This window comes from Halomonas sp. KAO (genome assembly GCF_015595025.1).
In the GTDB taxonomy this organism is placed as follows: domain Bacteria; phylum Pseudomonadota; class Gammaproteobacteria; order Pseudomonadales; family Halomonadaceae; genus Halomonas.
Window position 1 is genome coordinate 1 of sequence record NZ_JADNRL010000002.1, and the last position, 49296, is coordinate 49296.

Here is a 49296-nt window from a genome sequence, read left to right on the forward strand (position 1 = left end):
AAGGAGCGAGGCCAGCATCTACTCGCCTGGCTCCATCAGTACAACTGGCATCGACCGCATGCCAGCCTGAATTATCAGCCTCCGGTGAGCCGGCTGGGGCTTTCCGTGAACAACCTGGTGGGTTTACACAAGTAGCGGTAACTCTGCGGATGCGACGGTGCCAGGCCGATATACTCGTCCAGGTTGAAGGTGGTCAGCCGTGAGAGGTCTGTCGGGGTCTGCCGCAGCCCCTGCACCAACTCGGCATACACCGGCTCCATGGTGCCGCCCGTGGCCAGGCCCAGCACGGCCTCGGGCTTGGTCTGGATCTTGTCCAGCAGCCGCTGCGCGGTGTACTGAGCCACCTCGTCGACGGTTTTGAATATCTTGTACATGACAAAGGGTCTTGGTGGAGGGTGGGCGTGTGTGACGGCATAAAACGACGATGGCCCGAGCGCCTATGCGCAGGGGCCACCGTGAAAAAGCACATCGAGCCGGCAGGTCATCTCAAAGGCTCTGAGAAACACTGAGCAGGCTGCCATGAGGCTCAGTCCTTGTCCTGCTCTTCCGGCAGGGAGAAATCCAGGCCCAGGGTACGTTCGGGGTGGGTATCATCTGCCACAACCGCCAAGCTGAAATTAAGCCCAGCAAGCAGCGGAGACTCTCTCAGCGAAAAAGATGGCGACTTACCCTCCACCTCTTCGATCATGCGACAGTCGTCGGCATAGATCTCCCGCAGGCGGGCTTCCGTAGCGTTGTAATGACCCCCTGGTTTCTGCACACCCTACGCAGCTAATGCCGGGTGTGCTCGGGGTGCCACATAGCCCAAGGACTGATGTGGCCGCTCTTCGTTGTAGTACCGGATCCAGCGATCGATCACGACCCTGGCTTGGCCCAGCGACTCGAAGCGATGGAGCCAGATGCACTCTTCCTTCAAGGAACGGAAGAAGCGCTCGACGAGCCCGTTCTGCTCAGGGGTATACGGCGTCGTGAACTCCTGCGTCAGCCCATACGCCTTCACCGTGCCCGTATAGTGCCGGCTGCTGAAGACCAGGCCGTTGTCGGAACGTAGTGCCAGCGGTTGCTGAACGCGTCCCAGTGCTCCCAGCCGATAGATCAGCGCTTCCTCCAACGCCGCCTCCGCGGTCTTGCTGCTGCCATTGTCTGATAATCGCCAGCCGAGGATCTCACGCGTACAACAATCGATGATCACCGCCAGGCTGGCCCGCCGATCCTTGCCGCACCACACGTGCGTGAGATCTGTCGCCCAGCGCTCATCGGGTCGTGATGCGACGGACGGTAGGCTCCTGGCACGCGGGCGGAAGCCTTGGGGCCGCTTGCGCACCTGCCAGCCCTTCAACTGCAGGATGCGTTGTATTGGCTTGCGGTTCTCACCCAAAACGCACGCCAGCCGGCGATAGCCATAGGTGGGGAAACGCTCCAGGGCCAGCTTCACCCGTACCGCCAGATCGTCGTTGATGACACGCTGCCGCGGCTTGGGCCGGTAATACAGGCTTCGCCGGGGGAACCCAAGCCATCGGCAGAGCTTAACGAGCGATACCACATGACCTTCCTCGGCCATTTCCGCCTGCAGCGACCTTACGAGTTCTCGTCCTCGTCGAGTAGGCGGCGCCACTTTTTTAGTGCGTAGATTTGCAGATGGGCCTCGCCCAGTGCCTCCTTGGTTTCTCGGAGCTCGGACTCGTACTGATCACGGATATCCTTGGGACGGGCCTTGAACCCGTTTTCCATGCTGCGCTGGGCCTCATCGATCCAGCCCTCCACCTCGGAGACGGTGAGATCGTGTTGGCGGGCCAACTCGGCGGCCGTAGTCTTGCCCTTGAAGATATCCATGACCACGGCGGCTTTGCGCTTAGCAGTCCAGCGTTTGACGGTGGGTTCGTTGCTCATCTCATCCTCCTGATTGCTGCACTATAGCCTGTGCAGCTGTGGAGGGGGTCACTTCAGATCTGCTCAGGCTCATGATCGGCCATGTTGGTGACCAGCAGCAGCTTGCCGTCCATCATCCTGGCGCGATCAAGGGCCCGTTGATCGAGCACGTAGTTGAACGTCTCGGCGGTCAGGTCGACCTTGAGAATATGGCCGAGGTGAGCGTCAGTGACGGCCTTGTAGAACCTGGCTGTCACGCCGGGATCGGAGAGCTTTCTGCCGCGATAGCGGTGTCCGGCATCCTGGTTAACCAGCTTCTCGAACCACTGGCGCGCATCGGCCTGTAGCGCCTCAATCTTCTGATCGCGTGCGGTTGTCTGAACCTTGGCGACTTCCGGCCGGCGGAGTCTGCCAGCAAAGGATAACTCCTATAGCTCATTTGATCATACGGGACCCTACACCTATAGCTCATTTGATCATCCGCGACCCTACATTAGGGTTTTAAATTAAACTAAAGCTCGTAATGACGAACCACCGGGAATTCACTCCTTCCAAAAGGTGGAACAACCGATGAAACTTTAGAAAGAACAGTTAAAGAAACACGATCTTTTCTTCTCATTTTATTCTTTATATAGCTTATCAACTTATCTGAGACATCTAACTCATCTGAGACTTTTTCCAGAGCGTTATCCACATACTCTATTGCATAGTCATAAAAAGGCTGTTCATGATTGTCACGCAAGTTTAATTTTTCTGCCTTTTCCTTTCTCTTTGTATCTCCTGCAATTAATTTACTGATTTCTCTTTCTGGAAACAAGCCATCAACTTCGGAATCGCCTGTGTACGGATAATCGCTTAAATTTTGGCGGCTTAACTTTATTATATCGCCATGCAAAATCCTTAACTCATGATTTTTATAAGGCAAGCATCTAGATGCTTTTAGAAAGTTAATATCCGCAAACGGGAGAAATATATTTGTTTTTTGAGAAAGCTTTTGCCGGTGCTTACCTGAGTGAAAGACATTCCTATTCAGCATAAACAAACTATCAAGCTTTTGCTGTATTGTTGCACCGTCCAACTGTAGAAATTTACTTACAAAAAACTCTTTCGATCTTCCATGCTGGGAAGGAGCGCGACTTGGATTAACAATAGTATCAAACATCAAGCAAGCATCATCTTCGACACTAACTTTAGAGTTTCCAAACGTAGCTTTTTTTGATAAACTGGAAAAATACTTAGTAGCACGTAGCATTTCCCCACTTCCACCCCAGATTTGATTCACCTGTGACAAATTCACAGAAATACTAGCATTCGCAGAGTAGCCTTGAAAGTATGCATTTGATTTCCAAGACTCCATCAATTGATGATAAAAATTATTATTTAAGTAATATTTAACCAATGGCAAATTTTTATTAAGTTTTAAATTTTCTTTCTCTGCTATATAACAGGAGATTTTATAGTCATCAGAAAGCACATCCTTTTCAACCCCTGGCCTATTTTCTCCAAACTTAGGTATGGAAGTTTGACAAGAAAAGCTTTCTTTACCCAGGCTCTTTAAGGCTAAAGCCAAGCAGACACGAGAGTCTTTACCTCCGGAAAGATAAAGCTCAGTATCGCTGCCATTATTGCTCACTGTACTATACAAATTTTCACAAACCTGTTGCACCCCTTTCTCCAAAAAGAAAAGGTACGAGCTATAATCATCAAAGTGGCATAAATCATTTTGTCGAGACAATGACACAGTGCCATTCTTGTAAATTATAGAATGAAAAGGCTGCAGCAACTTTATTCGACTATCTGAAGTATGGTCACTAAAGTTATTTGAAAACACATTGTGTTGTGACGCCAAGATTGGATACCAAGCATCATAATCCAACTTGCCACTTCCACTAATCCTAGGCAAAGCTTCTCTTAAAGATAAAAAGTCATTTGAAAGAAGCAAGAAGCTCTCATTCCAAGAATTAAAAACAGAGTAGTATAGCGTATAATAACCAATAGGATCAGTTTTTATCTCATAACCCCCATCCATTAATTTTTTTGCTATCAAGTACTCCCCGTAATCTTTTCCATTTCGACTAGGAGCCACTTTTAAATTATCAAAAAAATGGCAGTTATATTCTTTTCCATTAATCACTCCGTCAACAAAAATGGAACCACTAACACGGCTGGGCGGCAAGTTGTCTCGCCGAAGCTTTAATACAAAACTAGCCTTCCCGGGAAAAGATGATGCATTCATAGTTTGTAATGCCCCCCTGGTTTCTGCTCATCCCTCGTCACTTAAGAACGGCAATAGATCATGAGAATATTTCTCAAAAAAATTCTCGCAATAATTAATCAAGTCGCTTTTTAAAATATTCTCTTTTAGCTTTTCGTCTAGAACTTCCTCTCTTCGCCCTCCAAACACATTGAAAGTCGAATTATTATTAACAAACATGTCCTCATTAACGAATTCAGAGCTGCCTGCTCTCAACCCAACATTGTTAACAACATTGTTTTGGAACCACACCAACTTGCTTTTAGATGATGAAAACTCATCTAAATTTAATATGTGAGGTTCAAAAACTTGGGAGCCCTCCATTACCTCAAGCGACTTCAACTGCTCTATACTTTCTTTTATAAATGCATCAATAGAAAGAGCTTCACCCCTTTTCTTTGAGGTCATATTAGACCTAGACAAGTAGACTTGATCAAGACGCCGGGAGCAGAAGAAGAAAGGGATTCTCTTTCCATCAAAAGGGTTAAATTGCGGTTTAAATACTCTCTCCAAATTCTTTAAACGAATTTCTATTGTAGGGCATTTAAAGCCAACAACATCATTGATCATATTGGACATGCTAAAAGGAGAATTCCCACCACGCCCTGTGCCAACAATAGCATTCAGTCCAGTCAACCACCTGTGCTTGACATATTCATTTTTTAAACCAAGCTCTTTGTGAGCGCTATCGTTAAGCTGCAGCCAGTTTGACAGTGGCGGGAGAGCTGCTCGATGGACTTCACCTCGTATATCTACACCAGGCATTAAATTTAAAGCGTCTGCGTAAGAGCGTGTTCCTGAACGAGGAAACCCACCTATAATAACAATCATCACCCTGCCTCACTTAAAACAACATATCAGATTTAATTTTTTTGTATTCAGGGCAACCATCTATCATTGCCAACTCTTCATCAGAAAGCTCAGCAATAGGCGAGTCATCCTTCGTCATGCTGCGTACTTTTTGCATTGTATTTTGGGGACCCAAAGCATTAATTTTTTCAATTAACGCTTTGTCACAACCAACCTCTAGCGAATTGAATATATTTTTATAGAAACTGAAAAGTTCAGAGCTTTCATAATGGTCAACATTGACCACAAAGACCCTTTCTGGAGACTTCTCCTGAATTATAGCCAAAGCACGGTAACTGTTTTTATAGTTTTCAAAAAGTTCATCAAAAGGAAGCTGACTCCACTGGATGTTTTTTAAGTTTTTAATGCTTCTTAAAACATCATGCGCATTACGAGCGCAGTAAACATAAATTGGCTTATTGACTGAAAAGATCTCTTCATATAGCTCATAATGATGCTCAGCCCTTGGCGTTTTATTGCCAACCACCCGTGAGCTTTGTGACTTATCAATTTGCTTCAAGCTTGAGCGCATCAGCCAATAGTTTTTTACCAAAAACTCTTTTCTGAGCGGTATTGAGTCCGGGTCAACTCTTTTTTTCATAAAAGACGATATTTGCTGGTTAGCAAGATTGTTTAGCATGCCAACATTTTGAAACTCGTCTGTAATGCAGATTTCAGGATGCAAGTCCAGCACATTGGCGCACATGCGCGTACCACTTCTCGGATTCCCAAAAATGATCACTGGCGGGGTATTTAACATACTAAATTCACCTTAAGTTCAACCAACTTTACTAAAAAGAAATTTCGGCTTTCAGCTGAGCCAAGTCGATTTTTTTAAAATCACCAGAAAAAATGTACCTGATTGACAGGCCATCAATGCCGTCAATCTCGAAGGCAGGCTCTTCCTTACCTCCCAACTTTATAACAGTAAAAAAGCATGAAGACGATGTTTCAAACACAGCTCTCTTGCTATCCACTTTAGTGTCGAATTTTTCTGCGTAAAAGCAAGGCTCCAACGAAACACCTGGAATACTGCTTTCTTGCTCGGTGAATCGATGCTGGGTGATTTCGCATACTTGAAATCCGGCCTGATCAGTCAGACTCACTGAGCCGCTTCCAATCTCCGCATTTAGGCTTGGATCGAGATGAAACACTTGCTGCAAGGGCTTGCTTGCGGAGTTAGCAGCATCATATATCAAGAAAACATTTGGTTTTAGCCAAACAATGAGACGTTCGATGTCAACGCCTTCGTAGTCAGCAATATAGGCTAACGACACCTCTAGCGCTTCAGTTTTCTTGTAACCAGAAATCCTAGACTCACTCAAGTTAGATGTGTAGGATTTCCCTGATCCCGCCAGCCCAATTTTCTGAATAATTTGGCTCTGCCCTTTAGGGCTGACTGTATTGTGGGATGACGATCTTTTAATCTCCATGGAATCTTCTGAGCTTTCATAGTTCAAAAAACCAGGATCAATGAAGATATCTTGACCTTTATAGTAAAGGTTGAATGCGCCATTATCGGCATGCTTGTGAACATGCGTTTTATACCCACACCCAAAGTGGGCCCATACACTATCATCAGAGCTTCTGAAAATGACTTGGTTAGAGTCTGGGAAGATTTTCGACGACAGGCCTTTAGATGGTTTAAACATCACCCCCGCATGGGTATCGCCGATGGCCGGAACTGAGCCATCGGGTCGTGTGATGTGGTTAGCATATTCAGAGGCTTTTGTTAGTGAATTCGACGCTTTTAGGTGAAGAGGTTTATCCAATGAGGATAAAGGTTGTACTATCTTGCCAAGAAACCCTAGCATCCAAAAATGGTAGCCTGGGCTGTTTTCTACATGTACGCCATCTTCAGTGAGGTCTCTTGTAATGGAGTACTTCAGACGGGTTACCAAGCTCTCTTTAAGATGAGCGGGGTATTCAAGCTCTATACCTTCCAATGTGTTAAGCAGCCCCAGCAAGGCTAAGTCCATCATAAGGCCGTGGTTGTAATGGCTATAGTTACTAATATCGGCCAAATATTCGCCATTTTTAAGCAACACTGATAAAACTTCTGAAGGAATTTCTTTTCTCGAATTCCTTAAACCACACACCAGATAGCAAAGTGCCTGAGTTCTATTTGAGACCGCGTGGTCGCCAAACAGTATTTTCAGCCTTTTCTTGTTTATTTTTTTATCGCTCTTCACCTCCCACTCAATAAAGCTGAGAGCAAGACTCAATGCTTCATCTAAGTAGCGAGGATCTTCCGTGGACTCATAGGCGTTGAGAAGGTATGCAACAGGGTAAAGCGCATAAACATAAAGCGCATAGGTGGAGGGAGAGGAATCAAATTTCATCTCCCAAAGCTCTGACAGGCTCTCAACTTTTACGTTGCTAAGCTTGGGAAAAACCCTGACATCGCCAACCAATATATTGTTTGCAATATCTTTTGTTTCGCTATTTACGGGCGTCAGCCGAAGTATCTTTTCTGATTTAAAAAAATCAATCGCCACTTATAAATTCCTTAAGCATTTAAACCAGAAAACCAACAACGTTATTAATATTTCTGGATTTAGTAAATCTCTTGGCTGCGAAGCGCTTAGTTTCATTAGTTACTGTAATGTTTTCATCTAGCACTGACTGAAAGGCATCTTCAACCGACCGAAACACGCACTGGCTAGGATAAATGGCTCTCGCACCCGCCCAGTTAAGGACAATAGGCGAACTCCCTGAAGCCATTCCCTCAGCCACCGCCAGGTGAAAGCTCTCATGATCACTAACAGAAAGTACCCACCCGATCTTCGTTAGCCATGCATCGATAGGGCCGAAACCTTCAAAGATGACATTATCTTGCCAGCCATTGTCCTTGATGCGCTGGTACTGCTGTTGGTAGTAGGCCATTTCATCCGCTTTGACCTTGGAATGCATCCAAGGGTAGTCTTCTGGGCGCTTACCCTTCACAAAAAGCTTGTAGCGTTTGTCTTTGGCATACAGCTTTTCGAAGATATCTAGCGCCCTATCAAGGCGCTTTGACTGCGGCACATCACCAATCATGCCCAGGTGGAATTCTGAGCCCGGAAGTTTAGGCTTATCCAGCAGCTCCGTATCCACCATATTGAAGATCATCTTGCACTTCTCTCTTTGCAGAGAGAACTCGGCGATCATCAGCTCAAAGTAGTACGGAGATACGAAGATATAGTGGTCAATATTGTCATGCAGACACTGATCGAGATGGCGTGTTCTTAACTCCTGGGCATGAACTCGCGTGACGAGTTTTTGCCCAGCCTTTTTATGCCGTGAGTACCACACCGCATTCCCCAGTCCCCACTCACAGAAGATGGTGTCAGCCTGGTTGAGCAGGCAGTGGCTCTGCTCCTCATCGTGCTTGCTGTGGCCCTGCCACTGGTCCACCAGCAACTCCAGGTCGTCGCGCTGCTCGATGGCCTCCATGATGAACTTGGCAAACTTGAGGTCGTGGCCGGCGATCAGGATCTTTTTCTTGTCCTGAGGGAAGCTCAGCGCCTGACGCGCTCGCTCGGCGGTTTGGTAGTGGGAGTAGCGCTCGACTTCTTCGCTATTGATCGTCAGGCGGCCCTGAATGGCCGCCCACATGGCATCGGCAATTCCGTCGATGTCCTCCTCGGTAAGCGAGGCGCCGCCCAGCTGGGCGAGCATATCCGGCACGCAGCCATGGGCCATGGTCACCGCCAGCACCGGCTTCTTGGCGCCGAGGTAATCGGCCAGCTTACCGGGGTAGAAGGGAGTGTCACGCAGGCCCTGATCGCTGAAATCGGCATCGCGCAGTAGCAGGCAGTCCGCCTGGGTCATGACCGCCAGGCTCTCCAGGTAGCTGACGGTGCCCTTGAAGCTGGCAATGCCCTCCAGGCCATAATCGGCAGCGGCCTGTATGTAGCGGTCGTTGGCGCCGTAAAACTCCAGGGTAAAACGCCCCTTAAGCTCCGGGTGCTTCTCCAGCAGGCGCTGGGCACCGCGCATGAAAGGCTCAGAGGTGCGCTTAAACTTGTAGAGCATGCCCACGTGCATAAAGCGGAAGACAGGCCCCTCCCTTTCTGACTGGCCAACGGCCTGGGCCGGCGTGGCCTGGCGGGGGTACATGCGCTCATCGAAGCAGTGCGGCAGTACGAAGAACTTGCTGCTGTCCACCGGCAGAGCCTGGCTTTCACTGACGATGGCCTGCTGATGGGGATTGGTGACGATGATGCGGTCAGCCTGCTTCAGCACCTCGGTTTCGATTCGGCTATCTTCCTCCAGCATGGGGAAGCGGTAAGATTCGTTGAACGGGTTGGCCGCAATGGGGTCACCGAAGGATGCCACCCAGCGCATCTCGGGGTTGGCCTTCTTGATCGCCATGGCGCCCAAATGCGAGGCGATTTCGTGGGAGTGGGAGATCATCACGCGGTAGTGGTTGTGATCCTTCAGGCGTCGATAGAAGTCCAGCACCTTCCCCACGTAATGGGCGCGGGCCTCGGGGTCACGGGCGTCTTCCGTGGGCACCTCAATTTCATAGCGGTTGAAGCGGCTGGCCGCATAGCGGAACATCCCTTCGTTGTCGGGCTTGTCGGCACGGTTGATCTGCAGCACATCGTACTCATAGCCGGTGTCCTTCAAGCGCTTGAAGAGATTGAAGGCCGAGGAGCTCTTGTAGGGTGGGAAGTGCCAGGAGACCACCAGCACCTTCTTGGGGGTCGATTGGCTCATGCGCTCACCTCCATCCGGTGGGTGGCAGGCGTCTGAGCCGCGTTCGGCTCCCAGGCACTCCAGTAGAGGAAGTCCTCCAGCGCCTCGGCGGGTAGTGGCTGGCTTACGTCGTGCTTGAGGACGCGATCATGGCCGTAGTAGTCGCGCTCGTCGGTATAGAACTCATGGGCGAGACGCATGGCGTAGGTCACGGTGTCGTTGGATTGGTTAAGGAACTGATAGGCGGTGTCGAAGTTTTCCAGCTCGATGAAGAGCTGCTTGTTCTGGGCGGTCTGGGCGTCGAACAGCTGCTTGGCTCGCTGGATATCGGCTTCGCTGCTGGCCGTTACCGCCAGGGTGGCCTTGGGCAGGGCGACCTCGACCTCCATGCCTAGCAATTGGCATAGCGCTTGGATGCGGTGGCCGTAGGTGTGTTCTCGCATCACGGCACGCACACCGCGGCGGGCCAGCGCCTGATAAGCTTGGGACGAGGCTTCCAGTGCCCTCAACTGCTCGGCGATGCTCTGTTCACCGGGCATGATCACCACATCGCCGAACAGCTGGCGTACCCCCACGGAGTCATTGCTGATCACCGGCGTCCCAGAGGCCAGCGACTCGTAGACGCGACGGGCGAACATGGTGGCGGAGTCCTGCACCGAGTTCATGTTGACCTGGTACTTGTAGCCCTTGTGGGCCTTCCAGACCTCGTCTGGCGGCAAGTTGCCGACGATATTGCCCTGATAGTGATCGGGGAAGGCGAACTTCTCGATGCCCTGCTGGTAGTTGCGGTCGAAGATGTCGTACGCCACCCCGGCCATCTCCAGCTGCCCCATCACGTCGTTGAAGTCGTCACAGCGCTTGGGCTTGTCGCCGTAGTAGGAGCCGGCGAACACGGCCTTCTGCAGCCTGGGGATGACCGGTTCGGGGTTGTGCACCTTGGGCTGGGCGCCGAAGGAGAGCGGATGGGCCTCGATGCCGAAGTCTTCCTTGTAGCGGGGCACCATGTTGACGTCGGTGGTAATCGCCAGGTCGAAGAGCTTGGCGATCGGCCCGAACTTGTCGTAGTGGGGCGGGTCCTCCTTGTTCCAGAACACGGTGGGGATCCCCTGCTGCTTGCAGTAGCGCAGCAGACCGCTGAGCTTCTTTCCCCCGCCGCTGCCCTTGGTGATCGTGCCCCAGTTGCCGTCGTTGCCCTTCCAGCAGCTCTCCACCAGCAGGAAATCCGGCGGATTCTGCTCCAGCTGCGCCTGCCAGGCTTCCTGGGTCACCTTGATTAGCGTGACCTCATGGGAGAGGCACTCGGCGGTAAACTCGTCGAGCACACAGGCCACGGTCAGATCCGAGGTGAGCCGCTTCTGGCCGGGGTCATGCACGATGGCGTCGGGCAGCGGTTGACGCTGCAACAGCTGACGCTTGCGCTCCTTCTCGGCGGCTTCGCTGTAGCAACGCCCCTGGATGCAGAGTTCGACCTGCTCGTCGTCTTTGATGCCCAGGGTGCCCACGGAAAGCGACACACTGGCCACGTCCTCCGGCAGCGTCAGCTTGAAGACTTCCTTGGCGGTGTCATCGACGCTCTTGCTGTTGGCATTCAGATAGCGGAAGTGCTGCTTGAAGGCCGCGGCTACCCCGATACCGGGAATGCTCGCTTTCTTGTTGCCGTCCTTGTCCAGGAAGTCGAACAGCAGCACCGCCTTGCGGGTCGTGGCCGCACTCTTAAGCCGGTAGACCACCGCCGCCGAGAGCTCCAGCGTTGCTCCAGGCACCGGCACCTTGATGATGTACGCAACGGTTTTCTTGCTATTGCCGTTAAGCGTTAAACGCTTCGGGGCGATCTCGACAAGTGCCGCGGCGGGCTCCACTTCTGCCGCCGGCATTACCGCTGTGTTCTGAACCGCCGCACTCCCCTCCCCCTTCAGCGCCCTTACCATCGGCTCGGTATGCATGGCGAACAACAGTTCGGAATTCGGCTTCGGTGCAGGCACCTTCAGTGACCCCTGAAGAGCTGTAGCCAGGCTTGTGGCATTCTCTGCTTCAAACGTCACCACGCCATCATGCTTGTCGGCGTATTCTTTAAGCGGGGCAATGTTTGATACCACCAGGCGCTTGCCGTAGGCCAAGGCTTCGGCGGCTTTTAGCGGCGGCACGCGTTCACATACCGGCAGTTTCCTGCGCGGAATGACCACAGCATCCAGCAGTGCGTAGTAGTCGGCTACCTGGTCATGGGGCACACGCCCGACCTGAATCAGCCAGGGTTTATCGGCAAGCGCCTTGCTTGCTCCAGCGGTCTGCGTTACCGGCTGGTCGTCGCCCACCAGCAACAGCTTGAGCTTTTCACCCTGCTCTACCCGCTGCTGGCAGGCTGCCACCAAGGTATCCAGCCCTTCATAGGCGCTGAAGCTGCCTATATAGCCCACTACCTTGTCGCCTTCTTGAATGCCCAGCTTCTGCTTCAGGGCCGGGTCGGCAACCTTGCTCTTAGGTAATTCCGTGACACCGTTGGGGACGATCTCAACCCTGGATGGGTCCACATCGCGGCGTGCCAGCTCATCCTTCATCGACTGATTAAGTGTAAAGATCTTGAGTGCCTGGCGAGCCACAAAGACGTCGCGCTCGTATTCGGCCTTGTACGCCAGAGTGTTGGCGTAGCCGGGTTCTCGCGCCTCTCGCGTGAGCTCCCAGAAGCCGCGCACCTCGTTGTAGAACGGCAGGCCCAGGCGCTTGGCGGCGACCCAGGCCGGCAGCCCTACAATGTGATTGGATGCCACCAGCACGGCCGCCGGGCGGTATACCCGGAATAGCTCGACCAGGCGAGCCACGCTGGACTTCAGGTGCTCTTGTTCATTGGCCGGTGCTTGATCCCCGGGCCAGCGGCTATGCAGGTAGCGCACGCCTTCTACCTTGACTTCGGGCGCGATAGCGCGCGACTCCACGCCTAACTCCCATGGGCGCCCGGGGCGCACGAAGCACAGGGTTTCCAGGCCTTGCTGATTGAGCGCCTGGGCGATGCCCTGGGTGCGCACGGCGTAGCCGTTGCTGGCGTAGCTTTGGCCATGGCTGACTACATACGCAACACGCCCCCGAACGGAGGCGAATAGGGGCGTGGAGGGTTGCGCGGCGAGTTGGGTGGCGAGGTGAAGAAGGTCGTCCATGGATGTCCGGTTTGCAGAGTAAAGGTGCAATAGATACAGGCCGCGAGCGCCAGCGGCGCCAGTCCCGCGATACATCGAAACGCCCGATAAATCGGGCTCCTACGATTGGGGGCGTTATCCGAGGAGGCCGACGGCGTCGATGACGCTTTGCTTGGCGCGCACGGCGTCGGCCTGCTTGATGAAGGACTTGTGCTTGACAAGCACGCAGACCACATCGGCCTGGGCCAGGGCTTCCTCCAGGCTGGCCAACTCGACGTTGTGGCCGCTTAGAGTCTTGGGCAGAGCATCGACATTGGGCTCCACCACCTGCACGCGGCAGCCGAGGCCGGCGATCTGTTGAGCGATACCCAGGGCGGGGCTTTCGCGCAGGTCATCGATATCCGGCTTGAAGGCGATGCCGAGGCAGGCCACAGTCAGGTCGCTGCGGCGCGCCTGAGGGTATTCACGGTGGTAACCCTCTAGTGCCGTGTTGACGCGGCCAAGCACCCACTGGGGCTTGTTATCGTTCACTTCGCGGGCGGTGCGGATAAGCCTGGCCTGCTCCGGGCAGGCACCGACGATAAACCATGGGTCCACGGCGATGCAGTGGCCGCCTACCCCGGCACCGGGTGTCAGGATATTGACGCGCGGGTGACGATTGGCCAGGGCGATCAACTCCCACACATTGATATCCAGTTCGTGGGCGATGGTAGAGAGCTCGTTGGCGAAGGCGATATTCACATCGCGAAAGCTGTTCTCGGTAAGCTTGGCCATCTCGGCCGTACGGGCCGTTGTGGGTATGCACTCCCCTTCCACCACAATGCGGTAAAGCGAACAGGCGACTTCGGCGCACTTGGGGGTCATGCCACCGATCACGCGGTCATTTTCCACTAGCTCACGTACCACATGACCGGGCAAAACCCGCTCGGGGCAGTGGGCGATACGGATATCCGAGGCTTCCCCATGGGTCTGGGGAAAGGTCAAGTCCGGGCGCGCTTCCGCCAGCCAGCCGGCCATCTGCTCGGTGGCACCTACCGGGCTGGTGGACTCCAGCACCACCAGGTTGCCAGGCTGCAGCACCGGGGCAATATTGCGAGCCGCGGCCTGGATGTAACTCAGGTCGGCCCTGTGATTCTGGCCGTTATCATCGGTGTGGAAGGGAGTGGGTACCGCCACCATAAAGGCGTCGGCGGGCTTCGGCGTGGTAGTGGCACGCAGATAGCCCTCGCTCACGGCGGCATGCACCACCATATCCAGCTCGGGCTCGACGATATGGATTTCGCCGCGATTGATGGTATCAACAGCCTTCTGGTTGATATCAACGCCGATCACATTCTTGCGGCGCGAGGCGAAAACGGCAGCGGTGGGCAGGCCGATATAGCCTAGCCCGATCATGGAGATAGTGTTAAAGGTCATCAGGATTCCGGTGGTGTTAGGTGACAATCGCCCGATAAATCGGGCTCCTACGACATGGGTGGCCACCTGATCCGTAGGAGCCGAATTTATTCGGCGATGAGGGTGGCACCGCAGGCGCCTGTCGGCGCCAATCGCCCGATAAATCGGGCTCCTACGATATGTGCGGGGCGAGTCAGCGTGAAGCCAGGGCGTCGCGAATGCGCTGGCAAGCCTTGCCGTCACCGTAAGGGTTGTGAGCGTAGCTCATGGCATCGTAGGCGGCCTGGTCGGTGAGCAGGCGGGTCAGCTCGCCGGTGATGGTGCTTACATTGGTGCCGACCAGCTTGACGGTACCGGCTTCCACGGCCTCGGGGCGCTCGGTGGTATCACGCATCACCAGAACCGGCTTACCCAGGCTCGGCGCCTCTTCCTGAATGCCGCCGGAGTCGGTCAGGATGATATGCGCACGGTTCATCAGATAGACGAAAGGCAGATAGTCCTGGGGCTCAATCAGGTGAATATTGTCGATATCGGCCAACAGACGGTTGACCGGCTCACGAACATTGGGATTCAGATGCATCGGGTAGAGAATCTGGGTATCCGGATGCGCCTTGGCAGTGATGGCTAGCGCCTGACAGATGCGCTCGAAGCCCTCGCCGAAGCTTTCGCGACGGTGCCCAGTGACCAGCACCAGCCGCTTGCTGTCGTCGAGCATCGGGAAGCGAGCGCCCAGCTCGGCGGCCAGCGCCTCGTCGCGCTCCAGCTTAGCGGTCACCTCGAGCAGGGCATCCACCACGGTATTGCCGGTCACGTGAACGGTCTGCGGCGCCACCCCCTCCTCCAGGAGGTTACTGCGGGAGGTGTCGGTCGGAGCAAAGTGTATCGCGGCGAGTGTCCCGGTAAGCTTCCGATTCCCCTCCTCCGGCCACGGTGAATAGAGGTTGCCGGTGCGCAATCCCGCTTCAACATGTCCCACTGGAATCTGCTGATAATAGGCAGCCAGGGTAGCGGCAAAGGTCGTTGCTGTATCACCGTGGACCAGCACGATATCCGGTTGAAACTCGCTCAGTATGCTCTTCATGCCCTGCAGGATTCCGGTGGTGACATCGTTGAGGTCCTGGCCGGGCTTCATCAGGTCGAGATCATACTCTGGGGTCAGCTCGAACAGGCCAAGTACCTGATCCAGCATCTCGCGGTGCTGGGCGGTCACACAGACGCGCGCATCGAAGCGTTCGTCATCGGCCAGCTGAAGGGCGAGAGGGGCCATCTTGATGGCTTCGGGGCGAGTACCAAACACGGTAAGGACTTTCATAATCTTCCCTGGGTGATCTGAAACAACAGTGGTTCGTGCCTATCACAGGTCCTGCAGGCGAAACTCCAGCTCGCGACTACGGTTGTAGTAGTGCTCGAGTAGCTGCTGGGTGTGGGCAAGCTGGCGCTCCGTGCGCTCAGCGGGGTCGTCGGGCATCGCCTCAGGCGTAGGTACTGGAGGTGTATCCGCGGGCAACAAGTCTGATGTCGCCATGGCGACACAGCCAACTTCATTGACCGGCTGGGCCTTGCGCCCCTCCTGCTGGCCATGACGGAGATAATGCAGAAGCGGATTGATACCGGCCCTGCGAACATCCGGGTACTGACTGAGGTAAGCCGGCGTGGAAAATGCCGGGCCAGGGCTGCGGTTCATCCGCCAGCCGTATTTCAGGAAGTGCCGCGCCGGGGGCAGGTTCAGCACACTCACATCGGGATAGCGTTCGAGGTACCAGTCGGCATCAAACAACTCTGAGGATTCGAGAAGCTCTAGGTTGGTCATGGCTGTATATGCTGAAAGGTGAGTGAGGAGTAGGAGCGCGATTTACCGCACGATTGATATGTGGCGACACAGACCATTGCCAGATAAATCCGGCTCCTACGATATTCGGGTGATCCAGCCCCGGTTGTACCAGGCGTTGGAGGGCGATGTATCGGTGGTACACCATTTCGGCGATGATGCCTGCATCGCGGGTAGCTATCGGCGCCAATCGCCCAATAAACCGGGCTCCTACAGCGGCTTGTTTCAGTCACGGTGGTCGCGGATGATCAGGATCATCATGCTCGCGATCAATGACAGGAAAAGGACAATGATCGCGAAGACAGTGGCGTTATAGAGCCGGTCTGGCTTGGTGGGGTATTCCGGGAATAGCGGGCTTTGCAGCACGCTGACTTGTTTAAGCTTGCGGGCGGCTTCCAGCCGGGTGTTCTCCAGGGCGGCCAGGGCGCTGGAGTAGGTCTCCTGGGCGAACTGGGCCTTGAGCTCGAGGGTTTCATACTGGGAGGAGATGCGATTGAGCGACTCGCCGGTGGCCTGGGCCAGGCGGTCTCGCTGTAGCTCGATCTGCTCGCGCAGGGCGTCGATCTCGGCCTGCACGCGTCGCATATCGGAGGATTGCGCACTCTGGTAACTGGAGAGCGCCTTGCGCTGGGCCTGGATACGTGCCAACTCCCCCTCTAGGGTGGCGACGACCTGGTTGATGCTCTCGACGGTGCTGGTGGGTGACACCAACCCTTCCCGGTTCTGAAAGGCAAGCAGTTCGGCGCGAGCCTCGTCGAGACGATCCTCCAGGCGTTGCAGCTGCTCTTCCAGAAATTCAACCTGCTCGAAGGCGAGGCGCTGGCCCATCTCGTTCATATGCGCCTCGCCGGCTTCCAGCAGCAGCTGAACCATCCGATGGGCAAACTCTGGCGTATAGGCCTGCACCTCAACATTTAGCACGCCGGCATACTCGTCCATCTCCACCGTCACGCGTCGCAGATAGTACTTGTGGAGATCCTCGATGGGTGCTTCGGCGTCGCCTAGGCGAGCGAAGAGATCACCGTTCTCGCTATAGTGCTGACGAAAGTCCATTTCACCCTGCACCTGCTTGAGCATATCCACCGAGAGCAGGTACTCGCGCAGCAACAGCAGACCCTTGTCGCCCGAGCCGCCGGTCAGTATGGAGGAGAAGCTGATATCGGGCTGAGCGATCTGCGGACTCTCCAATACCACGGTGGCGCGAGAGAGGTAGCGGTCCTCAGCCCAGATAAACCAGTAGAAGCTGACCAGCAGGATGGCGAGCAGGGCCGCGGCCCAGTGAGGCTGGGTTTTGATGAAGTGTTTCATGGAATACGCTGTAAGCCGTTAAGGCGTAGGAGCGCGATTTATCGCGCTCCTACGAGTTGGGTTTGCCATCATTCTTTGGCGGCTGAAGTTGCATCACCCTGCGCCGGGCCTTATGCAGCCGTGCACGTGCTGAACGGAATTCGTCGCCGTATGGCTTGCGTTCATGGGGCGGTAACTCATCAGCCTTGGCCTGTTCGAAGGCGGCCTTGGCGACATCGAATTCGGCCTTTATCTCACGCAGCTGCTTGCGTGCCTGAGGCAGGGTCAGGCCTTCGGGGATCTCGACCTCGGCCTGATTGCCCTGTGCCGTAGGCTTAGCTGCCGTCGGCTTAGGCTTGGATGTAGCGGCAGGCTTTTCGGGAGCGATGCCATTGGCCTTGCGGGCGGCATCGGTCTCTTCGTGGTAGGCGGCGATGGCATCGTTGATATCGTCATACCAGGTGGCGTGCCCATCCTTGAGATAGACACCGGCCTGGCAAAGATCCTTGAGGATGCCTTCACTGTGGCTGACCATCACGATGCTGGCCTGTCCGACCTTATCCTTGAACGCCTTGGTGGCCTTGGCCTTGAAGGCGCGGTCGCCCACCGAGGTGGCCTCGTCGGAGAGGTAGACGTCGAAGTCGAAGGCCAGCGAAAGGCCGAAGTTGAGGCGGGCGCGCATGCCGCTGGAGTAGGTCTTGATGGGCTCATCGAAGGCGTCACCGATCTCGGCGAAGGCCTCCACCTTGTCAATGATATCGTCGACGTTATAGCGACCACCATGGACACGAGCCACGAACTTGACGTTCTGGCGTCCACTCATGCTGCCCTGAAAACCACCTGACAGGCCAATGGGCCAGGAGACCCGACTATGGCGATGGATCTCGCCGCGGTCAGGGGTATCCATGCCAGCAATCAGCTTGAGCAGTGTCGACTTGCCCGCGCCATTGCGACCCAACAGGCCAACGCTGACGCCGGTAGGGATGGTGAGGTTGATATCCTCCAGCACCCAGTCGTAGACCTTCCGCTGGCGGTGATAGCGCTTGTAGAGGCCGGAGATTTGGATCATGGCTGATGTCGGAATCGTGAGTGGTGAATGGTGGCACCGCAGGCGCCAATCGCTCGATAAATCGGGCTCCTACGATGTAGAGGCTCCGGGGTACCGTATCGCCGATATGTCGGACCACGGACAAATCCGGCTCCTACGGCGTAAAGCGTATGGCTTACAGCAGCGGACGAAGTCCGCTTACTTCGCCTTGAGCTTCTCCTTGAATCGGACATGCATCAGCAGCCCAAGCGTGAGGGTAATCAGGGTAAACATCCAGAAGTAGCTGGTACTGGTACCGTGCACCACTTGGTAGCCTTCGAAGAAGCCGAGACGCAGCAGTTCGAGGCCATGCACGATGGGGTTGTACATCAGATACTCGAGCAGCCAATGAGGTAATTGGTTAAGCGGAAAGATCACACCAGACAGGATCAGCAGCGGCATGTTGGCCATGCGTACCACGGTGCCAACTTCGGGCACCAGGGTACCGGCCACCGAGGTGATCAACCCAAGGCCCAGACCCAGGCACCACATCGAGACCCACCAAAACATGGCCAGCAAGGCATTGTCGGGGTTCATGTCGACACCGAGCATCAAGCCGCCGGCCACGAAGATCAGAAAGATAAAGGTGCGCAGCATGCCCTCGAGGAAGTGCCGAACCAGCACCGGGTCGAAGGGTTGCACCTGGCGATAGGCGAACAGCGCACTGTTGGCGTTTACCGCGCCCAGACCGCGCATCATGCCCTCGCGTACCAGGAAGAAGCCCATCAGGCCGATGATCATCCAGGGGATAAAGTCGGCATTGACGATAAAGCGATCCACGCCACGCAAATAGACCCGCACGCCGATCATGATCAGCGTGAAGGCCAGCGGTTCGAAGATCATCCAGAACCAGCCCATACGGTCGGCCATGGTGCGCGAGACCGCTTCGCGCATAAACATGGCATACCAGACGCTGCGCGTGACCTGCCAGGGGGTGCGGCGGGTAGTGTTGGGGGGTTGTGGCATATTAGAGAGAGCCATCGCCGGATAAATCCGGCTCCTACGAATGTGGCGGGCGGAGCCCGCTTACAGGTCGAGTGCTACCTTGGTGGCCACAGCGATCTGATAGAGGATCTGGGTGATCGATTTGCCGAGCTCGATATTGCTGGTCGGAGCGCGAGGCAATACCAGAATTTCATCTCCCGGGCGGAGACGGGCGTCACCGGCATCCACTACGGCGCCATTGCGGTGGGCGACCAGCACTTCACCCTTATCGGCGCGGTCGGTGAAACCGCCAGCCTGCTCAATGTAGTCGTTAGCCGACATGCCAGGGGTAAACACTACGGCCTGTGGCATCACCACTTCACCACTCAGCAGGATGGCGTCGTTGGTTTCCGGGATGGTGATCACATCGCCATCCTGCAGTCGCACATCGACGATGCCACTCCCGGCACGAGCAACCACCAGCCGGCCGGTAGGTTCTACCTCAGCGGCCTTGTCCACGAAACGCTCGATCAGCTCGGCCTGGCGAACCTGAATCTCGCCCTCCGCGGCGGTACGGGCGGGAAAGCCCAGGTAGGTCGTCTCAAGACGACTCAAGCTCTTCTGCAGCGCCTCTTTCTGTTGCTCGGCAACACCTTTCCTCTTGATCGAGATGTCCTGCAGGCTGCTCATCTCCTTGGGCACGGCCACGGCATCGAGCAGTTCGCCGAGCCGTGCATCCCGGGGGAGTGCATAGCGCGACGGCCCATAGAAGCTGCCTTCCACCTCCACCACGATGGTCTCATCACGCTGATCGGCGCTAAACAGTACTTCATCGCCGCTATGGACCGGGCGGGTATGGAACTCGTCCAGAGTCATGTACTCGGCCATCGGGCCGTCGCTGCGATTACCGCGCAATAGCACATGGGAGACACCGCTCTGCTGACGGGCCAGACGAGCGATCTCGGCCCCGTTGAGTTGCTGGCCGGTCAGCTCATAGCGGTACTCTCGCTTGACATCACCCACTACCGCAATCGAGGGACCGCGCTCCTCGACCACGATGGTGTCGCCGTCGCGGAACTGCGGGCGAGGTATCCGGCCATTGAGCAGGAAGTCGTAGAGGTCAACACGGGCCACAGTCTGGCTACCGCGCATTACCCGAATATCGCGATAGCTACCCAGCTCGTTGTCGATGCCGCCGGCCTGATCGAGGAAGAACAGCATCGAATCGCTGGGCGTGCCGGCATAACGACCGGGATTTTCCACATAGCCGGTCACGAAAACCCCGACCGGCTGCACGCCCTGCAGATTGGTATAGACCTGAACATCATCGGGATATACCGAGCGAATGGCGCCACGCACGCGGGCATCCAGCTGTCCGCCGCTCAGCCCTTGCACGCTCAGCGGGCCAATGGTGGGAATAAATATGTTGCCCTGGGCGTCGACGACAATCTGTTGGTCAAGCTCCACCGCCCCCCAGACGCGCAGGGTGACCTGATCGCCGGGCTTGATGCGATAGTCGGGGTTCAGTCCGTCGGCCATGGTACCGCGGAAGCCGCCCTCGAACAGGTTGGCACCGAAGGGAGGCAGCGACTCCATCTCGGCCTTGGGTGGCTGTTGGGCGTTGCCCCGTGGCCCGCCACCATAGTGAACACTGCTCCAGTCGGCGCGAGGGGTATCATCGATCTGCTGGCGCTGTTCGCCCTGATGCTGTTCGCTCTGGCCCTGCCCTCCCTCGACGCTGGAGCCACTCGACAGCAGATTGGCCTGCGCACCAGCCATCAGCGGTGTGCCCAGCAAGGCCAGGCCGGCCAGTAAGGCCCGAGTGTTCGTCATCATTGGCATTAGCGGGCTCCTCCGGTACGTACCTCGGTGACCAGGCGCTTGGCCTCCCAGGCGCCGACGCTCTCACAGGCAACCCGGGGGGTGATCCGGCCACGCGGGGTCTCGATCCGCATCTTCCGGCATACGCGTCCACTGGCGGCGAAGTAAGGTGCCTCCACATGGACCATCGCATTGGGGCCCCAGGGGCTCTGTGGCAGCTCGGTCACTGCACCGGGGGGAGCCTGTTCGAGAAAGCCGCTCAAGTTGGCATCAAGGGACTTGCCCGGGTTAGCGCCAGCCATGATCGGACCACTGCTCTGCTGGCCAGCAGGCAGAGCGCAACCGCTCAAGGCGGCCAGCAGGCTCACGGCGACCAGCCATCGTGCGATGCCGCCGGTGTGGGAGGGTGCTGGTAGTGACATGGTGAATCCTTGTGATCTGGTGGCCAGCCGCCAGCGGCCTGGCATCGACTAGGTGCCCATGGGGGCTTTCGGTGCGTGACAGCTGGGTGCTTCGGTTAAAGGCAGGAGGGGGTGCGTCAGGCACGCTACCGCCCTGGGATTGAGGTTCCGGGCATTTCCCTTGCCCTGCATGTCAGCATCTCTGTCCCTTCGGCGGCGCATCCTGCACCACCGGTTCATCAATAAGGGTTTTTTAAACGCCGCACATTCTACGTAATACCGCCACTCCCGACCACTACCCCATTCGGCTTATTTGCCTTATTTGCCCTATTCGCCACCCCCGCTTCCCGTTGGTTTTGGTAAAGAGAGCCAAGATACTGGCAAACATGAACACTGTTTCTTATAATGCGTGTGTCATGATAAAGGGATTTATAAACCCTCCCTTATTTTTTCTGCCATAGGGTCACCTATCCAGGAGGTAACATGCGCAAGACCACAATGACGCTCGCAGTCGCCGCTTCTACCGTTTTCGCCAGCCAGGCGGTCATGGCTTACCAGGCGGGCGATGTTTATGTGCGCGGCAGCTTCGAGAAGGCCGAAGTCACCACCGACAACATCTCCGACGAGAATGCCTTTTATCTCTCGGGCGGCTACCTGTTCCACGACAAGATGGGTGTCGAGCTGGGCGTGGGCGAGAGCGTCGAGCACGACTTCTTCGGCCTGGCGGGCAATGACCTGGGCACCATGGAGCGCATGCCGGTCAACCTGCTGGTCAACTACTACCCGCTGGGCGGCATCGAGGAGGCTCGCGTACAACCGTTCGTCGGCCTGGGTGTCAACTACACCCGTTACTCCAGCATTGACGAAGTCGCTCCGTACGATATCGATATCGATGACGATTACGGCGTGGTGGGCCAGGTGGGTGTTGACCTGACGCTGACCAGTAACCTGAGCGCCACCGGCTACGCGCGCTGGGCCGACGTGGATGCCGAAGTCGACAACCACGGCCAGAGCATCGGCAAGGTCAAGGTAGACCCGGTCACCGTCGGCGCTGGCCTGACCTACCGCTTCTAACGCTCGCGCGTCACTTCGCAACTAGCGCTGATCGATAGTTGGCCGGGCTCCATTACGGGGGCCCGGCTTTTTGCCGTCAGTTTGGCCCTTAGTCGCGCCAGATACTCCATCCTAGGTTCGACACGCCACCCTCATTCGGCACGCCTTCAGGTGGGCCCATGGTACAGCGCTCACTAGCCTGCTAAGTTTAACCCACCGCTACCCTCTGAGACCCCACATGCTCGACACACCCTCCACATCCGCCAATCGCGAGGCCCGCCGGGGCGTCATGTTCGGCCTGGCCGCCTACAGCATGTGGGGCTGCTTCCCGCTGTTCTTCGCCCTGTTCGAGGGAGTACCCGCCTACGAGATCCTGATCCACCGGGTGCTGTGGTCCTGCCTGTTTCTGGTTGGCCTGGTAACGCTGCTCGGGCGCTGGGCTCCGATCCGCAAGGCGCTCGGCCAACCACGGCGGCTGGGGCGAGTGCTGGGCTGTGCCCTGCTGATCGGACTCAACTGGGGACTCTATATCTACGCGGTGGAGACCCGCCAGGTGCTGCAAGCCAGCCTCGGCTACTTCATGACGCCGCTGGTCAACGTAGCGCTGGGCATGCTGGTACTGCGCGAGACCATGCACCGGCCGCAGGCGGTGGCCGTGGCTATAGCCACAGTCGCGATCCTGACCCAGCTGATCATGCTGGGTGAACTGCCCTGGATCAGCCTGGCCCTTGCCTTCTCCTTCGGCACCTATGGGCTGCTTCGCAAGCAGGTGCCCCTGGATGGCCTCTCGGGGCTGTTCGTGGAGACCCTGCTGCTGCTGCCCCTGGGGCTGATCGCCCTGGGCTGGCTGACCCAGGCCGAACTCTCCCACTTCCTGGAGGGTAGCCGGGTCACCCTGCTGCTGATCGCCAGCGGGGTGATCACCGCCCTGCCGCTGCTCGCCTTCGCCGGGGCCGCCAGGCGGCTGCGCCTGGCTACCCTGGGCTTTCTGATGTATATCAACCCCACCATCCAGTTCCTGATCGCCCTGCTGGTGTTCGGCGAGCCGCTGAGCGGCGTGCAGCTGGCCACCTTCGTGATGATCTGGATGGGACTCGCCCTCTACACCTGGTCGGCATGGCAAGGCCGGCCGCGGGAGGCCCCGCAGCCGGCGAGGCAATAGCTCCCTCCAGGGGCGCTGGGGATAAGCCGAAGAGGAGGTCCTACGCCAGGGAAGGCGTCGGTAGCGTACAGGGAAGTATTCACAGCGCCTCCTCGTCGGTCCGGCGTCCCGGGGCTTGTCGCCAGATCAGCCCCGGGAGACAGGGCTAACTGTCCAGGCTAGGCCTGGCTGGCCGTCAGGGCCTGGTCGAGGTCGGCGATGATGTCGTCGATATGCTCGATGCCGATGGAGAGGCGCACCATGTCCGCGGTTACCCCCGCCTTGGCGAGTTCCTCGTCATTGAGCTGGCGATGGGTGGTCGCCGCCGGGATCGAGGAACAGGTCTTGGCGTCGCCGATATTGACCAGACGCAGCACCAGGTTCAGCGCATCATAGAAGCGCGCCCCGGCTTCGCGGCCGCCCTTGATGCCGAAGCTGAGGATGCCGGAGGCATGGCCATCCATGTACTTCCTGGCCAGGGCGTGATCCTTGTGGTTCTCGAGACCGGCATACTGCACCCAGGTCACGGCATCGTGGCCCTGCAGATACTCGGCGACGCGCTGAGCGTTGGCACAGATGCGCTCGATACGCAGGCTCAGGGTCTCGAGGCCTTGCAGCAGCTGCCAGGCGGCCTGGGCGGAGAGCGCCGCCCCCATGTTACGCAGAGGCACCACGCGGGCACGGCCGATAAAGGCCGCCTCGCCCAGGTCGCGGGTATAGCAGATCCCATGGTAGGAGGCATCCGGCTCGTTGAGCAGTGGGAAGCGCTCGGCGTTGTCGGCCCAGGGGAACTTGCCGGAGTCCACGATCACCCCACCTACGGTGGTGCCGTGTCCGCCGATATACTTGGTGGCCGAGTGGATCACGATATCGGCGCCGTGCTCGATGGGGCGCCACAGGAAGGGGGTCGCCACGGTGTTGTCGACGATTACCGGCACGCCGTGGCGGTGCGCCACCTCGGCCAGGGCCTCCATATCCACCACGCCACCGGAGGGGTTGCCGACGCTTTCGCAGAACACCGCCTTGGTGCGCGCATCGATCAGCCCCTCGAGGCCGGCCAGGTCATCCTTGTCGGCGAAACGCACCTCGATGCCTTGACGCGGCAGGGTATGGGCGAAGAGGTTGTAGGTACCGCCGTAGAGCTCGCTGATGGAGACGATATTGTCGCCCGCCTCGGCAATGGTCTGGATGGCAGCGGTGACCGCGGCCATGCCGGACGCCATCGCCAGGCCGGCGATACCACCCTCCAGGGCCGCCACGCGCTGCTCGAGCACGCCGCAGGTGGGGTTCATGATCCGCGAGTAGATATTGCCCTCGACCTTGAGATCGAAGAGGTCGGCGGCATGCTGGGCGCTGTCGAAGGCGAACGAGGTGGTCTGGTGGATCGGCACCGCCACCGCGTGCTGGTCGTCGGGGGCGTAGGCGTGGTGAAGGGCAATGGTCTCGCGTTGCATATCATGTCCTTGGGTGTGGTGATGGGTGTGGCAATTAAGGTAAAACGTGTTTATCCGATGCTATCCAACTCTGATCGTGACCACTAATATCGTTTAGGATAGGGGCTTATTCCAATTGCCCGGCCAAGGAGAACATGCTCAAGCGCTATCTACCCGTCCTGAGCTGGCTGCCCCACTATAACCGACGCCTGCTGGGTGCCGACCTGCTGGCCGGCGTGATCGTCACCGCCATGGTGATCCCCCAGTCGCTGGCCTATGCGCTGCTCGCCGGGCTACCCGCGGTGGTGGGCCTCTACGCCAGCCTGCTGCCGGCGGTGCTCTACGCCCTGCTGGGTACCAGCCGTACCCTGGCGGTGGGGCCGGTGGCAATCATCGCGCTGATGACCGGTGCGGCACTCTCCAATGTCGCCACACCGGGCAGCGCCGCCTATCTCCAGGCGGCCCTGGTGCTGTCGCTGCTCTCCGGGGCGATGCTTGTCGCGATGGGCCTGCTGCGCCTGGGGTTCTTCGCCAACTTTCTGAGTCACCCGGTGATCGCCGGCTTCCTCGCCTCCTCGGCGGTGCTGATCGCCATCAGCCAGGCGGCCCACTTGGCCGGTATCTCGGCCAGTGGCTACACCGCCCTGACGCTGCTGGCGAGCCTCGCCGATCATCTTCACCGGCTGCACTGGCCGACACTTGCCATCGGCCTGGGCACCCTGCTCTTCCTGGTCGCCAGCCGCCGCTATAGCCGACCGCTGCTGATCAAGCTGGGACTCGCCGCCCCCACCGCCGGCCTGCTGGCACGCAGCGGGCCGGTGCTGGCCGTTCTCGCCACTACCTTGCTGAGCTGGCAACTGGGCCTCGAGGAACGCGGCGTCGCCGTTGTCGGCGCCATTCCCGGCGGGCTGCCAGCGCTGACCCTTCCGGAGCTGGATCTCGGCCTGTGGCGCGCCCTGCTGATGCCGGCCCTGCTGATCAGCGTGGTGGGTTTCGTCGAATCCATCTCCATGGCCCAGATGCTCGCCGCCAAGCGTCGTCAACGCATCTCGCCCAATCAGGAGCTGGTGGGGCTGGGAGGCGCCAACCTGGCCGCCGCCTTCACCGCCGGCATGCCGGTCACCGGGGGCCTCTCGCGCACCGTGATCAACGACGAGGCGGGGGCCAGGACCCCCCTTGCGGGCCTCTTCGCGGCGCTGGGCATCGGCCTGGTCACGCTGCTGTTCACCCCGCTGCTGCATCACCTGCCCATTACCACCCTCGCCGCCACCATCACCGTGGCCATTCTCACCCTGGTCGATATTCCGCTGATCCGGCAGACCTGGCGCTATTCGCGCAGCGACTTCTCCGCCATGGCCGCCACCATCCTGCTGACCCTGACGGAGGGCGTCGAGGCGGGCATCATCAGCGGCGTGCTGCTCTCCATCGGCCTGTTCCTCTATCGCACCAGTCGCCCCCATAGCGCGGTGGTCGGGCGCATTCGGGGGACCGAGCACTTCCGCAGCACCCAGCGCCATGAGGTCGAGACCCTCGGCCATGTGGCGTTTCTGCGCATCGACGAAAGCCTCTACTTCGCCAATGCTCGGTATCTCGAGGATACGGTCATGCAGATCGTGGCTCGTTATCCGGGTCTTGAGCATGTGGTGCTGATCTGCTCGGCGGTCAACCTGATCGACGCCTCGGCACTGGAGAGCCTGGAGGCCATCAACGAACGACTCAATGAGGCGGGGGTCACGCTGCATCTGGCCGAGGTAAAGGGGCCGGTCATGGACCGCCTGAAGCGCAGCGACTTCCTCGATGACCTGACCGGCCGGGTCTTTCTAAGCACCTTCGCCGCCTGGCAGGCGTTCAGGCCCAGCCCGAGCGAAACGGCCCATGGCGAGGCGATGGAGTAGGCCAGCGGCCATTATCGAGCGTGGCGATATTCGGTTATCATGTCAGCACATCGGAAAAATGACGACAACATGGATAGCAAAACACGTGAAAACCTCGGCGTCAGCGCCTACCACCGCCTGAAGAACGACATCATCCGCAATGTCTACAAGCCCGGTGAAAAGCTGCTGATGAGCCGTCTGAAGGAGCGCTACGACCTGGGTGTCGGTCCGCTACGCGAGGCACTCTCCCAGCTGGTGGCGGAACGCCTGGTGGTGGCCATCAGCCAGCGCGGCTTCCGGGTGGCGCCGATGTCGCTGGCCGAGCTCAACGATATCTATGATGCCAGGGCCCAGATCGAGGGGCTGCTGCTCAGGCTCTCCATCGAGCGCGGCGATGACAGCTGGGAAGCCGACATCCTGGCCCGCGCCCATACCCTCTCCAAGGTGGTGAAGGTCAACTCCTCGGAGGAGCTGCTCGAGGTCTGGGATACCCGCCACCAGGCCTTTCATAGCGCGATCGTCAGCGGCTGTCGCTCCCCGCATCTGCTGCAGATTCGCGACAGCCTGTTCGACCAGGTGGAGCGCTATCGCCACCTCTGGCTCCGCGAGACGGTGCTCTCCGAGGAGGCCCTGGCGCGCAAGCATCAGGAGCATACCGAACTCGTCGAGGTCATCCTGGCGCGAGACATCGAACGCGCCACCAGGATGATGCGCGACCATCTGATGACCCCCGTGCCGATCATCACCGAGGCGATGCGTCAGCAGGGGCTAGCCTAGTCCCTCCACTCGCTATGCCCTACCATTCTCCAGAAAATCTGTCATGGTAGTGACATACAGGCCTGCCAGGATGGCCATTGTCGTATGACGCGGCAAGCCTCTTACCATGGAGAACGTGACATGCCCCATCATCTGCTGCGGTTTTCGCGTGAACTGGATCGACGCCTCGACGCTCTCGCCCAGACCACCGGCCTGAGCAAGGCCGAACTCATCGAGCGCTGCCTCGAGGGCGGTGTCGCCGCCCTCGAGGCCGAGCTGATGGTGGAGGGAGCGGAGGCGGCGAGAGCCGGCACCAGCATCGACCAGTTGCTGCGCGAGAGTGGCCTGGGGGCCTAGCCGCCGTCGGGCGGCCCGCTAACGCTCCAGCGAGCGCCGGAAGTAACGATAGTCGCCCAGCGCTCGCTCGCCGGTGGTGGCGACCAGACGCACCGCCTGCCCCGGCAGGCACTGCGCCAGGCGAGACGCCGCTAGCGGCGTCAAGGCGCCCAGCCGGGGATAGCCGCCGATGGTCTGGCGGTCATTGAGCAACGCGATGGGCTGGCCATCCGGCGGCACCTGCACGGCCCCGAGCCCGATCCCCTCCGAGATCAGTGAGCCGATGCGGCAGCTCAGCCGGGGCCCGGTCAGCCGCACCCCCATGCGATCGGCGCGATCGTCCACCCGCCAGGGGCGGTTGAAGGCGGCATAGAGGCTGGCGCCGGTGAAGTCCGCCACCTGGGCACCCGGCAGCAGTGCCAGGCTCGCCGGCCCGGTGTAATCCGGTTGTTCCGGCACTGACGCAGCCTCTCTGCCGACCCGCTCCCCTGCCCCCGGCGTCACCGCCAGGCGATCCCCCGCGGTGAGCTTGGCGCCATGGCCGTCGAAGCCGCCCAACCCTTCGCGCACCACACAGCTGACGCTGCCCAACACTGGCTCGGCACGAAAGCCGCCGGCCACCGCCAGATAGGCCCGCAGACCATTGCGTGGCGTGCCGAAGGCCAGGGTCTGGCCCTCCTTGATCGGCACCGATTGCCAGAGCGCCAGGGGCTCCCCGTCCAGGGTGGCGGCCAGGTCGGCCCCGGCCACCGCGATGGTCAGATCGCGCTCGGCCACCAGGGCCAGCCCCCCGAAGGTGACCTCCAGGGCCGGTGTGCCCCAGGCGTTGCCCGCCAGGCGATTGGCCCAGGCCCAGCCGTGGAGGTCCGCCGGCCCGCCCTGGGTCACCCCCAGACGCCGCACGCCGAACCGACCGGCATCCTGCAGTAGCGCCAGGGGCCCCGCACGCTGGACACGAAGCCCGATAACGGTATATTGATTCATTCACCCGCCTCCACCGGCCGCGTTTCCATGGGCGTCGCATCACCGCCATGGCGCTCGAAGGTCGCCCGGTCCACCGGGACGAAGCGCACCCGATCGCCGACCCGCAGCAGGCTGAAGCCCTCCCGATCACGATCGAACAGCCGCGCCGTGGTCCTGCCCAGCAGGTTCCAGCCCCCCGGCGACACCGCGGGGTAGGCGGCGGTCTGGCGGCCGGTGATCGCGACGCTGTTGACCGGCACCCGCTGGCGCGGGGTATCCAGCCGCGGCACTTCCAGGCGCCGGTCGAGCAGGCCCATAAAGGCGAAACCCGGGGCGAAGCCCAGCGCGAAGACGCGATACGCCTGGCCCGCATGGCAGTCGATCACCTCCTCCAGGCTCATGTCGGCATGCCGTGCCACCCGCTCCAGGTCCGGGCCCACGCTGGGGTCATACCAGGTGAGCAGCTCATGCTCCTCGCCGGCCGCTCCTTCCTGCTCGGGGGCAGGGCCGGCGCCCAGGTCGGCGAGCAGCTCGGCCAGCCGTCTACGCGCCGCCTCGGGGGAGAGGCGAAGCGGGTCGAACACCACCAGCAGCGTGGTATAGGAGGGCACCAGGTCGACGAGGGCCTCTCCGAAGGCGGTCTCGCAGCGCCGCGCCAGGGCACCCAGCCAGGCCAGGTTGGCCTCGTCGATGGTCGAGAAGAGCCGCACCAGCCAGCCATCGAGGCCGGCGGATTCGATCCGCGGCGTGGGCAGCCCTGAATTCGGCGCCTGACTCATGCCCCGGCCCCCAGGCGGTTGAGCGCCTCGCGGATCGCCTTCACCGCGGCGATGGACTCGGGGTTGTCGCCATGCACACAGAGCGTGTCGGCGGCCAGGGTCAATTCGCTGCCGTCGCTGGCCACCAGGGGCTCACCGCTGGCGATGCGCACGGCCTGGTCGACGATCACCTCGGGGTCGTGATGGACGGCACCTGGCTCCCGGCGCGATACCAGCCGCCCCGCGCCGTCGTAGGCGCGGTCGGCGAAGGCCTCGAACCACAGGTTGACCCCGTGCTGGCGGGCCAGGTCGGCGGCCGTCGAGGTGTCCCGGGTCGTCATGGTCATCAGGGGCAGCGAAGAGTCGAAGGCCAGGATCGCCCGCATCACCGCGCTCATGATCTCCGGATCTCGGGCCATATCGTTGTAGAGGGCGCCGTGGGGTTTGACATAGCTGACCTCGAGGCCCTCGGCGCGACACACCCCCGCCAGGGCCCCCAGCTGATAGAGCACCAGGTTCTCGATCTCCTGGGCCGAACAGGCCAGTGAACGGCGACCGAAGCCCACCAGGTCGGGATAGGCCGGGTGCGCCCCGACCCGCACGCCATGCCGCGCCGCCAGGCGCACGGTCTGGCGAATCACATCGGGATCCGAGGCGTGAAAGCCGCAGGCCACGTTGGCAAGGTCCACATGGGGCATCACCTCCTGGTCCATTCCCATGACCCAGGGGCCGAAGCTCTCCCCCATATCGGCATTGAGCAGCAAGAGGCGTGACGTCATGCGAGTCTCCCGATCTGAAATTTGATAAGAATTTACCAACGTTTTGTTGTCAAAACATCATCTATTAGTCTAGGTATCGTTGACGTAGCCAACTCCTCGCGCCTAACCTCGCACCCTTTCAGCGACTACACTCACAGCGTAGCCGCTGACATGGATTCCCTGTCCGGAAAAAAACGCGGCAGAAAAAACACTCCAAAAAAACACATCACGAGGAACTCTCGATGACTGTTAGCCACTCCCGACTTCCCTACCTGGCGACCGCCGCCGCTCTCGGGGTCAGCCTGACCGCGATGACCGGCACCTCCCAGGCCGCCACCGAGTGGGACATGCCCACGCCCTACGGTGATCGCACCTTCCATACCGTCAATATTCGTGAGTTCACCGAGGACGTGCGCGAGGCGACCGATGGCGAGCTGGATATCACCGTCCACTCCAACGGCTCGCTGATCGGCCATGCCGAAATCAAGAACTCTGTGCGTCGGGGCATCGTGCCCATGGGCGAGGTGATCATGTCGCGCCTGGCCAACGAGAATCCCATCTTCGAGGTCGACTCCGTCCCCTATCTGGCCGCCAGCTACGAGGAGGCCTGGACGCTGTGGGAGGCCTCTCGCGAGATCATCGCCGAGGAGCTGCAGAAGCAGGGCCTGCGCCTGCTCTTCACCGTGCCGTGGCCGCCCCAGGGCATCTACACCAACCAGGCCATCGAGAGCGGCGACGATCTCAAGAACCTCAGCATGCGCGCCTACAATACCGCCAGTGAGCGTATCGCCCAGCTGGTCGGTGCCGTGCCCACCCAGGTGGAAGTGCCGGATATCCCCACCGCCTTCAGCACCGGCCGCGTCGAGGCGATGATCACCTCGCCCGCCACCGGCGCCGACACCAAGGCCTGGGACTACCTCAACCACTTCAACCACGCCCAGCTGTGGTTGCCGAAGAACATGATCATCGTCAGCGAGAAGGCCTTCTCGCGCCTTCCCGAGGCGAGCCAGCAGGCCCTGCTCGAGGCCGCCGCCGAGGCCGAGACCCGTGGCTGGGAGATGAGTCGCCAGGAGACCGATGACGCCATCGCCGTGCTCGAGGAGAACGGCATCACCGTCACCGAGCCCAGCGAGGCACTGGCCGAAACGCTCAAGGAGGTCGGCGACACCATGACCGAGGAGTGGGTCGAGCGTGCCGGTGAGCAGGGTCAGATGATCCTCGATGCCTACCGGAGTGCCCGGGAGTAATCCCGAATCGACCGCCCCGGCCACAAGAGCCGGGGCGCGCCTGGACCCTTCGCGGAACCGCGCCCATGACCTATCGACTGCGACCCCTCTACAACCTCGGCGGCTATCTCGCGGCCGCCTGCCTGACGCTGATCTGCCTGTTGATCAGCGCCCAGATCGTCGGCCGCCTGATCGACCGACTCGCCACCGCCATCGGTGGCGAGCGCATCGGCCTGGCGATCCCCGCTCTCTCCGATATTTCCGGCTTCCTGCTGGTCGGCGCCAGCTTCCTGGGGCTGGCCTACACCTTCGTGCATGGCGGCCATATTCGCGTCACCCTGCTGATCGGCCGCCTGGCGCCGGCGCTGCGTGCCTGGGTGGAGGTGTTCTGTCTGGGGGTGGCCTTGACGCTATGCCTCTATCTGGCCTGGAACCTCTACTGGCTGCTCGCCGACAGCATCGCCTTCAACGAGACCTCCTATGGGCTGGTGCCCATCCCCCTGTGGATTCCCCAGTCCGCCATGATCACGGGGGTGATCCTGTTCTGCCTGGTGTTGGTCGAGACGCTGCTCCAGACCCTGAGCATCGCCATTCGCCGCCCCCACACCTTCACCATCGATGACAGCGGCCAGGAATAGGTCCGGAGATTCCCATGCTATTGATGATGCTTGTCCTCTTCGGGGCCCTGCTGCTGCTGCTCGGCAGCGGCGTCTGGGTCGCCTTTTCACTGATGGCCCTCGGCTGGCTGGGGCTCTCCCAGTTCACCTCGATCCCCACCGGCGATGTGATGGCCTCGGATATCTGGGGCTCCAGCTACAGCTGGGAGCTGACCGCCCTGCCGATGTTTATCTGGATGGGCGAGATCCTGTTTCGCTCGCGCCTGGCCGATGACATGTTCACCGGGCTCTCGCCCTGGATGCAGCGCATCCCCGGCCGCCTGCTGCATACCAATGTGGTGGGATCGGGGCTCTTCGCGGCCGTCTCCGGCTCCTCGGCGGCCACCTGTGCCACCATGGGCAAGATGACCATCCCGGAGCTGACGAAGCGCGGCTACGACGAGAGTGTCGTGATCGGTACCCTGGCCGGTTCCGCCACCCTGGGGCTGCTGATTCCCCCCTCGATCATCCTGATCGTCTACGGCGTGGCCACCGACCAGTCCATCTCACGCCTTTTCATGGCGGGAATCCTGCCGGGCCTGATGCTGATCTCGCTGTTCGCCCTCTATCTGATGCTCTGGGCGTGGCGCTATCCGGACCGGGTGCCCCCCGGGGAGGAGCGCCTGCCGCTGGTCGAGAAGCTGCGCCGTGCACGGCGGCTGATTCCGCTGCTGGGGCTGATCGTCGGCGTGATCGGCTCGATCTACGCCGGCCTCGCCTCTCCCACCGAGGCCGCGGCAGTGGGCGTGGTCCTCTCGCTGCTGCTGGCGCGCTTTCAAGGCACCATGACTCGCCGCGTCTTCAGCGACGCCCTGCTGGGTGCCGTTCGCACCTCGACCATGATCGCCTTCATACTGGCCGGCGCCTCCTTCCTGACCGCGGCCATGGGCTTCACCGGGCTGCCCCGGGATCTCGCCGCCTGGATCGGCACCCTGGAGCTGTCGCCCTGGATGCTGCTGGCGGCCCTGACGCTGCTATTTATCCTGCTGGGCTGCTTCCTCGATGGTATCTCGGTGGTGGTACTGACCACCTCCATCATGCTGCCCATGGTGGAGGCGGCGGGCATCGATCTGATCTGGTTCGGCATCTTCCTGGTGATCGTGGTGGAGATGTCCCAGATCACACCGCCCGTGGGCTTCAACCTGTTCGTGCTCCAGGGCATGACCGGCCGCAACATCCTCTCCATCGCCTGGGCCGCCCTGCCCTTCTTCTTCCTGATGCTGCTGGGGGTGGTACTGATCTCGCTCTTCCCCGAGATCGTCACCTATCTGCCCACCGCCATGAACAAGTAGGCATTCCATGACAGACTCTACCGCCACCCGCCACAGGGGCCGCGTCAGCGGCCCCATCGTCTCCTCGGAGCACCTCTCTCATCGGGCTCAGGAGCAGTCGGAGTTCGAGTTCGGCCTGATCATGGCCTCCCACGCCTTCACCCGCTGGATGGTGCGCTGCATGACCGCCGCCGGCTATCCGGAGCTGGGCTCGCTGGATGTACTGGTGCTGCATAGCGTCAACCACCGCGAGCGAGCCAAGCGCCTGGCGGACATCTGCCTGGTGCTCAATGTCGAGGATAGCCACACCGTGACCTATGCCCTCAAGAAGCTGGCCAAGCATGAGCTGGTGCAGGGCGAGAAGCACGGCAAGGAGACCTTCTTCCGGACCACCGAGCTCGGGCGCGGCACCTGCCAGCGCTATGCCGAGATTCGCGAGGACTGCCTGATCGAGTCGCTCTCCTCGCTTGGCATCGAGCCCGAGGAGACGAGTCGCCTGGCCAGCATGCTGCGGGCGATGTCGGGGATCTATGACCAGGCTGCCCGGGCGGCGGCTTCCCTGTAGCCCTGGTAGTGCTCCAGGACTATCGCTAACAGAAACCTCGCCGAGATATCACAGATGGCTTGGTCGCTGGCTCTAGCTCGGGACTAACCTGGCGACAAGCCCCGGATCGCCGGGCCGACGAGGGGGCGCTGTGAACCCCTCCATGGGCGCTACCGACGCCCTGCGGCGCTTTCGCGTCCCGCTCCGCTTGCAGGTCCGGTGCTGGCCATCCATGGCCAGCCCGTTCGAAGCAGTGCTTCTCACCCCTGGCGTAGGACCCCCTCTTCGGCTTATCCCCAGCGCCCCTTGGTTCGGTACCTGAGCAACCTCAAAGGCAGAGCCGACTGCGATTGATTCTGGAGTAGCCCAGGGGTGGCTCAAGCCGCCTCGCGGGCGTAGAGCCGGCGCGCCCGCCACAGACTGAACATGAAGAGCAGCGCGCTGGTGAGCATCGAGACCGCCAGGGAGAGCAGGAAGACCAGCATGCCGGGTAGCTGACCCACCCCGAGATAGCTGACGGTGCAGAAGGCGAGCAGGCTGAGCATTCCCCGCTGGGTCATGCTCACCGTCATGCGCGCGACCGAGGCCCCGTAGCGCTCATGCAGCGCCCAGGCAATGGTCAGGATGCCGGCGGGGAATCCCATGATCACCCCGGAAAACTCGGGCCCCGCCCGGGCCCCCAGGGTGGTCGCCAGACTCACCACCCCGCCGGCCAACAGGCCGCGCAGCAGCAGGTCGAGCCAGCCAGAGCTCGCCACCACCACCGGCTGTCTCAGCCTGAGCCAGCGATTGATCCCCTCGGCCACCACCAGCACCGCCAGATAGGCGCCGAGCGCCCACGCCAGGCCCCCGGGGAGGTGCAGCGCCAGCAGCGCCGCCGGCAACCACACCAGGCAGGACAGCCCCAGGCTCCTGAGGGCCGAGAGCCGCTCGGCGGTGATCACGAAGCAGACGGTGAACAGCAGGGTCGCCACCAGGGCATGCAGGGTCGAGAGCACCGCCTCCTGCACGAAGGCCGGTTCCTGTTCACGCAGGATGAAGAAGTAGCCCGGCCCCAGGATCACCGGGGTGCCGGCGAGAATCCCGCCGAGACGCGGCCCTACCCGTGCCACCGCCAGGGCCACCAGGATCACGATGCCGGCGGTGGCCAGCAACTTGAACAACATCGGCTGCAGCATGGGCCGCATCACCTCCCTGTGACAGGTGCAGAAATGAGGCCTGATGCTACCCGCTTTCCCGCAGAGGCGACAGCTCGGCCACATGGCGCGGATTGCGCGGATAGAAGCGCTCCGGCTGGGACTCCACATGCGGGAAGAATCGCGTGTCCTTGTAGGGCATCTTCATGAAGCCGGAGATCCCGAGGCCTTCGATCAGCCCCACCGCGGCCAGAATATCCTCCAGGCGCTGACGAAACTCCGCCTCGCGGGAGGGATCCAGCAGCCGGTAGTAGCTGTGGATCTTGAGGTGGTGAGGCAGCGCCTCGAAGATGATCATGCCGGTATGGTGGATATCGTTGAGCGCCTCCAGCGAGACGATGATGGTCTCGGGCAGGACCAGGAACTCCTCCGGGTCGGGACCATCCTCGAAGTAGCTATGCAGCCGGCTGCGATCCTCCAGCTCCGGCACCGCGCTGACCTCGTAGTGCAGCTGCATGGTGGGTTCGAGCACGAAGGGCCGGTCCGCCGCCTCCCGCTCCAGGTGCAGGGTGTCCCGGGCGTTGAACAGGCAGCTCTTGAAGATCCCCTGGCGATAGATGGCCCGGGCCAGGTTGACCATATTGTTCACCGCGGCGATAAAGGCGGGCTTGAGCGCCGGGTCATGCAGGTTCAGGGTAGTGTCGATATAGACCCCCTCGCGCTCCCAGCGTACCGCCAGCCCGCCCACCACCGGATAGCGGCCGAGACGACTCACCGCGGCGAGAAACGCCTTCTCGGTCTCCCCCATGCCCTGCATGAAGTTCTTGTAGTAGCGGTCGAGCTGCACATCATTGACGTCGTTGAGAGTCTCGGCGACCCCCTCCTCGCGGAGGAAGGCCTTGCGCGAGCTGTAGACCACGGTGTCGATCTCGCGGCCGGAGGGGCGGGTCCAGACCGGCACCAGCGGCAGCTCCGCCGGCTCGGGCAGATCAATCATCACCGTGCGCGCCATGCGAGGCATCTCGCGGATGAAGTGATCGCCGGCCCTCATGCGCAGGCGAGGGTCGGGGTCGAACATGCCGTCGAGCATGCGCGCGAACTCCACCGGCAGCCCCAGGGAGGTGGCCGGGATGGCGTGATGACCGAAGCGGCAGGACTGGGCCGAGGCCAGGGCATAGAGGGTGCCCGCGGCCCCCTGCTCATCGAAGCGCGGCGAGGAGAGCGCGCCATTGAGCTGCTCGTCGCCGATAAAGTAGACGTCACCCAGCCGGGCATTGGTCTGCTGAAGGTTGTCCGACATCAGCTCCATGACGCTGGCGGCCACGAACTGCTGATTGGCATCGAGCTGGGCGAACACCGAGGAGCCCCAGTCGATCAGGGCGATAGTCTCGTCCCGGGCATCGAACACCAGGTTGGAAGGCTTGATATCGCCGTGGACGATCGGTTTGCCCGCCGGCCCCTTCTCCTGGCGCAGGTTGCGCAGGATATCGGCGAGCTGGTCGGCGATGCGCACGACCAGCCTGGGTGAGAGGCGCCCCTCGCGCAGGGAGACCTCCTCGAGGTTCCACCCCGGCGCCCGCTGCATCACCAGGATCGACTGGTTGCGCACCCGCTGGTAGGCGATCAGCCCCGGCACCCGTGGATGGGCCACCTGCTCGAGCATGAAGGCCTCCTCCTCGAGGCGGTCCTGCAGATGCTGGGGCAGTGTGATCCGGGTGAACTTGAAGACGTACTGATCCCCCAGGGCGGTGATGCCGGCGAAGACGAAGCCATAGGCCCCCTTGCCGATCAGCTCGATCTCCCGGTAGCCCAGCTGCTCGAGCTGCTCCTGGCAGAGCGCCACCCACGCCTTGAGCTTGCGGGCATCATCCTGACTGAGCAGATAGACCGACTGCTCCTCGGGAATATAGAACTGCTGCAGCGGCGCCTGGGTCATGGGGGATACCTATGAATCACGGCTATGGAGTCAGTCCCTTGGGGGCTGACTCCTGAGGAAGCGAGGGGCGCTGGGGGCAAGCCGAAGAGGAGGTCCTACGCCAGGGATGGCGTCGGTAGCGCCCAGGGAAGGGTTCACAGCGCCTCCTCGAAGGCTTGCCGCCAGATCAGCCCCGATTTCAGGTCATGGCTTCAACTCAGGTGGAGCAGCATGCTCTCGGGGTCTTCCAGATAGCCCTTCCAGGCGTTGCAGAAGCGCGCGATGGTGCCGCCATCGATGACCCGATGGTCCCCCGCCCAGGTCACCGTCATGATCGCCCGCTTGACCACTCGATCCTCGGCATCGAAGCGTGGCAGCCACTGGGTCTTGCCGATGGCGACGATGGCCAACTCCGGGGCATTGATGATGGGCGCGGCATAGGTCCCGCCCAGGGCGCCGATATTGGAGATGCTGATGGTGCCGTCACGCAGATCCTCCTGGGCCACCTTGCCCGACCTGGCCGCCTCAGTCAGACGCTGCACCTCGGCCGCCACCTCGAGCAGGCTGCGCCGCTCCACGCCCTTGACGTTGGGCACCAGCAGGCCCGTTCGGCTATCCACCGCCATGCCGACGTTGACCGACGGCAGGTAGTGGATCTCGCTGACGTCGTCATTGAGCCGGGCGTTGAGAATCGGTGCCTCGCGCACCGCCAACGCCATCGCCTTCATGAAGAAGGGCATCAGGGTCAGGCGCGCGCCCTCGGCCTGGGCCAGTGGCTTGAGGCGTTCACGCAGGGCCAGCAGCGCGGTGACGTCGATCTCCTCGCCATACTGAAAGTGCGGAATGGTGCTGGCCGACTCCACCATGCGCCGTGCCATCACCGCACGCACGCCACGCAACGGCTCCACCCGCACCTCTCCCTGGGAGGACGCCGAAGGAGCCGACGAGGCGGGCGCCGTCGCCTGTGAGGCCGCGGATGCCTTCTCGCTGGAGGCGCTCGCCGCGCCCTGCTCAAGCCCGCCCTGCTCAAGATAGTTGAGCACATCCTCCTTGAGCACTCGTCCCTGCTTGCCGCTGCCGGGCACCGCCTCCAAGGAGAGGTCATGCTCGCGCAGCAGGCGACGCACCGCCGGCGCGGCGGGAATGCGCCCATAGGGGCCCTGGCCCTGCACGCCCTCGGGGCCGCCGGACGACGCCTCGCGCTCCGGGGCCCGCTCGGCGGTGGCCGCCGGGGCTGACTGCCGCTCGGCCGGAGAACCGCTCTCCTCATCCTCGCCGACGCCCGCCTCCGGCGTGTAGGCGTAGAGCGGTGCATGGACCCTGGCGATCTCGCCCTGGGCCACATGCAGCTTGCTCATCACCCCCGCCTCGGGCGCGGTGATCTCGACCAGCGCCTTGTCGGTCATCACATCGACCACCGGCTGGTCCTCGGCGATGGTCTCACCCTCCTGGATGCGCCACTCCACCACCTCGCACTCGACGATCCCCTCGCCGATATCGGGCAGGATAAAGTCCTTCGCCGCCCGGCCCCGGGACGCGGGCTTCTGACCGGGCCCCGCGGTGGATGGCGCCTGGCTATCCCCAGTGGACGCCGATGCCGCCGACGTCGCTTCTGCTGGCTCGCCATCTGCCGCTGCCGTCTCCGTCGAATCGGCACCCTCCGCCTCGTAGGCGAACAGCGGGGCATGCACCTTGGCAATCTCCCCCTGGGGCACATGCAGGCGGGTGATGCGTCCGGCCTCGGGGGCGGTGATCTCGACCAGCGCCTTGTCGGTCATCACCTCGACCACCGGCTGGTCCTCCTCGATCACGTCGCCTTCGGCCACGCGCCACTCCACCACCTCGCACTCCACGATACCTTCACCGATATCGGGCAACATGAAATCGCTCATCTCGTCGTCTCCTCGACTGGTCGCTTCCGATATCGGCTTCAGAAGGCCACGCTGGCCTTGATCGCCTCGAACACCTTCAGGTGATCCGCCAGATACTCCTTCTCCAGGGTCAGCGGGAAGGGGGTATCCATGCCGGTCACCCGGGCGATGGGCGCTTCCAGGTAGAGGAAACAGCGCTCCTGCACGGTCGCGGCGACTTCGCCGGCGAAGCCACCGGTCAGCGGGGCCTCATGGGTGATCACCAGGCGACCGGTCTTGAGCACCGACTCCACCACGCTGTCCTGGTCCCAGGGCAGAATGGAGCGCAGGTCGATCACCTCGCAGGAAATCCCCTCCTTCTCGGCAAGCTCCACGGCACGCTCGATCACCTCCATCTGCGCCCCCCAGCCGAGCACGGTGACATCGCTACCCTCCCGGGTCACCTCCGCCTCGCCGATCGGCAGCTGGTAGTCCTCCTCGGGCACCTCGCCGGTGGAGGCGCGATAGAGGCGCTTGGGCTCGAAGAAGAGGACCGGGTCGGGATCACGGATCGCCGCCAGCAACAGGCCCTTGGCCTGGTAGGGATTACGCGGCACCACGATCTTGAGCCCTGGCGTATGCGCGAAGTAGGCCTCCGGGGACTGGGAGTGATAGAGCCCGCCGGAGATGCCGCCGCCGTAGGGCGCGCGTATGGTCAGGCCGCCCACATTGAAGAGATCACCGGAGCGGTAGCGGAACTTGGCCGTCTCGTTGACGATCTGGTCGAAGGCCGGAAAGATGTAATCGGCGAACTGGATCTCCGCCACCGGCACCGAGCCCTGGGCCGCCAGGCCGTTGGCGAAGCCGATGATGCCCTGCTCCACCAGCGGGGTATTGAAGCAGCGCGAACGGCCGTACTTCTCCTGCAGATGGCTGGTGGCACGGAAGACGCCACCGAAGATGCCGACGTCCTCACCGAAGCAGAGGACCTTGTCATCCTCCGCCATGGCGATATCGAGGGCGTTGTTGATCGCCTGCAGCATGTTCATTGTCGGCATCTCACTCCCCCTCCTGGGCGTGTGCGTCGCTGGCGTCATCACGCGCCTTTACATCCGGATCCAGGGAGCGCGCCCCCTTCGGATAGGCCTCGGGATACTGACGGATATGGCGCTTGAGCTGGTCGAGCTGACGCTGCAGCGTCGGCGTGACGTCGGCGTAGACATCGCTGACCAGGCTGTCCAGCGGAGGCGGCGGCCGCTTCTCGGCACGCTTCATCGTCTCGAGCACCTCGCGACGCAGCGACTCCTGGAGCGCCTTCTCTTCGTCGTCGTTCCACCAGCCCTGACCGACCAGCCAGTGCTGCATGCGCAGGATCGGATCCTTCTCGCGCCAGGCCTCCTCCTCCTTCTTGGAGCGATAACCGGAGGGGTCATCCGAGGAGGAGTGGGCCGCCAGGCGGTAGCTCATCGCCTCGATCAGCACCGGCTTGTTCTGCTCCACGGCGATACGACGCGCCTTGCGGGTCGCGGCGAGCACCGCCAGGATGTCGTTGCCGTCGACGCGAATCACATGCATGCGGTAGCCGTAGGCCCGCGGCGCCACGCCATCGGCGGCGAACTGCTCGATGGAGGGCGTCGAGATCGCATAGCCATTGTTGCGACAGAAGAAGATGACCGGCGCCTCATGCACCGCCGCCATATTGAGCGCGGCGTGGAAGTCCCCTTCCGAGGCGGCGCCCTCACCGAAGAAGCAGAGCGTACAGAGCTCATCCCCGGCCAGCTTCTGGCCATAGGCGTAGCCGGCCGCCTGGGGGATCTGGGTGGCCAGCGGCGAGGAGATGGTCATGTAGTGGAGCTTGCGTGAGCCGTAGTGGATCGGCATCTGCCGACCCTTGCCATAATCGAGCTCGTTGCCGAACAGCTGGTTCATGAACTCGTCATAGCTGAAGCCGCGATAGACCAGCGCCCCCTGCTCACGGTACTGGGCCATGATCATGTCGGCATCATCGAGAGCCGCCGTGGCGCCGATCACCGCCGCTTCCTCGCCGGTGCACTGCATATAGAACGAGAGGCGTCCCTGGCGTTGAGCCGCCATCATGCGCTCATCGAGCACCCGGGTGGCCACCATGCTGTGGTAGATCTTGAGGGCCTGCTCGCGGGAGAGCTCGGGGGCCTCGCCACCGTCATACAGGGTGCCGTCCTGCTTGAGCAGGCGGAAGGTGGGAATCGAAAGCTCGTCGCCGGTCAGAAACGTCGGCGAATGGATCTCTTGTGTCGTTGTCATCTTGGCATCCTCTACCCCTTTTGGGGGTAGTGTTGTCGCTTGTCTCGACCCTCGCCAGGAGGATCACTCCCGTGGGATCAACGCAACCCAAGGTTGACGTTAACGTAACCTGACAAGAACCGACACCCACAAAGGATTCACCTTTGGTCGCATACAGCCAGACGATTTCACTGGCGACCTGACAAAAGACGGGCAAAAAAGCTATCTACTGTCAGCGCCAACAGACCGATCAACAAGGCCCCCTGAAGGATATAGGCGGTATTGCCATTGACGATGCCGGCGATGATCGGTGCGCCGAGATTGCTCGCCCCGACGGTCGCCCCCAGCGCCGCGGTGGCGATGTTCACGGTCACCGAGGTACGGATACCGGCCAGGATGACCGGCGCCGCCAGCGGCAACTCCACCTGCCATAGCCGCTGGGCGGCGCCCATGCCCATGCCCCGTGCGGCCTCCTCGACCCCCGGGTCGAGCCCCTCCAGGCCCGCCAGGGTGTTGCGCACGATCGGCAGCAGCCCGTAGAGCAGCAGCGCCACGATGATCGGCCAGGTGCCGAAGCCAAGCACCGGCACGGCCAGGGCCAGTACCGCCACCGGCGGAAAGGTCTGGCCCATGGAGGCGACCTGGGCCACCAGGGGCAGGAAGTCGCGCCCGGCGGGGCGGGTCACCAGGATCGCCGCCCCGACGCCGATCACCACCGCCAGGCTGGAGGCGATCGCCACCACCTGCAGATGACGCAGCAGCAGGGTCAGCAGGTCGGCCTGGGGGTAGAGGACCCGGCGCGCCTCGGGCTCGCTCCAGCGCAGCAGCGGCTCGAGCCACTCGCCTCCCGTGGCCAGCGCCAGCAGCAGGACCAGCCAGGCGAGCGGCACCGCCCAACGCTTGAGGCATCTCGAGATCACCTGTCACGACCCTCCGCGCGGGCGACGCCGACGATACCGCGCAGCGAGATCTCCCCCACCGGCATGTCGTCGTCATCCACCACCGCCAGGCGCTCGACGCGTTCGCGGAACATCACCGCCAGGGCCTGGTGGAGGGTCGCCTCCCGGGCGACCCTGGCCTGGGGCAGCAGCCGGGGCGACAGGGGGCGCATGCGCTCGACGACCGGCGTGATGGCCGCCTCCTTGAGGCCCCGATCATCGCCCCCCAGCAGCGACGCCACGAAGTCATCGGCCGGCGCCCGCAACAGCTCGAGCGGACTGCCCTGCTGGACGATGCGCCCCGCCTTCATGACCACCAGACGGTCGGCCAGGGCCAGGGCCTCATCCATATCGTGGGTCACGAAGACGATGGTCTTCTGCAGGCGTGCCTGCAGGTCGTGCAGTTCGACCTGCAGCCCCTCCCGGGTGATCGGGTCCAGGGCGCCGAAGGGCTCATCCATCAGCAGGATATCGGGGTCCGCCGCCAGCGCCCTGGCCACCCCCACGCGCTGGGCCTGGCCGCCGGAGAGCTGGGCCGGATACTTGTCGGCGAACTGCTCGATCGGCAGGCCGAGCAGCGCCATCAACTCCTCGACGCGCTCGTTGACCCGGGCGGCCGGCCACTTGAGCAGCCGCGGCACCAGGCCGATATTGCGCGCCACGCTCCAGTGAGGAAACAGCCCCGTGCTCTGGATCGCATAGCCGATCCGCCGGCGTAGCACTCGGCCATCGAATTCGCGGATGGGGCGGCCATCGATATGGATCTCGCCCCCATCATGCTCGATCAGGCGGTTGATCATGCGCAGGGTGGTGGACTTGCCGCACCCCGAGGTGCCCACCAGGGCACATAGCTCGCCTCGGTTCACCGTCAGCGAGATGGCGTCCACCGCCGTCTCGCTACCGAAGCGCTTGGTGACGCTCTTGAGTTCGATCATCCGATGGTTCCCGTGGTCTGGCCTGAGCGGTGATCCAGGCGCCGCGTCAGGGCGCCCAGCAGCGCATCGACGGCCAGGGCCATGACCAGGATCGGCAAGGCGCCGAGCAGCACCAGATCCATGGCCGCCTGGCCCAGCCCCTGGAAGATAAAGGTGCCCAGGCCGCCGGCGCCGATCAATGCCGCCACGGCGGTCAGGCCGATCGCCTGGACGGTGGTGATCCGCACCCCCTCGAGCACCACCGGGAGCGCCAGGGGCAGGCGCACCTGGCGAAAGACCTGACCGCGGCTCATGCCCATGCCACGCGCCGCCTCGAGCACGCCGGGCTCCACCCCGGAGAGGGCAACGAAGGTGTTGCGCACCATGGGCAGCAGGCTATAGCCCAGCAGCGCCAGGAAGGCGGGCGCCCAGCCGATACCGCTGACGCCCAGCGCGGACAGCCAGTCGACGCGGGCCGACAGCCAGGCCAGGGGCGCCAGCAGCAGGCCGAACAGCGCCAGACTGGGAATGGTCTGCAGGAAGTTGAGCAGCGCAAAGCCGAGGCGCTCGACCCGCGGGCTCTGGCGCATGGCCAGGGCGATGGCCGCCCCCAGCAGCAGGCTCATGCCCACGGCACCGCCCACCAGCAACAGATGCTGGATCAGGGCCTCGCCGAAGGCTTCTCCTCGCCCCTCGAGCTCCTGCCGGAGCGCCAGCGACTCGAGCCCCTTGCCCGCCAGCCACCAGCCGGCCAGCACCGGCACGAACGAGAGCGCCAGCCGCCAGCCGGCCAACGCCAGCCGGGTGCGCAGCTCGATCAGCAGCAGCGAGAGCCAGAACAGCATCAGCCACCAGGCGGCGCCGATCCCGACCCGGGCCTGGGGCAGCTCGGGGTCGAGAAGTTGCTGCGCCATCAGCGCCAGCCAAAACGGCAGGGCCGCCAACATCAGCAGGGTCAGGGCCAGCGCCACCCGATAACCTGATCGCGTGGGACGCCAGGCCACCGCCAGCAGGCCCAGCAGCGGCAGGCAGCTCACCATCGCCAGCGGCCAGCCCACGGCCTGGGCAAGCGGATAGGCGGTGCCGGGCATGATGCGGTTGGGCGCGATGCTGCCCAGCGGCAGCCACAGCCAGATGACCAGCGCCATCAGCGTCAGCACCACACGATTGATCGGCGCCTCCCTGCGCAGCACCCGCCTACTCCTCCAGCTGAGAGAGGAAGTCGGCGGCCACGTCGGCCGGGGGGCGCCCGTTCACCGCCACGTCCCCGTTGAGACGCTGCAGGGTGTCGAGATCCAGCGCCGCGAAGAGCGGTGCCAGCAGGTCATCGATCTCCGGCCACGCCTCGAGCACCTCGCTGCGCACCACGGGGGCCGGCTGGTAGATCGGCTGCACCCCCAGGGTGTCCTCCAGTACCACCAGGTCCAGCGCCTTCAGGCCACCATCGGTGCCGTAGGTCATGGCGGCATTCACGCCGCTGGTCTGCTGGGCGGCGGCGCGCATGGTCGAGGCGGTATTGCCGCCGGAGAGCACCAGCAGCTGGTCGTCACCGAGCTCGAAGCCATAGGCCTCCTGGAAGGCGGGCAGGGCCTGCTCGGACTCGACGAACTCGGCGCTGGCGGCCAGCTTGAATGTCTCGCCCTCCTGCAGGTAGGTCGCCAGATCCTCCAGGGTGGTCAGGTCGTGGTCTCGTGCCAGCTCGCCCCGCACGCTGATCGCCCAGGTGTTGTTGGCCGCCGCCGGAGTCAGCCATGTCAGGCCATTCTCGGCGTCCCGTTCACGCACCGTCTCATAGGCGGCCTGAGCATCGTGCCAGACGTCACTGCCGGTCATGTCGAAGAAGAAGGCGCCGTTGCCGGTGTACTCGGGATAGAGGTCGATCTCGCCGGCCAGCAGCGCCTCGCGCACGATGCTGGTGGCCCCCAGCTGCAGCCGCTCCTCCACCTCGACGCCGCCCGCCTCGAGGCGCTGGACGATCAACTCACCCAGCACCGAGCCTTCGGTATCGATCTTGGATGACACCGTTACCGGCTCCTGGGCCTGCAGCGGCGCGGCGCCGAGTGAAACGGCGGCCGCGATGGCGGCGAGGGAAAAAAGGGAACGTTGCATGACGGAATACCACCTGACGGATCATGGATGTATCCTGAGTATAAGAAAACTCGGGAATACCTGCAGCACATCGCCGCCACCGCATAGGATTATCGCTATTACCGACAGGGTGATCGTGAAAGGCGCCGGGGACAGGTCGTAGAGAGGGTCCGAGGACCAGGGATGGCCGAGGTAGCCTACAAGGAAGTACTCGTGGCGCCCCCTCGACGGTCCGGCGCTCCGGGGCCTGTCGCCGGAACAGCCTTGAGCGGTACTGCCGCGATAGCCCTGCGCCAACGCACAGGATACTTGCATGCCCACCCACGCACCGCCCCTGCTGGATCGCTGCCACCACCCGCTGGTGCGCGACCTGGCGTGGTTGCTGCTGGCCCCCGACCTGATCGCCATGCCCTGGCCGGGGCGCCCGAGCCGGGAGCAGCTGGGCCTGCTGGATGACGACCGTGCCGCCGACTGGCTGGATAAGCTGGAGGCCTGGCCCCGGGTACTGGAGAGCCAGGTGGGCAATGCGCTGCAGGGGCGCATGGGGCTCTACCATGAGCGCCTCTGGCAGTTTCTGCTCGACACGGCACCGGGCACGGAGCTTCTGGCCCACAACCTGCCCATCCTCGACGGCAAGCTGACGCTCGGCGAGCTCGACCTTCTCTACCGGTGCCATGCCGAGGCGTCGATCACCCACCTCGAGGTGGCCATCAAGTTCTATCTCGGGCTGGAGAAAGGCCCGGGCGACGAACACGCCCAGGCCCGCTGGATCGGCCCCGGTGGCGCCGACAGCCTGGCCGGCAAGCGCGAGCACCTGCATCGCCACCAGCTGCGGATGACCGAGCGGCCCGAGACCCGAGACGCCATCGAGGACACACTGGAACTACATGGCGACCGTGCAGGGGCGCTGCCGAGTCTGACCAGTCGGGTCGCCATGCCCGGCGTGCTCTTCACCCCCTGGCACCACCCCCTGCCGCCCCCGAGAGAGGCGACCCGGAACCACCTGCAGGGTCTCTGGCTGCACTGGCACGACTGGCATCGCTATCGCGACGGCCTGCCCCGCGGCACCCTGGGGCTCAGGCTTCACAAGCCGCACTGGCTTGCCCTGCCCCGGCCCGAGCACCTCGAGCCGCTTCGCGAACTGGAAGCCCGGCTTGTCGCCTATTTCCGAGCACCTGCCCCGCCATTGCAGATCGCCCTGTGGCACCCTGAGGCCGGCTGGCGACGCCTGTTTATCGTCGCCGACGACTGGCCGCGCCAGATACCGCTGCCGCCAGGGGTATAGGCAGGCACCCCCAGGGGGTGCCTGCCCCGTCAAAGCGAGCTGTAATAGGCCGCCAGGTCGGCGATATCCTGATCGCTCAGGTTGGCCGCCTGGGGTGTCATCACCGCGGCCATGCCACCGGCACGCTGTCCCTCGCGATAGGCCTTGAGGGCGCTCTCCAGGTAGGTGGCGGACTGTCCCGCCAGGTTGGGATAGATACCGGCGGTCCCCTGGCCCTCGGCATCATGGCAGGCCACGCAGGTAGCGATCTTCTCGCTTCCGGCCTGGGCATCGCCGGCGGCGCTGGCCGTGCCGGAGAACGCCACCACAGACAACAGCAGCACCACTGCCGAGCCTCTAACGCGCTTGTTGATCATCATCCTCTCCTCATCGTCTGACCGAATCATGGCGAGGTTCGCCACAAGGCCTCTGTTTAGCGCCAGGGCTCCTTGTATACAAGACGCTCTCCCCTCATGGCACCGTTTTATTGATGCACATCAACCATACCCGAGATCACGCTGTGCCAGGGCCGTTTTGCGCTAGCCCACCGGTATACGACGTCTATAATTCGAGGCGACCTGATTAGCCAGGGTGGCCGACAACACCAACCATTTTCCCTGACAGACCGCACTCCTCCTGGCACGACACCCGCTCCTGCTCCGGTGTAACGCGGTACCGGCCACCCGGCTTGCTAAACATCAGTTCTTGATCAGTCAACGTTAATAAATGCCGTGATATGTGCTTCATCGCTGCTGCGGTTCCACGGCCGGCGATGGCCCTTGATGAGGAGAGAACCATGGGGATGTGGAAGCTTAAGCGTCGCGATTTCCTGAAGGGGCTGGGAATCACCGGCACCGGTGCCATGCTCAGCGGCAATGTCTGGGCACTCAACCGGCTCGAGCCTATCAACGACACCCTGGCCACCGAATACCCCTACCGCGGCTGGGAAGATCTCTACCGCAATGAGTGGACCTGGGATAGCGTCGGTCACGCGGCCCACTGCATCAACTGCATGGGCAACTGCGCCTGGAACGTCTACGTGAAGGATGGCATCGTCATTCGCGAGGAGCAGATCGCCAAGTACCCCCAGGTCAACCCCAACATTCCCGACGCCAACCCGCGGGGCTGTCAGAAGGGTGCCATCCACTCCACCGCCATGTATGAGGCCGACCGCCTGCGCTATCCGCTCAAGCGCGCCGGCGAGCGCGGCGAAGGCAAGTGGCAGCGCATCTCCTGGGACCAGGCCACCGAGGAGATCGCCGACAAGATCATCGATATCTTCGAGAAGCATGGCCCCGGCAAGCTCAAGACTCACCAGGGATCCGGCAACCAGACCATGGTGCGTCAGTCCGGGCCGGCCCGCTTCGCCGCCCTGGTGGGCGGTATCCAGCTCGACGGTTTCACCGTGGTGGGTGACCTGCTGACCGGCGCTCACCTGGCCTACGGCAATCCGCTGGAGAGCTTCACCTCGGACGCCTGGTTCGATGCCGACTACATCATGCTCGGCATGATCAACCCCAACGCCACCCGCATCCCCGACGCCCATTATATCTGGGAGGCCAAGTACAACGGCGCACGCATCACCAGCACCGCACCGGACTACAACCCCAGCGCCATTCACACCGACCTGTGGATGCCGATCAACCAGGGCACCGACCCGTTCCTGGCGATGTCGTTTGTCAACGTCATCATCGAGGAGCAGCTCTACAAGCCGGCCTTCATGAAGGAGCAGACCGACCTGCCGATGCTGGTGCGCCTCGACGACGGCCAGCTGCTACGCGAAAAGGACCTGATGGAGGGTGGCTCCGACGAGGTGTTCTACCACTGGGACCTGAACAGCGGCCAGGCGGTGAAGGCCAGGGGCTCCATGGGGGATGATGACAAGACCCTGAAGCTGGGGGATGTGGACCCGGCCATCGAGGGCGAGTTCGAGGTCGATGGCATCGCGGTCACCACGGTATTCGAGCAGGTCAAGCGCGAGGCGGCCAAGTTCACTCCCGAGTCGACCTTCGAGACCACCAATATCCACCCCGATGTCGTTCGCCAGGAGGCCCGCCATCTGGCCAAGGCTCACAAGGCGATCATCATGCTCGGCTATATCACGTCGAGCTACTCCAACTGCCTCTACACCTGCTGGGGCTATGCGCTGACGCTGGCACTGACCGGCCATGGCGGTCGCACCGGCGGCCTCGATACCTCCTGGGTGGTGTGGAACCACCCGCGCTGGACGGAGCTGGCCGGCTTCGAAGGCAAGAAATCGGCCCGCCTGGAACCCGGTGGCCTGGGCGAGTTCCTGCGTGGCGGCATGATGGAAGGCGCCCGCAATCACTTCGATAACGCCAAGCTCAAGGAGCGCGTCGGCTTCGATCTCGATGAGATGGAAGAGATGATGAACGAGTCCATCGAGAAGGGCTGGATGCCCTACCATGGCGAAATCAAGGGCATGATCTCCATTGCGGACAACACCTTCCGCCGCAACAAGATGTCCCACAAGTACCGCGAGGAGCACCTGCGCCAGGCGGAAGAGCTGTACGTGAACATCAACGTGCGCATGGACTCCACCGCCGAGTGGGCCGACTATGTGCTGCCGGCGGCCAGCCACTATGAGGCATGGGATATCCGCACCCAGGGGTA

Annotated in this window: 44 protein-coding genes and 1 pseudogene; 12 read left to right on the forward strand and 33 right to left on the reverse strand. The window is 61.4% G+C overall.

Going from position 1 to position 49296, the window contains the following annotated elements:
• A partial coding sequence (locus IOC61_RS00245; protein ID WP_195686902.1) for an integrase core domain-containing protein occupies nucleotides 1-135 on the forward strand: 135 nt, incomplete at its 5' end.
• Here the strand turns inward: IOC61_RS00245 and IOC61_RS00250 are convergent.
• From IOC61_RS00250 to IOC61_RS00340, 19 genes and pseudogenes are all read right to left on the reverse strand, one after another.
• Nucleotides 75-374, reverse strand: coding sequence for a hypothetical protein (locus tag IOC61_RS00250; RefSeq protein ID WP_195686903.1), 300 nt, complete (start codon nucleotides 372-374; stop codon nucleotides 75-77). The two genes, IOC61_RS00245 and IOC61_RS00250, sit on opposite strands and share 61 nt — an antisense overlap.
• A 152-nt stretch (nucleotides 375-526) precedes the next feature.
• Nucleotides 527-688: a hypothetical protein gene (locus tag IOC61_RS00255; RefSeq protein WP_195686904.1), complete on the reverse strand. Its 162-nt coding sequence runs from the start codon at nucleotides 686-688 to the stop codon at nucleotides 527-529.
• Between the two features lie 75 nt (nucleotides 689-763).
• Complete coding sequence (locus tag IOC61_RS00260) at nucleotides 764-1561, reverse strand: IS3 family transposase (RefSeq protein ID WP_229332828.1); 798 nt, start codon at nucleotides 1559-1561, stop codon at nucleotides 764-766.
• 17 nt (nucleotides 1562-1578) lie between these two features.
• Nucleotides 1579-1890, reverse strand: a complete 312-nt coding sequence (locus IOC61_RS00265; RefSeq protein ID WP_195686906.1) for a DUF1153 domain-containing protein — start codon at nucleotides 1888-1890, stop codon at nucleotides 1579-1581.
• A 56-nt stretch (nucleotides 1891-1946) separates the two neighbouring features.
• Nucleotides 1947-2270 (reverse strand): annotated as a pseudogene (locus IOC61_RS17920) (IS1634 family transposase); the annotation flags it as partial.
• A gap of 110 nt (nucleotides 2271-2380) precedes the next feature.
• Entirely contained in the window at nucleotides 2381-4105 is a 1725-nt protein-coding gene (locus IOC61_RS00275) for a hypothetical protein (protein ID WP_195686908.1), read from the reverse strand.
• A 27-nt stretch (nucleotides 4106-4132) separates the two neighbouring features.
• Nucleotides 4133-4957, reverse strand: a complete 825-nt coding sequence (locus tag IOC61_RS00280) for a hypothetical protein (RefSeq protein ID WP_195686909.1) — start codon at nucleotides 4955-4957, stop codon at nucleotides 4133-4135.
• A 10-nt stretch (nucleotides 4958-4967) separates the two neighbouring features.
• Nucleotides 4968-5732, reverse strand: a complete 765-nt coding sequence (locus IOC61_RS00285; protein WP_195686910.1) for a sulfotransferase — start codon at nucleotides 5730-5732, stop codon at nucleotides 4968-4970.
• A 31-nt stretch (nucleotides 5733-5763) separates the two neighbouring features.
• Nucleotides 5764-7470: a heparinase II/III domain-containing protein gene (locus IOC61_RS00290; RefSeq protein WP_195686911.1), complete on the reverse strand. Its 1707-nt coding sequence runs from the start codon at nucleotides 7468-7470 to the stop codon at nucleotides 5764-5766.
• Nucleotides 7471-7489: 19 nt separating this feature from the next.
• Nucleotides 7490-9676 carry a glycosyltransferase gene (locus IOC61_RS00295; protein WP_195686912.1) on the reverse strand — a complete coding sequence of 729 codons (2187 nt, stop codon included), beginning with the start codon at nucleotides 9674-9676 and terminating at the stop codon, nucleotides 7490-7492.
• Entirely contained in the window at nucleotides 9673-12804 is a 3132-nt protein-coding gene (locus IOC61_RS00300; protein ID WP_195686913.1) for a glycosyltransferase, read from the reverse strand. The genes IOC61_RS00295 and IOC61_RS00300 overlap by 4 nt, the downstream gene beginning before the upstream one ends.
• A gap of 114 nt (nucleotides 12805-12918) precedes the next feature.
• Complete coding sequence (gene wecC / locus IOC61_RS00305) at nucleotides 12919-14199, reverse strand: UDP-N-acetyl-D-mannosamine dehydrogenase (protein ID WP_195686914.1); 1281 nt, start codon at nucleotides 14197-14199, stop codon at nucleotides 12919-12921.
• Nucleotides 14200-14371: 172 nt separating this feature from the next.
• Nucleotides 14372-15490, reverse strand: a complete 1119-nt coding sequence (wecB, locus tag IOC61_RS00310) for a non-hydrolyzing UDP-N-acetylglucosamine 2-epimerase (protein WP_229332829.1) — start codon at nucleotides 15488-15490, stop codon at nucleotides 14372-14374.
• A 42-nt stretch (nucleotides 15491-15532) separates the two neighbouring features.
• Nucleotides 15533-15988, reverse strand: coding sequence for a hypothetical protein (locus IOC61_RS00315; RefSeq protein ID WP_195686915.1), 456 nt, complete (start codon nucleotides 15986-15988; stop codon nucleotides 15533-15535).
• A gap of 243 nt (nucleotides 15989-16231) precedes the next feature.
• Nucleotides 16232-17314: a chain-length determining protein gene (locus tag IOC61_RS00320; protein WP_195686916.1), complete on the reverse strand. Its 1083-nt coding sequence runs from the start codon at nucleotides 17312-17314 to the stop codon at nucleotides 16232-16234.
• A 49-nt stretch (nucleotides 17315-17363) separates the two neighbouring features.
• Nucleotides 17364-18362: an ATP-binding cassette domain-containing protein gene (locus IOC61_RS00325; protein WP_195686917.1), complete on the reverse strand. Its 999-nt coding sequence runs from the start codon at nucleotides 18360-18362 to the stop codon at nucleotides 17364-17366.
• A gap of 177 nt (nucleotides 18363-18539) precedes the next feature.
• Nucleotides 18540-19346, reverse strand: coding sequence for an ABC transporter permease (locus IOC61_RS00330; protein WP_195686918.1), 807 nt, complete (start codon nucleotides 19344-19346; stop codon nucleotides 18540-18542).
• 60 nt (nucleotides 19347-19406) lie between these two features.
• A complete protein-coding gene (locus IOC61_RS00335) occupies nucleotides 19407-21146 on the reverse strand; it encodes a polysaccharide biosynthesis/export family protein (protein ID WP_195686919.1) in 1740 nt (579 codons plus the stop codon).
• On the reverse strand, nucleotides 21146-21547 hold the full coding sequence (locus tag IOC61_RS00340) for a DVU3141 family protein (RefSeq protein ID WP_195686920.1): 402 nt from the start codon (nucleotides 21545-21547) through the stop codon (nucleotides 21146-21148). The genes IOC61_RS00335 and IOC61_RS00340 overlap by 1 nt, the downstream gene beginning before the upstream one ends.
• Before the next feature lie 462 nt (nucleotides 21548-22009).
• On the opposite strand from IOC61_RS00340, the gene IOC61_RS00345 reads away from it, so the two are divergent.
• Nucleotides 22010-22600 carry an OmpW/AlkL family protein gene (locus IOC61_RS00345; protein WP_195686921.1) on the forward strand — a complete coding sequence of 197 codons (591 nt, stop codon included), beginning with the start codon at nucleotides 22010-22012 and terminating at the stop codon, nucleotides 22598-22600.
• Nucleotides 22601-22817: 217 nt separating this feature from the next.
• On the forward strand, nucleotides 22818-23741 hold the full coding sequence (gene rarD, locus IOC61_RS00350; RefSeq protein WP_195686922.1) for an EamA family transporter RarD: 924 nt from the start codon (nucleotides 22818-22820) through the stop codon (nucleotides 23739-23741).
• A 158-nt stretch (nucleotides 23742-23899) separates the two neighbouring features.
• Here the strand turns inward: rarD and IOC61_RS00355 are convergent, their stop codons facing one another.
• A complete protein-coding gene (locus tag IOC61_RS00355) occupies nucleotides 23900-25174 on the reverse strand; it encodes an O-acetylhomoserine aminocarboxypropyltransferase/cysteine synthase family protein (RefSeq protein WP_195686923.1) in 1275 nt (424 codons plus the stop codon).
• 134 nt (nucleotides 25175-25308) lie between these two features.
• On the opposite strand from IOC61_RS00355, the gene IOC61_RS00360 reads away from it, so the two are divergent.
• The 3 genes from IOC61_RS00360 (at nucleotide 25309) to IOC61_RS00370 (ending at nucleotide 28140) form a co-directional block, all read left to right on the forward strand.
• Nucleotides 25309-27048, forward strand: a complete 1740-nt coding sequence (locus IOC61_RS00360; RefSeq protein ID WP_195686924.1) for a SulP family inorganic anion transporter — start codon at nucleotides 25309-25311, stop codon at nucleotides 27046-27048.
• A gap of 69 nt (nucleotides 27049-27117) precedes the next feature.
• Entirely contained in the window at nucleotides 27118-27804 is a 687-nt protein-coding gene (csiR, locus tag IOC61_RS00365; protein ID WP_195686925.1) for a DNA-binding transcriptional regulator CsiR, read from the forward strand.
• 120 nt (nucleotides 27805-27924) lie between these two features.
• Nucleotides 27925-28140, forward strand: coding sequence for a ribbon-helix-helix protein, CopG family (locus tag IOC61_RS00370; RefSeq protein ID WP_195686926.1), 216 nt, complete (start codon nucleotides 27925-27927; stop codon nucleotides 28138-28140).
• A gap of 18 nt (nucleotides 28141-28158) precedes the next feature.
• Here the strand turns inward: IOC61_RS00370 and IOC61_RS00375 are convergent, their stop codons facing one another.
• The 3 genes from IOC61_RS00375 to IOC61_RS00385 are packed head-to-tail and all read right to left on the reverse strand — an operon-like array spanning nucleotide 28159 to nucleotide 30619.
• Nucleotides 28159-29103 carry a biotin-dependent carboxyltransferase family protein gene (locus IOC61_RS00375; protein WP_195686927.1) on the reverse strand — a complete coding sequence of 315 codons (945 nt, stop codon included), beginning with the start codon at nucleotides 29101-29103 and terminating at the stop codon, nucleotides 28159-28161.
• Complete coding sequence (locus IOC61_RS00380) at nucleotides 29100-29861, reverse strand: 5-oxoprolinase subunit B family protein (RefSeq protein ID WP_195686928.1); 762 nt, start codon at nucleotides 29859-29861, stop codon at nucleotides 29100-29102. The genes IOC61_RS00375 and IOC61_RS00380 overlap by 4 nt, the downstream gene beginning before the upstream one ends.
• The gene (locus tag IOC61_RS00385; protein ID WP_195686929.1) at nucleotides 29858-30619 is read right to left on the reverse strand and encodes a 5-oxoprolinase subunit PxpA; all 762 of its coding nucleotides are present in this window, start codon (nucleotides 30617-30619) and stop codon (nucleotides 29858-29860) included. Before IOC61_RS00385 ends, IOC61_RS00380 begins: the two co-directional genes overlap by 4 nt.
• Nucleotides 30620-30840: 221 nt before the next feature.
• Here IOC61_RS00385 and IOC61_RS00390 point away from each other — a divergent pair, with 221 nt between their 5' ends.
• From IOC61_RS00390 to IOC61_RS00405, 4 genes are all read left to right on the forward strand, one after another.
• On the forward strand, nucleotides 30841-31845 hold the full coding sequence (locus IOC61_RS00390) for a TRAP transporter substrate-binding protein (RefSeq protein ID WP_195686930.1): 1005 nt from the start codon (nucleotides 30841-30843) through the stop codon (nucleotides 31843-31845).
• Between the two features lie 65 nt (nucleotides 31846-31910).
• A complete protein-coding gene (locus IOC61_RS00395; RefSeq protein ID WP_195686931.1) occupies nucleotides 31911-32462 on the forward strand; it encodes a TRAP transporter small permease in 552 nt (183 codons plus the stop codon).
• Between the two features lie 14 nt (nucleotides 32463-32476).
• On the forward strand, nucleotides 32477-33772 hold the full coding sequence (locus IOC61_RS00400; RefSeq protein ID WP_229332830.1) for a TRAP transporter large permease: 1296 nt from the start codon (nucleotides 32477-32479) through the stop codon (nucleotides 33770-33772).
• A 7-nt stretch (nucleotides 33773-33779) separates the two neighbouring features.
• A complete protein-coding gene (locus tag IOC61_RS00405) occupies nucleotides 33780-34316 on the forward strand; it encodes a winged helix DNA-binding protein (protein ID WP_195686932.1) in 537 nt (178 codons plus the stop codon).
• Nucleotides 34317-34672: 356 nt separating this feature from the next.
• On the opposite strand, the gene IOC61_RS00410 is transcribed toward IOC61_RS00405, so the two are convergent.
• The 9 genes from IOC61_RS00410 to osmF all read right to left on the reverse strand — a co-directional run bounded on the left by IOC61_RS00410 (nucleotide 34673) and on the right by osmF (nucleotide 45419).
• Complete coding sequence (locus IOC61_RS00410; RefSeq protein WP_195686933.1) at nucleotides 34673-35473, reverse strand: hypothetical protein; 801 nt, start codon at nucleotides 35471-35473, stop codon at nucleotides 34673-34675.
• A gap of 46 nt (nucleotides 35474-35519) precedes the next feature.
• The gene (locus IOC61_RS00415; protein WP_195686934.1) at nucleotides 35520-37367 is read right to left on the reverse strand and encodes a protein kinase domain-containing protein; all 1848 of its coding nucleotides are present in this window, start codon (nucleotides 37365-37367) and stop codon (nucleotides 35520-35522) included.
• Between the two features lie 191 nt (nucleotides 37368-37558).
• Nucleotides 37559-39238, reverse strand: coding sequence for a dihydrolipoyllysine-residue acetyltransferase (locus IOC61_RS00420; RefSeq protein WP_195686935.1), 1680 nt, complete (start codon nucleotides 39236-39238; stop codon nucleotides 37559-37561).
• Between the two features lie 38 nt (nucleotides 39239-39276).
• Complete coding sequence (locus tag IOC61_RS00425; protein ID WP_195686936.1) at nucleotides 39277-40254, reverse strand: alpha-ketoacid dehydrogenase subunit beta; 978 nt, start codon at nucleotides 40252-40254, stop codon at nucleotides 39277-39279.
• Between the two features lies 1 nt (nucleotide 40255).
• Nucleotides 40256-41479, reverse strand: coding sequence for a thiamine pyrophosphate-dependent dehydrogenase E1 component subunit alpha (locus IOC61_RS00430; RefSeq protein WP_195686937.1), 1224 nt, complete (start codon nucleotides 41477-41479; stop codon nucleotides 40256-40258).
• Between the two features lie 167 nt (nucleotides 41480-41646).
• Entirely contained in the window at nucleotides 41647-42378 is a 732-nt protein-coding gene (locus IOC61_RS00435; protein ID WP_324254661.1) for an ABC transporter permease, read from the reverse strand.
• Nucleotides 42375-43331: an ABC transporter ATP-binding protein gene (locus IOC61_RS00440; RefSeq protein ID WP_195686938.1), complete on the reverse strand. Its 957-nt coding sequence runs from the start codon at nucleotides 43329-43331 to the stop codon at nucleotides 42375-42377. The genes IOC61_RS00435 and IOC61_RS00440 overlap by 4 nt, the downstream gene beginning before the upstream one ends.
• Complete coding sequence (locus IOC61_RS00445; RefSeq protein WP_229332833.1) at nucleotides 43328-44500, reverse strand: ABC transporter permease; 1173 nt, start codon at nucleotides 44498-44500, stop codon at nucleotides 43328-43330. Before IOC61_RS00445 ends, IOC61_RS00440 begins: the two co-directional genes overlap by 4 nt.
• 7 nt (nucleotides 44501-44507) lie before the next feature.
• Nucleotides 44508-45419, reverse strand: coding sequence for an ABC transporter substrate-binding protein (gene osmF, locus IOC61_RS00450; RefSeq protein ID WP_195686939.1), 912 nt, complete (start codon nucleotides 45417-45419; stop codon nucleotides 44508-44510).
• A 292-nt stretch (nucleotides 45420-45711) separates the two neighbouring features.
• Between osmF and IOC61_RS00455 the strand changes: the two genes are divergently transcribed.
• Nucleotides 45712-46683: a DUF1853 family protein gene (locus IOC61_RS00455; protein WP_195686940.1), complete on the forward strand. Its 972-nt coding sequence runs from the start codon at nucleotides 45712-45714 to the stop codon at nucleotides 46681-46683.
• 29 nt (nucleotides 46684-46712) lie between these two features.
• Here IOC61_RS00455 and IOC61_RS00460 read toward each other — a convergent pair whose 3' ends face one another.
• Nucleotides 46713-47039, reverse strand: coding sequence for a c-type cytochrome (locus IOC61_RS00460; RefSeq protein WP_195686941.1), 327 nt, complete (start codon nucleotides 47037-47039; stop codon nucleotides 46713-46715).
• Between the two features lie 419 nt (nucleotides 47040-47458).
• On the opposite strand from IOC61_RS00460, the gene clrA reads away from it, so the two are divergent.
• Nucleotides 47459-49296, forward strand: a 1838-nt coding sequence (gene clrA / locus IOC61_RS00465; protein WP_420706316.1) for a chlorate reductase subunit alpha, incomplete at its 3' end; no start/stop codon positions are given.

Coding starts and splice junctions, on each gene's coding strand:
- IOC61_RS00250 (WP_195686903.1), bottom strand. CDS start 374: ATGTACAAGATATTCAAAACCGTCGACGAGGTGGCTCAGTACACCGCG.
- IOC61_RS00255 (WP_195686904.1), bottom strand. CDS start 688: ATGATCGAAGAGGTGGAGGGTAAGTCGCCATCTTTTTCGCTGAGAGAG.
- IOC61_RS00260 (WP_229332828.1), bottom strand. CDS start 1,561: ATGGCCGAGGAAGGTCATGTGGTATCGCTCGTTAAGCTCTGCCGATGG.
- IOC61_RS00265 (WP_195686906.1), bottom strand. CDS start 1,890: ATGAGCAACGAACCCACCGTCAAACGCTGGACTGCTAAGCGCAAAGCC.
- IOC61_RS00275 (WP_195686908.1), bottom strand. CDS start 4,105: ATGAATGCATCATCTTTTCCCGGGAAGGCTAGTTTTGTATTAAAGCTT.
- IOC61_RS00285 (WP_195686910.1), bottom strand. CDS start 5,732: ATGTTAAATACCCCGCCAGTGATCATTTTTGGGAATCCGAGAAGTGGT.
- IOC61_RS00295 (WP_195686912.1), bottom strand. CDS start 9,676: ATGAGCCAATCGACCCCCAAGAAGGTGCTGGTGGTCTCCTGGCACTTC.
- IOC61_RS00300 (WP_195686913.1), bottom strand. CDS start 12,804: ATGGACGACCTTCTTCACCTCGCCACCCAACTCGCCGCGCAACCCTCC.
- wecC (WP_195686914.1), bottom strand. CDS start 14,199: ATGACCTTTAACACTATCTCCATGATCGGGCTAGGCTATATCGGCCTG.
- wecB (WP_229332829.1), bottom strand. CDS start 15,490: ATGAAAGTCCTTACCGTGTTTGGTACTCGCCCCGAAGCCATCAAGATG.
- IOC61_RS00315 (WP_195686915.1), bottom strand. CDS start 15,988: ATGACCAACCTAGAGCTTCTCGAATCCTCAGAGTTGTTTGATGCCGAC.
- IOC61_RS00320 (WP_195686916.1), bottom strand. CDS start 17,314: ATGAAACACTTCATCAAAACCCAGCCTCACTGGGCCGCGGCCCTGCTC.
- IOC61_RS00325 (WP_195686917.1), bottom strand. CDS start 18,362: ATGATCCAAATCTCCGGCCTCTACAAGCGCTATCACCGCCAGCGGAAG.
- IOC61_RS00330 (WP_195686918.1), bottom strand. CDS start 19,346: ATGCCACAACCCCCCAACACTACCCGCCGCACCCCCTGGCAGGTCACG.
- IOC61_RS00335 (WP_195686919.1), bottom strand. CDS start 21,146: ATGCCAATGATGACGAACACTCGGGCCTTACTGGCCGGCCTGGCCTTG.
- IOC61_RS00340 (WP_195686920.1), bottom strand. CDS start 21,547: ATGTCACTACCAGCACCCTCCCACACCGGCGGCATCGCACGATGGCTG.
- IOC61_RS00345 (WP_195686921.1), top strand. CDS start 22,010: ATGCGCAAGACCACAATGACGCTCGCAGTCGCCGCTTCTACCGTTTTC.
- rarD (WP_195686922.1), top strand. CDS start 22,818: ATGCTCGACACACCCTCCACATCCGCCAATCGCGAGGCCCGCCGGGGC.
- IOC61_RS00355 (WP_195686923.1), bottom strand. CDS start 25,174: ATGCAACGCGAGACCATTGCCCTTCACCACGCCTACGCCCCCGACGAC.
- IOC61_RS00360 (WP_195686924.1), top strand. CDS start 25,309: ATGCTCAAGCGCTATCTACCCGTCCTGAGCTGGCTGCCCCACTATAAC.
- csiR (WP_195686925.1), top strand. CDS start 27,118: ATGGATAGCAAAACACGTGAAAACCTCGGCGTCAGCGCCTACCACCGC.
- IOC61_RS00370 (WP_195686926.1), top strand. CDS start 27,925: ATGCCCCATCATCTGCTGCGGTTTTCGCGTGAACTGGATCGACGCCTC.
- IOC61_RS00375 (WP_195686927.1), bottom strand. CDS start 29,103: ATGAATCAATATACCGTTATCGGGCTTCGTGTCCAGCGTGCGGGGCCC.
- IOC61_RS00380 (WP_195686928.1), bottom strand. CDS start 29,861: ATGAGTCAGGCGCCGAATTCAGGGCTGCCCACGCCGCGGATCGAATCC.
- IOC61_RS00385 (WP_195686929.1), bottom strand. CDS start 30,619: ATGACGTCACGCCTCTTGCTGCTCAATGCCGATATGGGGGAGAGCTTC.
- IOC61_RS00390 (WP_195686930.1), top strand. CDS start 30,841: ATGACTGTTAGCCACTCCCGACTTCCCTACCTGGCGACCGCCGCCGCT.
- IOC61_RS00395 (WP_195686931.1), top strand. CDS start 31,911: ATGACCTATCGACTGCGACCCCTCTACAACCTCGGCGGCTATCTCGCG.
- IOC61_RS00400 (WP_229332830.1), top strand. CDS start 32,477: ATGCTATTGATGATGCTTGTCCTCTTCGGGGCCCTGCTGCTGCTGCTC.
- IOC61_RS00405 (WP_195686932.1), top strand. CDS start 33,780: ATGACAGACTCTACCGCCACCCGCCACAGGGGCCGCGTCAGCGGCCCC.
- IOC61_RS00410 (WP_195686933.1), bottom strand. CDS start 35,473: ATGCTGCAGCCGATGTTGTTCAAGTTGCTGGCCACCGCCGGCATCGTG.
- IOC61_RS00415 (WP_195686934.1), bottom strand. CDS start 37,367: ATGACCCAGGCGCCGCTGCAGCAGTTCTATATTCCCGAGGAGCAGTCG.
- IOC61_RS00420 (WP_195686935.1), bottom strand. CDS start 39,238: ATGAGCGATTTCATGTTGCCCGATATCGGTGAAGGTATCGTGGAGTGC.
- IOC61_RS00425 (WP_195686936.1), bottom strand. CDS start 40,254: ATGCCGACAATGAACATGCTGCAGGCGATCAACAACGCCCTCGATATC.
- IOC61_RS00430 (WP_195686937.1), bottom strand. CDS start 41,479: ATGACAACGACACAAGAGATCCATTCGCCGACGTTTCTGACCGGCGAC.
- IOC61_RS00440 (WP_195686938.1), bottom strand. CDS start 43,331: ATGATCGAACTCAAGAGCGTCACCAAGCGCTTCGGTAGCGAGACGGCG.
- osmF (WP_195686939.1), bottom strand. CDS start 45,419: ATGCAACGTTCCCTTTTTTCCCTCGCCGCCATCGCGGCCGCCGTTTCA.
- IOC61_RS00455 (WP_195686940.1), top strand. CDS start 45,712: ATGCCCACCCACGCACCGCCCCTGCTGGATCGCTGCCACCACCCGCTG.
- IOC61_RS00460 (WP_195686941.1), bottom strand. CDS start 47,039: ATGATCAACAAGCGCGTTAGAGGCTCGGCAGTGGTGCTGCTGTTGTCT.